A 57,671-nucleotide genomic window follows, 5' to 3' on the forward strand; every position below is an offset into this window, starting at 1 on the left:
TAATTATGATGAGAACGTTTTGAAACGTCCAGAAATCATTGTGCCAACCAAGTTAGATATTCCTGGTTCTGAGGAAAGAATGGCTGAATTTAAAGAAAAATTGCCAGATGATGTCGATATCTTCCCAATTTCAAGTATCCAACATACTGGTGTAAAAGCCTTAATGAACCATACAAGTGAAGTATTATCTAAGGCTGAACCAATTCACTTTGACGTTCAGGTTGACGAAACTAAAGAATACAACTTTGAACCAGAAGCTAAGGCATTTACTATTGAAAAAGATCCAGAGTACGAGCATAGCTTTATTGTTCATGGTGATAAAGTTGAAAGACTACTTCAAAGAACTAATTTGGATCACCAAGATGGAATTATGCGTTTTGCTAGACAACTCAAGTCAATGGGTATTGAAGACGCATTGATTAAAGCTGGTGCTGAATCAGGTGACTCAGTAACCATTCTTGATTTCACTTTTGAATTTATTTAGGGGCAATAAGGATAATGAATAATTCACCGAAAAGAAGGTTTATTACTGGATTTGATGGACTACGTACTTTAGGGGTTATAGGTGTTATTATGTATCACTTAAATCCTAATGTTTTTTCCGGCGGGTATCTGGGGGTTCCAATCTTCTTCCTGATATCGGGTTACTTAATCACAGATCATTTCTTTAATACTGTTGATTATGGTGGTTCATTCTCGTTAAGTAATTTTTATGTAAAAAGAGTTAAGAGGCTATATCCTGGAATGCTATTCGTATTATTAGCATCAGGTGCCTATATTGTTATGTTTTTGAAGGGGTTACTGTATCATCTGGACCAGATTTTTGTAACTAATGTTTTGAATGTTTATAACTGGTGGCAGATTTTTAATGGCCAATCTTATTTTGAAAGATTTGCCAATAATGAATCTCCTTTTACTCACTTATGGACATTATCTATTGAAGGTCAATTTTATATTATTTGGCCGATCCTACTTATTTTATTTACTAAGTATGGAGTTAAAAAGAGCCGCATTTTTGGTTTTTCAATGATTGTTTCGATAGCTTCCGCTATCTGGATGGCAATTTTATTCAAACCGGGTGTCGATCCAAGCAGAATTTATTATGGTACTGATACAAGATTGTTCTCAATTCTTTTAGGATGCGGCTTGGCTTTGATTTGGCCAGCTGAAAAATTAAAGAGTGGTTTGAAGAAAAATGACAAACTAAAGCTAAACCTAGTGGGACTTTTGTCATTTGCTTTGATGATATTGATGATTTTCACGATTAAAGATTCAGATCCATTTTTGTATCGTGGTGGAATGTTTATCTTCTCAATTACAACATGTATTTTTATTGCAGTTGTAGCTCACCCAGATTCTTTCTGGAATGGCGTTCTTTCAAATCGTGTTTTTCACTATGTAGGGACTAGAAGTTATGGACTTTATCTATATCAATTTCCAGTGATGATTTTCTTTGAATCTAAATTTAAAAATGTCGCTGATCATCCAATTCTTTATCCAGTTATTGAAGTTATTTTGATTGTCTTGATCACTGAGTTCTCATTTAGATTTGTTGAACAACCACTGGCACACGCAAAGTGGAGTGATGTAAAGAATTTCTTTAGAGTATCTTCGAGCGTTCAAAGAGTTTTGGCTTTAGTGATTGCATTGATTAGTATTACTGGTTGTTACAGTGTTGTTAAGGCTGTCGGTGCTCCTAAGCCCAATGTCAATCACAGTCAATTAGCTACTAAGATCAATAAAAATGAAAAAGCTAATAAAGCTAAAAAGCAAAAGGCTATTGAGAATCTTAAAAAGTCAAAGGCTAAGCAAAAAGACGCAACTGGTAAGATGTCAGCGGCAGATTATGCTCGTTATAAGAAACTTGCTAAATCACATCCAATTAATACTGATTTTGAAAAATATGGCTTGACACAGATTGACTTACAAAGATTAAAGGATATTCCTTTGACCGCTGTTGGTGATTCAGTTATGGCTGATGGATCTGATAATTTCTTAAAATTGTTTGATGATAAGAAAGTTATCGTTGATGCAGCAGTTAGTCGCCAATTGGATGCCAGTTTAGGTATTTTACAAAACTATAAAGATCAAGGTGTTTTAGCACCTAATGTTATGATTGGTCTAGGAACTAATGGACCATTCAATATGCAACAAGTTAGTCAGATTATGGATTTGGTTGGACCAAAGCGTCATGTTTACTGGATTAACGTTCATGTACCAACCAGACCATGGGAGAAGACCGTTAATGGGGTCTTGTCCGAAGCTACAAAGAAATATAAGAATTTAACCATTATTGATTGGAATGACTATTCACAGGGTCATACTGATTGGTTCTATGATGATAATGTTCATCCAAATCCAGATGGTTCGATGTATTATACTTCCTTTGTTGCAAAAGAAATTTTGAAATCATTAGACAAAAAATAGATAGGATTTTTTTATGGAGTTAGAATTTTTAGGAACTGGTGCCGGAGTTCCATCAAAGGGCCGTAATGTGTCTAGTACAGCATTGAAAATGTTGGATGAAAGAAATGAAGTATGGCTCTTTGACGTTGGCGAGGCTACGCAACATCAAATATTAAAAACAGCAATTAAGCCACGTAAGATCACTAAGATATTTATTACTCATTTGCATGGGGATCACATCTTTGGACTTCCAGGGTTATTGTCTAGTCGTGCCAATCAAGGTGGTAATTCTCCGTTGGAGATTTATGGTCCCGTGGGGATCAAAGAGTATGTTGAAACATCTTTGAAGGTTACTGGCGGTAAATTAGGCTATCAAATTAAATATATTGAATTAAAAAATGGCGGCGAAATATTCAATGACAAAACTTTTACAGTTTATGCTGGTAAATTAAAGCATCGTATTACTTGTTTTGGATATCGAGTAGTCGAAAAACCACGTCCGGGTGAATTGTTGGTCGACAAATTAAGTGAATATCATATTCCAAATGGTCCTATTTTTGGTCAGTTGAAAGCTGGTCAAGTAGTGACATTAGACGATGGAACGATTTTGAATGGTAAAGATTTTATTGGTCCAGACAAACCAAGCAAGGTTGTTACAATTATTTCAGATACTCGTTATACACCTGAAATTGATAAATTGTCACAAGACGCGGACGTGATAGTTCATGAGTCAACTTTCTCAAATGACGAAAAGCAATTAGCTTATAATTATTTCCATTCCACTGCTACTCAAGCTGCAGAAGTGGCAAAGAGAAGTCATGCTAAAGGATTGATTTTGACACATATTTCTGCTCGTTATACGGGTAAAAGTGCCCTGATCCTGCAAAAAGAAGCTCAAAAAATCTTTAAGCATACACGAGTAGCACGTGATTTCGATTTGTATGAGGTACCTTTTAAATAGAGAAGAGGATGAAAATGACTAATTTATTGAATCAGACTGTTATCGTTACAGGTGCATCTTCTGGTATTGGCAAAGATGTTGCTATCAATGCTGCTAAATGTGGGGCTAATTTGATCTTGATTGCTCGCAATGAAGATAAATTGCTTCAGGTTAAGAACGAATGTATCCGTGTGGGGGCTGAAAATGCCCATCATGAATTTTTAAGTGTTGATATGAGTGATCCAGATCAAATTACTGCTGGCGTTGAAAAAGCTTATGACATTAATGATGATATTGATGTCTTGGTTAATGCCGCTGGTTTTGGGGACTTTTCTAATTACTTAGAAACTGATTTTGACAAGATTGAAAAAATGTTTAGAGTCAATGTTTTAGGCTTGATGCTTATGACACGTTTAGTGGCTTCTAAAATGATCGAAAATGGTCGTGGACATATTTTTAATGTTGGTTCAATGGCTGGCAAGATCACTACACCTAAGTCAGCAGCTTATGCTGCTACTAAGGCAGCCGTGATTGCATTCTCAGACGGTCTAAGGCTAGAATTAAAGCCAATGGGTGTTTATGTTACAACCATTAATCCCGGCCCTGTAAAGACCAATTTTTTCAATGTCGCTGATCATAACGGAAACTATCTTGATTCAGTGAAAAATTTTGTTCTTGATCCAAATAAGTTAGCTTGGGAAATCGTTAATACTTTCAACAAGAATAAACGTGAGATCAACCGTCCACGTTATATGGAATTAGCGGCAGTACTTTATAAAATAGCTCCAAGTTTTGGGGATTATTTTGCATCAACACTTGGCAATCGTAAATAGGGGAGGATTCACATGAACGGTAAACAATCTAGATTTGTTATTGGTTTGGTAATTGCTTTGATCGTAGTTATTTTTGCGGTTTTGAATGTCAATCCAGTTACCGTTAGTTTTGGCTTCACCAGAGTCAAATTACCACTGATTATTTTGATTATTGTAACTTTGCTCTTGGGTGCAATTATTACTATGTTGCTAGCAAGCACTGGTAAGAAAAAGAATGATGATTTAAGTCGTCACGCTCAAAAGCAAATTTCAAAAGTTAAAGTTTCAAATGACAAGCAAATTGCCGATGCATTAAAGGAAAATAATGTAAAAAAGCAAACAAAATAGTAAATTTGCTTGCTCAAACGTTTTTATGATAGTATTATATTAAACGTTAGATTTGATTGAGTTAATATAAATAAAGGAGTTTTTAAATATGGCAGTTCCAAAGAGAAAAACATCAAAACAAAGAAAGCGTCAAAGACGCGCACATCTTAAATTAGATACACCAAACATGCAATTTGACGTTGCTACTGGTGAATATCGTTTAAGTCACCATGTATCACCATCAGGTATGTACAAAGGTGAAAAAGTTATCGACGATAGCAAAGAAGCTTAATGAAAAAGTCAAGTTAAACTTGGCTTTTTTTTAATATTGGAAATAGATGGGGTAACAGCTATGAAAAAATTAAGATACGTCTTATTGATGGTTATTCCGCTATTCTTTTTATTATTAACAGGATGTTCCAAGTTGGATCTATCCACTACGGCAAAAGAGTATCGTGCTGACGGATTAGTTGCTACCATCAAGGGAAAAGCTTCTAATTATAAAAAATTGACTTATACAGTCGGTGGTCAAACGAAAAAAGTGGCCGTTGATGGAGGACATTTTGCTATTTCAGTACCAGTTTCAACGAATGATCAAAATGTTCGTATCAAAGCAGTAAATGGCAATAAAACAGAAACAAAGTTGGTTAAGGTGAAAAGAGTTCAGGCATTACAAGACTACTTAACTTTTGCTCAAAGCTATAACTATACTTTATTGTCACTAGGGCAACCCACAGATCAACTACAGTTGATTTCCAAAGATGGAATTTCAACTCATAAGAAGAATGACGGTTCAAAATGGTACTACAATGTTCAAGATAACCAATTGATGGGTATTGCGACGAAACTTTCATACAAGGATCTAAAATCTAAAACTGGTCAAAAGAATTTTGCTACTAACTTAATGATCGTCTCAAAGTTACTTGGTGCGGATGGTAAACAGGTTTTGAAGGATTTTGCTAAGCAAACGAAAAATGCTAGCAAGAATTCTACTAAAACTTCGATGAGCCAAATTACTTCCAAGGGCGTTAATTTCAATATAAATTTGACTACCAAAGAGTTTTATCTCTACATTACTAAATACTAATATTGTAAATAGATAAAAAAATAACATCTGTAAGGGTTTCTGATACGAGGTATCGGTTTCTCTTGCAGATGTTATTTAATTTATATCAGAGTTTGAATTGAAAAAATAAAAAAAGAACACCTATAATTAAGCGTTCTTTTCGTTATTAGCGTCTTTTACAGAGCTATCAAGAATCAATGGAATTACACTGAAAATGATAGCGAAGACTACACTGACAATAGCAGAGTAGCTCATACTAAATGTTTGTTGGTTCAAAGCACCACCGATAAAACCGGCAACTTGTCCCAGCATGACAGACCAGAAAATTACAGCAATATATCTCATTTCTTCCATCTCACTTTCTCAAGTAGTTTAGCACAAAAAGGAACTTTTCCCAATAAACTTCCACTTGTCTTTGATATAATTTTAAACAAAGGGGGCGACAAATTGCAAGCACAACTACAAATAATGAGTAGTTATAGTTTATTGCATAGTCCCACAAAATTGACCGAGTTAGTCGATCAAAGTAAAGCTCGGGGTTATAGTGCAATTGCCTTAACTGATCTCAACAATCTTTATGGCTCAATTGATTTTTATAAATATGCCCAACAAAAGGGTATAAAACCTATTATAGGCTTAATAAGTGAGTTAGCTGGAGTGATTGATACTGAAAATACGTATCCCTTATTATTACTTGCCAAGAACGATTTGGGTTATAAGAACTTAATAAAAATTTCATCACAAAATATGTCAAATGATGTTGTTGATATTAAGGATATAAAGTCTTATTTAAAGGGACTTTTTGTTATTACACCAGCCAGTGACGCTGAAATCCTAAAAACAGATGTTTCGTCTTATATCAAAATTTTAAAACCATTGGTTGAGCAAGATTCGCTTTATTTAGGAGTTAGCTTATATTCTGGACAAATAGATAATGTAAAAAATATTCGTCAAATTGCTACGAATGAGAACTTGCCATTAGTAGCACTTGGGGATGTGAGATACATTAATGAAGACGATCATTTATCATATCAAGTCGTTAATAATCTTCGTACTGGTCAAAGATTTGAAAGCTTAGATCAAGTAGTGGAAAAAGGCGATCATTACTTGCGCAATTATGATGATTTTGCACATGATTTTGCGGAAGTTGATATGGATGAGGCAATATCCAATGCTAATAAAATTGCTGATGCCTGTAATGTAAAGATTGAATTCAAAGAAACTGAGTTGCCTAAGTTTCAAACTCCGAATAATATTTCATCGCAGGAGTTTTTACATGATTTAGCAACCAAAGGTCTTAAAAAACGTTTAACGCCAGAGGTTCCCAAGAGTTATCAAACACGTTTAGATTACGAATTAAGTGTTATTGAAAAAATGGGCTTTTCTGATTACTTCTTAATTGTTTGGGATGTCATTAAGCATGCTCATTCTGTAGGTATCAAAACTGGTCCGGGACGTGGATCGGCCGCGGGGTCCTTAGTTTCTTATTGTTTAGGTATTACACAAGTAGATCCAATCAAATATGATTTGCTCTTTGAACGATTTTTAAATCCACAAAGAGCTAATATGCCAGATATTGACTTGGATCTGCCAGACAATCGACGCGATGAGATGGTCATGTATATGCATGATAAGTATGGTTCTGATCATATGGCACAAATTATTACTTTTGGGACTTTGGCTGCCAAAATGGCTTTGCGAGATATCTCTCGAACATTTAGTCAAACGCAGTTTCAAATATCGCAATGGTCTAATGCAATTCCTCGTAAACTAAATATCTCTTTGCGAGAATCTTTTACTGAATCTAGTACATTAAGAGGATTAGTAGAAAATTCACGTGAGAATCAGTTGATATTTAAAGTTGCACAAAGAATTGAAGGAATTCCACGACATTATTCTACTCATGCGGCCGGGATAGTCTTGAGTAAGAAACCTATGACTGATATTGTCGCAGTACAATTGGAAGATGACGGCATTAATTTAACGCAACAAACTAAATATAATGTTGAAAATGTCGGTTTATTGAAAATTGATTTTTTGGGATTGAAAAATTTAACCATTTTGGATAAAGCTATTCAGGCTATTTCGACACGTTATCAACGAGAATTTATCCCTGAAAAAATACCTTTGAATGATGAAGCAACATTGAAGTTATTTCAAAAAGGGGCGACTGATGGTGTCTTTCAATTTGAATCAGATGGAATCAGAAGTGTATTGAGACGGTTAGTCCCGACTAGTTTTGATGATATTGTGGCGACAAACGCACTGTATCGTCCAGGTCCAATGCAAAATATCGCTACCTTTATTGCCCGTAAGCATGGTCAAGAACAAGTAGACTATCCAGATCGGTCATTGGAGAAGATTCTTCGTCCGACGTATGGAATTTTAGTTTATCAAGAGCAAGTAATGCAGGCATCTTCAGAAATGGCTAATTTCTCACTAGCAGATGCGGATATTTTGCGTCGAGCTATTAGTAAAAAGAATGAACAATTGATTGAAGAGAATCGACAGAAGTTCATTGAGGGTGCAGTTTCTCAAGGACATGATCGTAATTCGGCCGAGAAAGTTTACCAATATATCGAAAAGTTTGGTAATTATGGGTTTAATAAATCTCATGCAGTGGCTTATTCAATGATTGCTTTTTGGTTGGCCTATATCAAAGTTCACTTTCCGGATATATTCTTTGCTTGTCTTTTGAATTCTAATTTAAATAATGAAACCAAAGTAACCACTTATATTCAGGACGCAAAAGACTCAGGTGTAAAAATACAAAACGTTGACATCAATCAAAGTCAATACGAATTTAGTGATTCTGATAAAGCAATCCGCTTTGGGTTATTAAGTATTAAAGGGATGCGCCGCGATTTAGCTGATAATATCATTAAGGAACGACAAAAAAATGGACCATATACAAGTGCTTTAAACTTTTTGCAACGGATCGATACTAGATTTGTTAAAACTGATTATTTGGAGCCGATGATTTTGTCAGGGACTTTTGACTCTTTTAATCGTAATCGAAAAGAGTTATTGTACGACTTTCGAGATTTGATTGAGAGTATTCAGCTGGCTGGAAGTAATTTATCGCTTTTTGATGTACTTGATCCTAAAAAGCATCAAGTTGATGATTTTACTTTAACTGAACGCTTAAATCAGGAAAAAGAATATTTGGGTGTTTATGTATCAGGCCACCCAGTTGAAAAATATCGTAGCAGGATGTTGGATTTGAAAACTGTAAAGATAGCTGATTTAAAGAATTTCCAGAATCAAAATGTGAATGTTTTAGGATTGATAAAGAATTTACGTGTTATTCGAACTAAAAAGGGTCAGAGAATGAGCTTTATGACAATTGAAGATGAATCGGGATCTATTTCGGTAACAGTTTTTCCTAAGTTGTTTCAAAAAATCGAAAACATTGAACTTGATGGAAAAATTTTTCTATTTGTCGGACGTAGTAATGTTGGTCAAAGAGGAGATCTAGAATTAATTGCCGATCGTTTAAATGATCCTAAGCAATATACAGTTCAGTTGCCGCAAGAAAAACTCTATTTGCGAGTTTTAAAAGGGATGGATACGCCTGAAAATTTAGAAGAGCTTTACAGAATTATTGAAAGTTCTCGTGGAAAAACTCCTGTGATTGTTTATCGTGAAAAAAATCGTCAGGCATTATTGTTGAAATCGAACCACTGGATAGACTTTAATAATGAAGTACAAATCAGGTTGGAAAAGTTCTTAGGTAAAAAAAGCGTTTTCGTAAAAAAAGACTAATTAATTTATCTTAAAACGTTTTCAGCTCTACAAAGTAATCAATAAAAATGTTATATTTGATTAGGTTTTGTTTTAGAAACAAATAATTTTGGAGTGTGAACAAATGAAGCGTATTGGTATTTTAACCAGTGGTGGAGACGCCCCTGGTATGAACGCTGCTATCAGAGCAGTCACACGTAGAGCCATTGATAAAGGGCTTGAAGTGTTTGGTATCAATTATGGATACGCTGGTCTTGTTGCGGGTGATATTTTCCCATTGACAAGCGATGACGTATCCGACCGTATTCAACGTGGTGGTACATTCTTGTATTCAGCAAGATACCCAGAATTTGCTAACGTAGAAGGTCAACTCAAGGGTATTGAGCAATTAAAGAAGTTTGGAATCGATGCATTAGTTGTTATCGGTGGCGATGGTTCTTACCATGGTGCATTGCGTTTAACTGAACATGGCTATAACACAATCGGTTTGCCAGGTACAATTGATAATGATATTCCATTCACTGACTTTACAATTGGTTTTGATACAGCCGTATCTACTGCTGTTGATGCAATTGATAAGTTGCATGATACTGCCAGCTCTCATGAAAGAACATTTATCGTTGAAGTAATGGGTAGAGGTGCTGGTGACGTGGCTCTTTGGGCTGGTGTTGCCGGTGGTGCTCAAAAGATCATCGTTCCAGAACGTGATTTCGATATTAAAGAAATCGCTGAAGAAGTTAAGGTTGGACGTCAAAATGGCAACAAGAACATGATTATCGTCTTGGCTGAAGGTGTTATGCACGCCGAAGACTTCAAGAAAGAATTAGATAAGTATGGTGATTTTGATTCACGTGCTACTGTCTTAGGACATGTACAACGTGGTGGTTCACCAACAGTTCAAGATCGTGTCTTAGCAAGTAAGATGGGTGCTTATGCTGTTGATCTATTGCTTGATGGCAAGGGTGGACTTGCCGTTGGTATCGAAAACAACAAGATTACTTCTCATGATATTCTTGACCTATTCGATAGCAAGCACAAACCTGAATTATCATTATATGACTTAAACGAATCTTTAAGCAGATAAGTTAAGCATAGAACGTTTTAATTTGTTACAATAAACGATGTATAAAACAAGAAAAGGGGATTTCTCGATGAAAAGAACTAAAATCGTAAGTACACTTGGACCTGCTAGTAACGATGTTGACACAATCGTTAAGTTGATTGAAGCCGGAGCTAATATTTTCCGTTTCAACTTCTCACATGGTGACCATCCAGAACACAAAGCTCGTATGGAAATGGTTCACGAAGCTGAAAAAATTACTGGTAAGACTGTTGGTATCGTTCTAGATACTAAGGGTGCTGAAATTCGTACTACTGTTCAAGAAGGCAACAAGTTTGAAGCTAAGATTGGTCAAACAATCCGTATCTCAATGGATGATTCATTAACAGGTACTCCTGAAAAGATTGCTTCTACATACCCTGGTCTATACGATGATACACATGTTGGTGGTCACGTATTGATCGATGATGGTCTTGTTGACTTGAAGATCACTGAAAAGGATGACAAGAACCGTGAATTGGTTACTGTTGTTCAAAATGATGGTATGATTGGTTCAAGAAAGAGTATCAATGCTCCTGGTGTTGAAGTTCGTCTACCAGGTATCACTGAAAAAGATTCAGACGATATTCGTTTCGGTCTAGAACAAGGTATCAATTTCATCTCAGCTTCATTCGTTCGTAAGGCTCAAGATGTACTTGACATTCGTGCAATCCTTGAAGAAAAACACTGTGAATACGTACAAATCTTCCCTAAGATTGAATCACAAGAAGGTATCGACAATATCGATTCTATCCTTCAAGTATCAGATGGTTTGATGATTGCTCGTGGTGACATGGGTGTTGAAATTCCATTTGAAAACGTACCATTCGTACAAAAGAGCTTGATCAAGAAGTGTAACGCACTTGGCAAGCCAGTTATCACTGCTACACAAATGCTTGACTCAATGCAAGAAAATCCACGTCCTACACGTGCCGAAGTTACTGATGTTGCTAACTCTGTTCTTGATGGTACAGATGCTACAATGCTTTCAGGTGAAAGTGCTAACGGTGACTACCCTGTAGAAGCTGTTTCAGCTATGGCACACATCAACGAACGTACAGAAAAAGAATTAGACAAGAATAACTCACTTGCAATCCAACGTTTCGAAGATTACAAGGGTTCAAACGTTACAGAATCAATTGGTGAATCAGTTGTTAGAACTGCTGAAGAACTAAACATTCACACAATCGTTACTGCTACTAAATCAGGTTACACAGCTCGTATGATTTCTAAGTATCGTCCAAGTGCTGACATTTTAGCTATCACATTTGATGAAAAGACACAACGTGGTTTGACAGTTAACTGGGGTGTTGATCCTATTATTACTGACAAGCCAGAAAACACTGATGAAATGTTCGATCTAGCTGCTAAGAAGGCTCAAGAACTTGGCTTTGCCAAGGAAGGTGACTTGATTCTTGTTGTTGCTGGTGTTCCAGTTGGTGAAAGTGGTACAACAAACGTTATGAAGGTTCAATTGATCGGTTCAACATTGGTTAAAGGCCAAGGTGTTGGTGAAGAATCAGTTGTTGGTAACGTTGTAGTTGCTCATTCTGCTGAAGAAGCAAACAAGAAGATCAATGAAGGCGACATCCTTGTTACAGAAATGACTGACAAAGATTACCTACCAGCTCTTGAAAAGGCTAGTGCCGTTGTTGTTGAAAACGGTGGTCTAACTTCACATGCTGCTGTTGTTGGTATTGCTATGGGTCTACCTGTAGTTGTTGGTGCTAAGAATGCTACAAGCCTTGTTAAAGACGGTGACACTGTTACTGTTGATTCAAGACGTGGTGTTGTTTACAAAGGTGCTTCACGTTCACTTTAATTTTTAAATAAAATTAAAAATGATTTAAAACATAATAAACTGAAAGAAACTGACGAGTTTCTTTCAGTTTTTTTGTGTTTGCGTTATTATTTTAATAATGAAATTATGAGGTGAAATTTTGTCGAATAAAGATGTACTTGTTTTTGAAATTGAACAGGCTAAAGGTAAGCCTAGAGATGTTGAACATAAAAAAGATTATTGTCCTTTCTGCGATACTAAGAGCTTAACGAATATTATTGACCAAAGTGGAGATATGATTTGGTTAAAGAATAAATTTAAGACATTACGTGATACTGAACAAACGATTATCATTGAATCGCATGATCATTATGGTGATATTTCTAATTATTCAGTTGAAAAGAATCAAGAAGTATTTAATTATATCTATGAATGCTGGAATAAAATGATTCAAAGCAAGAAATATGAAAGTGTCTTGATGTATAAGAATTTTGGACCAATGTCTGGTGGATCTTTACGTCATCCACATTTTCAGATAATTGGTTTGAATAAGGTAGATGGATACAAACATATCGAGCCAGAGAACTTTACAGGTATGGATGTTTTCAATTCAAAGCATATCAATGTGAATGTTTCAGAGAAACCAATTATGGGTTTTGTTGAATTCAATGTTACGATCAATAATCCCAAGTATATAGATGATTTGGCTGAATTTACTAGAGTAACAGTGAAGTATGTTTTAGATGATCTCTATGATGGAAAATTTGATTCATATAATATTTTCTTCTACAAAGTAGGTCGCAAAATAATTTGTAAAGTTGAAGCTCGTTATGTTGTTTCACCATATTTTGTGGGTTATAGATTGTCACAACGTGATGGCGATGATCAAGTTAAAGGCATTGCGGCTGTACTGTTGCAGCGTTTAAAAGAAAATGCGCATTCAAAAGAAATTGAATTAAATTAAAAGATGATCGTAGCAAAATATTTTTATAATTGAAAAGATCGATGTGGAATTTGCAATAATTCTACATCGATCTTTTTTAGTGTAAGAAAGTTGTTTTCTATATATCATATCAACTCCCATATATTAACTTGACATAATTATTGTTATGTAACTCTGTAGCCAAAGAACAAAGATATTATCAAATCCAATTGTTCTTCTTAGCAATATTTAATGCCTCAATTCTTGAATGAGTACCGGTTTTACTCAAAATTGAAGAGATATAATTGCGAACTGTCCCACTAGAAAGAAAGACAGTTTCTGCGATTTCTTGGGTATTTTTACCTAAAGCAAATTCTTGCATGATTTTTAATTCTTGGGCAGTTAGAGGATTTTTTACGGCGGTTAAGATGCTAGAAACTAAGTTGGCATCATAAATGATTTGACCATCGAGAATTTTATGGATTGTATCCACAAGTTTGTCGGTAGGACTATCTTTAAGTAAATAAGCATTAACCTCACTGGCTACAGCCGATTCAAAATATTTTTTTCGAGCAAAAGTAGTAAGAATGATAATTTTAATATTTTGATGATTAAGGCGTAATTCTTGAGCAACTTCTAGTCCAGTTAGATTAGGCATTTCAATATCTAAAATAGCAATATCTGGTTTTAAAGTAGTGATTTCTTGGAATGCCATCTGACCATCAGTAGCATTGCCAATAATTTCAAAATCATCTTCTAAATCTAAAATAGCGGAAAGTGCCGAGTTTAGCATTTCTTGATCTTCGGCAATATAAATTGTAGTCATATTAGTCCTTCTTTGGTATAGAAATTTGAAGACAAACACCGTGGTTTGAAATTATTTTGATTGTACCATTAATACTTTTTAGTCGATTAGTTATACCACTTAGGCCGTATGAAACATGATCAGATACAGTTTTTAATCCAATACCATTGTCACGAATTTCTAGATAATAGTTTGAGGAATCTTCTTCAAAAGTAAATTTCATTAAATTAGCTTGACTGTATCGAATAACATTAGTGGTTGTTTCTTTAATAATAGCAGCTAAAATGTGTTGGATATCTTTAGGCCAATTATCGGAAACACCTTCATTGATGGAAATTTGATGTATTTTGGCCAGCGCTAGGTGCTTTTCCTCTGATACCATGGCGCTGGCAATAGTCTGAGCATTTAAGTCGGATACTATTTGTCGAACCAAATTAAGATTGTCACGAGACGCTTTAGTAATATCAGCTAATTGTTGTTGAGCTTTTTGAGGATTCTTGTCGATCAGTTTGGCGGCTAATTCTGACTTTAAGGTGATTAATGAAAATGACTGTCCAAGATTGTCATGCAGGTCTTGAGCGATACGGTCACGTTCATTTTGCTTGATAATAGTTTCTAAACGTCGATTGGTCTGTTTAGTTTGATAAGAGCGACGGTAACTGTTGGCTAAGGAACGGGCAGCAATTGGTGATCCAATGATAAAAGTAAGTGCAATGATGATTCCAAAGGGACCATAGTTATTTATTACAGGAGTGAGTAAAATAAAAGTGAAAACACAGCCTAGCGATACAATTAAATACAAGATGAAATAATGCAGGAAATCTTTTAATTTAAATGGTAATGAACCAATCTCCCAGGCTGTATAGATAAGGAAGGTTCCACCGCTATTGGGAAATTTTGATATAAAGTAGGCGGCGATAATTAATTGTATGCCAATATCTAACCAAAGCCAGCGATTTAGAAAGTAACCGTCGCGGTAAAACTTTAAAAAAGCTAGTACCAGCAATAAATAAAACCAATTAAAAGGATGCTGAGTAATTAAAATTTGACCTGCTATTAGAAATAATGAAAAAAACCAAAAGTAGGGCATAAAGCCGAGTCTTTTGGGAAAAAGAATATGTTTATATAAGAATTTATTCATTCAAAAATACTTCCTTTTCGTTTTTGAATTCTAGATAATACTAAGAATAACAAAGCAATTATAACTAACCAAGCGGAAATATTAATAATTGCATGCCAGTTGATTGAACCCGTGTGTAAAAAAGTTTGTTCAAGATTTGATAGCTGATAAGTGGGCATAATTTTACCGATTCTTTGTAACCAATCAGGCATGATGCGAATTGGCCACCAGAGGCCGCTGATTATTGCTAGCGGAAAAACAACTAGATTGTTAAGTAAATTAACAGTATTGGAACCCTTAGCTAAAGAAATCAAAGCACCTATCAGAATTAAGGGTATTGTTCCTAGTAGGTTGATACAAATGAGGATTATTAATAAGTGTAATGAAAGATCAATGTGATTAATAAAAATACCGACTGAACAAATTAAGATTGAAGAAATTAAATTTAAAAAGATGAATACTAAAGCCATTGATGAATAATATTGAAATTTTGAAATAGGTTTAAGACTAATGAATAGTTTAAAATGACTAGTTTGGTCGTCCAAAAGCGTATTGGAAGTTGTTATAATGCCACCTAACATACAACTGTAAATCATCATACTAACAAGATAATCTTCATTCCAAACAGCCATGGCATTTGCAGGAATTCCAGTAGTTAATATCTTGGTGTATAGCAGGTAAAAAGTAATTGGCAAAAGCATGTCAAAGAGGAAAAAGGCTTTGTTTCTTAAAACGATTCTCTCAAAATTTATTTTAGTCTGAAATAGATAATTAGTCATGATTATGCTCCTCTCGATAATTCAATAGCATAGTATCTAAATTAGTTTGTTTGATTTGAAGATTAGTAATTGCTGTTAAGTATGGTGTAATTGCGATAATCAAATCGTTAGGGTCATTAGTGACAATTTGAAAGTGTTGTCCTAGTTGTTCGATCGAGATAATATTTTGAATGCTTGTGAAAGTTTTGATATTTAATTCACTATCGAACTCGACTAGACTATTGCCTTGAATATTTCGTAGTGATTGAATCGAACCGTCAAAAGCAATTGAACCATTTTGTAAAATAAGGAATCGATCAGCAATATTTTCCAATTCTTCCAAATAATGACTAGTAACAAAAATAGTTTTGCCGTTTTGCCGTAATTTAGAAATTTCTTGCCAGAAGTCATGGCGAGCATTGCTGTCCATACCGACAGTTGGTTCATCTAGAAAAAGAATCTCTGGATTTCCTGATAATGACAGTGCAAAGGATAGGCGTCTTTTTTGTCCTCCAGAAAGTTGGTTCATATAATTGTTTTCTAAATCATTCAATCCAGATAAACTTAATAGTTTTTGATAGGATAAGGGATGTTTAAAATAACTACGTGAAAGATTGATGATTTCTTTAACTTTGATTCGATTGAGGGCAAGATTATCTTGCATCATGACGCCAGTAATCTGTTTCCAATGTTGTGTGTTCAGAAAAGTGATCTTTCCTGAATCACTAGTGATCAATCCTAAAATGATATTGATTAGAGTGGTTTTGCCAGCGCCATTAGCGCCAACCAAGGCAATTATTGAATGAGAATAAATTTGTAAGTTAATGTTTTTTAAAACAGTTTTACCGGAAAATTTTTTGTTAATGTTTTGAATTGATAAAATATTACTCATTTTTTCGATCCTCGTTTCCTAATTAATGACTTAATTTTAGGTAATTTTAATATACCGTGGTAGTAAGCAATGTCATTAAAAAAGATGACAAATGTCATGTCTTTTAGTTAAGTTAAATGTTTTACGAAAACATTTAACTTAAAAATAACAATAAAAATACATCATACTCGAAAAGTCATACAATAAAGTCAATGAATGAAATGTTAATGAGGTGAAAAGATGAGTTATAAATTAATAGCAATTGATTTAGATGGCACCTTACTAAATAACAAAGGTAAAATATCACAACCTAATAGGGCAGCAATCAAACAAGCCATAGATCAAGGGATACAAATTGTTTTTTGTACTGGAAGACCGTACAAAGAGGCAACTGCCTTTGCCGAAGAATTAAATCTAAACGCTTCTAATCAATATATTATTGATTATGGTGGCAGCATGATTCATGACCTTACAGGCAAAGTATTGTATCAACAAACTTTAAAGAACCAGACTTGTACAGACATTGCACAAAATCTTTATGCCCATAAAATCAGTTTTAAACTAATTGATACTCAAGGGAACCTTTATAATAGTGATCAAGAGTGGACAGAAAAAAGAATGTTGCAATCTGATTTAGCGGTTCTAAAATTCTTAATGAAGACACATAAGGTTAAATTAGAACGTTGGGCACAATGGTTACATGAACAATATGACCAAGATTATTTCGTAGTTCAAACTAGTTCTAAAGAAGTAGAAATTTGCCCACGAAACGTAAATAAGGGTACAGCATTGGAACGTTTGATTAAATTATTAAAGATAAGTCCTCAAGAAGTAATTGCTATTGGGGATATGGACAATGATTTGCCAATGCTAAAGATTGCAGGCTTAAGTATAGCAATGGGAAATGCTAATGATAATGTCAAACAAGTTTGTGATGTTGAAACTCTCGATAATAATCACGAAGGTGTTGGAATGGCAATTCAAAAATACCTTTTGCAGAAATAAAACCAATTATTAATATTTTGAGTTTGGTTAGAATTTTTTTTCAAGTTAAAGATTCGAATATATTAAAAAGGAATCCTAAAGACTTTTAGTAGTCGTTGGGATTCCTTTTTTAATAGGTTTAAATTTCACCTAGACTTCAGGCTTATAGTCTTTATCAATAATCAAGACAGGTTTAATAGTTTCACCGCTTACTGAGTCGGCGTCAGCTTCGTTAATTTGGTCGAAGTCATAAAACTTTTCAGTTAAATCGAATGGGAAGACACCCATCTTATAGAATTCAATTAGACGTGGAATATCAACTTGAGGAATTGAATCACCCATATTAACACCGACAATCTTCTTATCATCAACACAGAGATCATTCCAAGTACTGATTTCAATATTATGTGGTGTTACAGCGATTGTAGCAGTAGTACCACCTTGAGTTAGAGCAGCAATTGAATCGGTCATAACTTTAGTTACACCTGTTGTATCGACAGCCCAATCAACACCAAGTCCACCAGTGATCTTCTTAATAGCTTCAACGGCATTTTCTTTCTTACTATTAACAACATCGGTTGCACCCATTTTTTTGGCTAATTCCAAACGTGAGTCAACGATATCAACGGCAATTACTTTGACACAGCCAGAAATCTTTCCGGCCATCATAGCGGCAAGTCCAACGGCACCTGTACCAAAGACAGCAATTGTATCCCCTGGTTTTGGTTGAAGTGTATTGAAGACTGTTCCACTTCCGGTAACGTATCCGCAACCAAGGGGTCCTAATTTTCTCAAATCAAGATCTTTAGGAACTTTTACAGCATTTCTTTTATCAATTACGGTATGAGTTGTAAATGATGATTGATTGAACATATCGCTGACATGGTGACCATCTTCGGTAAAGTGATCTGAACCGTCGGGACGTGTTCCTGATAAATTTGAAGCAGCATATTTACGACATTGAGTAGGTTTACCTTTTAGACAATTGTCACATTCACCACATGAATAAAATGACATTATGATATGATCGCCAGATTTAAAGTTTGTGACATTTTTACCAACTTTTTCAACGATACCAGATCCTTCATGACCAAGGACAACTGGAAAACTAAAAGCAGCATCACCCTTACGTAGTGCCTCATCTGAGTGGCAAATACCAGATGCAACGACTTTGACTTGAAGACCATCGTCAGTCATATCAGCTAATTCAACGTCATCTTTAATAACAAATGGATCGTTTACCTTATCAACTACAGCAGCTTTAATTTTCATAACAAAATCCTTCTCTCAATAATATATTTGGAAACGCTTACTACATTGAAAATTATTTCACTATTAATTAATAAATACAATCTTGATTTTTAAAAAGAAAATGTTACTAGTTGAAAAAATAATGTAATTTTTCAAAATTAATACTAAAAATGATTTTATGTAACGTTGAAATACGTTAAAATAGTAAAGCTTAGATAATTATGACTAAATAAACATAAAAGAGTATGGTGAAAAATGGAAATAACAGAAATGTACGGTCATGTACTTACAGGTACAGTGACAGATCTTAATAAAGAAGAAGCGTTTGTTCAAATTGAGGGTTATACGTTTGCCTTAGATTTAAGTGAATTAACAGAAGTCCCTGAGTTAGGGGATGAAGTCGCTGGTTTTGTTTATGAAAATCAAGAACATAAGAACAAAATGACGACAGTTCTACCATTTGTAACAGAAGGTGTTTGGGATTTTGCTGAAGTTACTGAAGTTAGAACCGATTTAGGTGTCTTCATTAACGTTGGGTTGGAAGACAAGGATATCGTTGTTTCTTTGGATGATTTACCTTTGGAACATAATGAATGGCCTAAGAAGGGCGATAACGTGATGGTCAAGTTGGAAATTGATCATAAAGGTCGTCTTTGGGGCAAATTAGCTGATATTGAACTTTACACGCAAATTGCACGTAGTCCTGAATCCAATCTGAAAGAATTGATGAATAATGACGAAGAAGGAACTGTGATTGCTATTAGAGAATCTGGTGCTTTTGTAATGACTGATAGTTATTATATGGGCTTTATTCATGTCAATGAACAAGGACAACCTTTACACATTGGACAGCACATTAAAGCTCGAGTAATTGGATCAAGTCACCGTCGTTTAAATCTATCAATGAAGCCACGTGCTTACGAAGAAATCACTCCTGATGCTCAGATGATTGTAGCAGTATTGGAACATTCTCGTGATAAAAAAATGCCTTACACGGATAAAAGTGATCCAGATGATATCAAAGAGTACTTTGGTATCAGTAAGGGTAGTTTCAAACGTGCATTAGGTAATTTGATGAAGCAACGTAAAATTGAACAAAAAGATGGCTACACTTATCTCAAATAGAGGTGACGATTTATGAGTGATAAATTATCGATTAAGAATCAGAAGATGATCGATACGGTTGCTGATTATGCCCGTTACTTGAGATTAGATAGAGGTTTGTCCAAAAATACGATAGTTTCATATCAACAGGATCTATTAGAATTCAGCAGTTTTTTAGAACAAAAGAAGTTGGATTTTTACCCAGAAGATCATTTTGTTGTAACACAGTTTTTTGCTAGTCAAGATAAGCAAAAAAAGTCTAAGACATCACAAATGAGAATGTTCTCATCGTTACGTAAGTTTTATCAATGGCTGGAATTGGTGGATAAGATTCAATCTAATCCCATGAATGAATTGGATGCACCTAAAAAAGGAACTCATTTACCAGTAGTATTATCAATGGAAGAAGTAAATTCATTAATTGAGTCACCTGATGTTTCAACTCCATTAGGGGTACGTGACAGAACTATTTTTGAAGTGATGTATGCAACTGGATTACGAGTCAGTGAATTGGTAAATTTGAATATGGACGATTTACACTTGGACCTAGGATTGATTAAGACCTTGGGAAAAGGTGATAAAGAGCGATTATTGCCAATCGGTGATACGGCTATTACTTGGCTAAAGAAATATTTTCTTGAAACTAGAAAACAATTAGTTGAAAAATACGGCTCTCAAAAAGAAGTCTTTTTGAACTTTCGTGGCAAAAAGCTTACTCGTCAGTCCATATGGCGCATGATCAAAAAATATATTGCACAAGTTGGTATAGAAAAGGATGTAACACCACATACTTTGCGTCATTCTTTTGCTACTAATTTATTAGAAAATGGTGCTGATTTAAGAGTTGTTCAGGAGTTGTTGGGTCATTCTGATATTTCAACTACACAAATATATACGCATGTTAATAAAACGCATATGAAACAAGTTTATAATGAATCATTTCCAAGAGCTTAGGAGGAATTAGATGCTCAATAAATATAGCGATGAGAATAAGAAGATTGCAATGGGATTTTTGTCTTACATCAGTGACCTAAAGGATCTTGATAATTTAGAACAAGAGTTGAATCTTTATTCTGAGGACGAAAATAGGCAACTTTATCTTTGGAAGAGTAACTTGGAAGATTATTCTGGCATTGTAGCGTTGTCCTTTTCTAAGAAAACTGTTTTTGTTGAGTATATTTCACTAAATCCTTCTTATCGTTCACAGAGTAATATTTTTAAAATTTTTGATGATATTCAACAAAAATTTCCTGATCAAGTTATGTTGGGCAATTTTAATTTGGGTGACCAAATCAAACAATGGCGTCACAACAAAGAGAAACTTCAAAAAGATATGAAAGAAACGAACTAATGGAAAAATTAAATTTAGTTTTAACCGACTTTGAGGGACCAATCGATTTGCTACTGCATTTGATCAAGGAATCAAAGGTAGATATTTATGATATTCCCATTGCTCAAATTACACAGCAATATTTGGACTATTTGAATAGTATGAAAGTTTTGCAGTTAGATATTGCTGGTGATTATTTAGTTATGGCTTCAACTTTGATGTCGATTAAGAGTAAAATGCTTTTACCACAAGCACCTGATGAGATAGCTGATGAATTAGATGTTGATGATCCTCGTGATCAATTGGTTTCACAATTGTTGACATACCAAACTTATAAACGTGTTGCAGCTTATTTTGAAGAAAAAGAACAAGTTCGTAAGCAACAGTTTGATAAAGAAGTTAGCATTCCTAATCAGCAGCTAGATCAATTTTTGGAACCGGGTTCGGTGGTCTTGGATGATTTGGCAGCAACCTATGCAGAGTTGTTGCGTGAAAAAAAGAATCATCAACCTGAGACCGAAACAATTGAGAATGAAAAATTGTCGATTGAGGATGCAACTGATAATATTTTGACGGAACTACATACAATTAAAAGGACAACTTTTAAGGCGTTACTTAGACTGAATAATAATATCGAAGAAATCGTGACTGATTTTATGGCTATTTTGGAATTAGCTCGTAAACAAATCGTTTCGGTTCAACAAAGTGATTTTCAAAGTGAATTATTTATCGAATTGAGGAATTAAATGTGTATCAAGCAAAAATAATGGCCTTGTTATTTGTGGCCGGCGATCAAGGAATCAAAGAAAAAGATTTAGCAGAACTATTAGGTATTGATACGGCAGCTTTAAGACAGAACATTGAAGAATTAAAAGTAAGTTTAATGACAGATGGTAATTCTGGTATTGAATTAGTTGAATATAATTCTTTGTACAAGCTAGTTACAAAAAATGAGTTTAATGAACTTTTGACAAAATATTTTAAATCCGGTCTAGGCACTAAGTTAAGTCAAGCTGCTTTGGAAGTGTTGTCGATCATTGCCTACCAACAACCAATTACACGAATTGAAATTGATGAAATTCGTGGTGTTCAAAGTTCAGGTAGTTTGAATACTTTATTGATGCGAAAGTTAATTAAAGAAAATGGTAAGAAGAACGTTCCTGGTCATCCTCATCTATATGTAGTTACTGATGAGTTCTTTGATTACTTCGGAATTAAAAGTTTAGAAGATTTACCCAAAATAGAAAATTTTGAAGATAATTCAAACATAGGAGATATAAATGGAGAAAGTTAGATTACAAAAGTATATGGCTGAGGCTGGTGTAGCTTCACGTCGTAAGTCAGAAGAACTGATTGCTAAAGGGCATGTTCGAGTTAATGGCAAAATCGTAACTGAAATGGGAATCAAAGTTGATAATCGCGATAAAATCGAAGTTGATGGAATGCCACTAGAAGAGGAAAAGAAACGTTATATTTTGATGTATAAACCTCGTGGGGTTATCTCTGCTGTAAAAGACGATAAGGATCGTAAGGTTGTTACCGACTTGCTGGAAGAAGATGTTCAAGAGCGTGTTTATCCCGTCGGACGTCTTGATTACGATACTTCAGGTCTATTACTATTAACGAATGATGGTGAATTTGCCAATCATTTGATGCACCCAAGATATCACGTTGAGAAGACTTATGTAGCTAAAATTGAAGGTATTTTAGCCACTGAAGAGATTAAAAAACTTGAAGGTGGTATCAAGTTGAAGGGCTTCACCACAGCCAGAGCCAAAGTTAAAGTTATGTCAAAAGATAAGAAAAAGAATTCATCTATTGTTAGAATTACAATTCATGAAGGACATAATCATCAAGTTAAGAATATGTTTGATGCGGTCGGTCATAAAGTTGAAAAACTATCTCGTGAAAGTTATGGTTTCTTGACTCTTGAAGGATTAGTTTCTGGTAAATACCGTGATTTGACACGTCAAGAAGTTGCTGAATTGAAGAAAGAAAATATCGTCAATAACTAAATGGTATTGTTCCCATAACAACTCTTCAGTTGCCATATATCAAGGTGTCTGTTATATTAAAATCATAAAATTAAATAATTGGTTTTCAGGGCAGGGTGAGATTCCCGACCGGCGGTAAAGTCCGCGACCCAACTTAGTTGGTCGAATTGGTGCGATTCCAATACCGAGATTCTTGACCTAAAATATGCTTTATAGCTAAATATAAATCAAAGAGACCAAACACTGTTAAATCGGTGTTTGGTCTCTTTTTTTTGCTTGTCATGGGTTTGTATATAGATGCGTTAAATTGGCACATTTTTCAGCACATTATTGGGTTGGCACATTTTTGGCACATCGAAACGTAGCACAGTTATCTAAGGAACTATATAATAAACGTATTAAGAATAACCAAGGGAGGAACAAATTTGGTAAAAAGATTATCACCGAGAGAATCTCTTAAATCGATTGATGCGGTAAAACAATTAATAGCTTCAATTGGCTCAAAGGGAAAACAAAGTATTACAGTGTATAAGAATGGTGCCAGTATATTTTCTGGAATATACGATGTAGCAGTGGATAAATATTTTACTTCTGACTGTTCGGTTTATATTATGTGGGAAGATGGTCCATATAAAAGACCGGATTATAAAAATTTGGACAAGTTACATGGTATCTATAGTACTGGATATCAAAAAATGTCTTTTGATGATGAAAACCATATTTTTGAAATAATTGATTCATCCGGAGGCACAATAAATATTCAAATCTAATACTTAAGAACACCATTTAAAATGGTGTTCTTTTATTTTATGAATTTTTTAATTGAAGATTGAAACAGCTTCTTTGGCATCTTGTTCTTTTCTATCCTTGAGAAGATGAACATATATTTGAGAAGTGATCAATGTACTAGAATGTCCAAGGCGAGCAGAAACATATTCAAGGCTGATGTCTCTTGAAATCAATATAGAGGCATGTGTGTGACGTAATGCATGGAAGGTAAGATGATTGCCGTTTTTTATGTTTAACTTCGTCTGAACGTTTCCTAGAGCCTTATTAGCTGCCGCATCACCTGGTATTTGATGGCGTCCATTCATAAAAACATAATTTATATCATTTGAATATTTTTGTTTCAAAAAAACTTTTGCCTGTTCAATTTTTAAATGTTTCAACATTTTCATGGTAATTTGATCTACGTCGAGTATTCTGACAGACGAAGCTGTCTTGGTTGGTTTGAAACCAGTCCTTTTTTTATAATCGTAGGTTTTATTAACGTCGATTGTATTCTTATCAAAATCAATATCGTTCCATGTGAGTCCAGCAATCTCTGCATATCTTAATCCTGTTGCTAGAGCTAAAGCAATTTCATAACGTGTTATAGAATAAACGGACGCCTTGGATAGACAGTAACTGCGAATTTTATTTGCTTCATCCAACTCGAAAAATTTTATTTCCTTAGACTTTTTCTCACCGGATATAATCGCATCACGAGTAAAGTCAATAGAGATGATTTGTTCTTCAAGAGCATCTTTGAGGGAAGAACGGATTGCTCCATTCAGAGCTGAAACAGTAGTTTTAACATGATTTTGTGCATATTCATCTAGCATCTTTTGGTAGTCAATCTTAGTGATCTTTTTAAGCTTGGTATTTCCAAAGTGTTTGAGAATGAATTTTTCCATGGCAGAGTATTTATTTTTTGTAACGTTAGTAAATCTGCCAGCTTTATATACAGTTACCCATTTTTTGAAGTAATTATAAAAGGTGATTAGTTCACCTTCTTTGGAAATGCCTATTTTGGATCGTTTAATTTCAACGGCTCTTGCTGCATTCTGAGCATCACTTTTCTTTTTGAAGGGACTATCATTTATAGAATGCTTTTTTCCGAATGAATCTCGATAAAAGACACGATAGGCCCATTCACCGTTTTTTCTTCTTATAAATTTGTGCCATGTTTACATTTTCCTTTCTTTGGTTAAATTAGATTTACAGTTTTAGATTGATTTGTTAACTTGTGGGGGCACATATGTTCTTTTGCGCTTAAAAATAAAAAGCCAATTAAGGCTTGAAATACTTTAATGAGATTATTATCTTTAAGTATGAGGTGAAAATTGTGAAAAAAGTTGAATTATCGTCACCAGAAATCGACTTACTTAGTTCAATTCTTGATGAATATATTTATGAACATGATTTATTTGATTTATCAGTATCTGAAAATGGTAGTTACATATCGGATGAATATCCAATTGATGCGGAACGCGCCAATCTAATTAGTAATATTTATGATAAACTATAAACTTTGCAGGTATATCCCATTATATGTGTCGACAACTCCTTGAAGTAAAATATCACAAATTCCCTTGTTAGAATAGCCGCTGTTAAAATGATCAACCGAGTTTCTTAACAGAAACATTGCCTCTAGTTGACGTTTTTGACGGTCATCAAATCTGGGCAAGCATTTTTTTAGTCCATTGAAATAATCTACTCTTGTAGGATCTTTTCCTAAATAGCTGATTGGAGGTCTACCGTCATTTTTTTGAGAATCAAACTTTTTATCAAAATTATTGATGGTTAGGTATAAGAGATGCTCTATTATACTGCCAATACCGGTTGAACAAACAAACCATAAACCCAATTCATATGCTTTGATGCAATCTTCTAATTCAGAAGTGAATTGTTCATCATCAATAGTATTAGTGATGTTTTCAAAATGGTATTTGTCTGTAAAATATTTTGATTTGAAAATCTTTAATGGAGTTTGGGAAAATAAATTTTTATTTAATTTATCCGTAGATAATTTGTATTCGGTGTCTGCAAAGTGTTTTGCAAGTCTAGAAATGTCTTTATTTTCGATCTCAAAATTGGCAATTGTAGTCATCATCAACGATCCTTGTATAAAAGTTGGATTCTTTATTAAATGATTTTGAATCAGATATTTTAATTTATTCTCAGCAGAAAATGTATTATCATACTCAAAAACGCTAGTTTGATTAAATAAATCTATGTATGTCAATTCATCGTTGTTGGTTTTACTTAGTTCGGCAAAGAAAACAATTGTCTGTAGACTAAAAGTATAGCTGTCTGAGGAAGTGTGAGTTAGAATAACATTGAAATTCAATTTTTTACTTTTCCATGAAAAAATATTTTGCTCTTCCGAAGGATCAATATATTTAACTCTGTTTTCATACTGTTCTTTGAGTGTCCTTAAGAATGTTTCCTTTTCATCCTCAATGGATAAATTCATTGTATTTCTCCTTTTAGTCATGCCACGGCATGGCTTTTTATATATCTAAAATTATTGTCCAGAATAATCAGGACCAATGTAGTTACCATTTTCGTCAGAGTAACCTTTTTCGATACCTGTCTGTAACTGTTGTTCACCAAATGTTTTCATATTATCCGGGGTACTTTCCAATGCTTGAATGGTAGACATTCCATGCTGTGTCTTATATAGGACAGGTGAGACACCGTACTTATTAAGAAATCCAGTCAAAGTATTCTCATCATAAGAAATGCCACTTGCTTGTTGTTGTGTATTTTGACCATTTTGAGCCTGTTGTTGCTGATTCTGCTGAGTATTAGTATTTGCACCTGAAGCTTGTTGAGATTGATTAGAGGTCTGGTTTTGGGCTTGTTGGTCGGTATTATTTTGTTGAGTGTTATTCTGATCATTTTCTTGCTGATTAGTTTCATCAGTGCTTTTTTGATCAGATTTCTTAGAAGATTTCTTCTTAGTAGAAGGAGTCTTCTTTTTTGATACTTTCTTTTTAGCAACTGCAGTTGTCTTATCTTTCTTGTCAGTAGATGAACTAGCTGACTTGTTGGTCGAACACGCCGTCAACGAAAGGGTAGTAGCAATTAATAATGCAGATGTAATAATACGTTTCATTTTGATATCCCCCATATCATAATTAGTATTAAAGTTTTAAAAATAAAAAAACACCGACAATCTAATAAAAGACTGACGGTGTTTTGGGACATATGTCCGCGTAAATAATAATAAATGGAGCCGAGCTCCCAGTACCTTTATTATACATTACCATTTAATCTCGTCAATGCTTTTAATAGAATCATCTACCTGGAGATGAATAGTGTCATCAATTCATTACTAATATCTTTCATTTGCTGACTATTTAGTCGTATTTTTCCTGAAGGATCAAATCGATTTATTCGTTTTATTCTAAACTTGCTTATTGTGGTTATGTCCGTCAATCTTGCATAAGAATCTTTATTATATTCTGAATAGATATCTATGATTTTCTTCATATCATTTAGATCTTGATGTGCTTGCTTAGTCCTTTTTTGAACAATATCAAAATTCGAATTAATTAATGAAATTTTTTCAAGAATGAGATTATCCGTAATTTTAAAGTCCTCTTTGTCAGACATGAATTGGTTTATTTTCAAAGATAAATCCGAAAATTCTTCAAGTGTTATAGTGTCATCCTTAATTTTCAGTATATTTATTTCACTTTCGTACTGTGGACAAGATTGTGAGAAAACATCCAGAAGTTCATTTAATAATGAAACTCTTAAAGGAACACTTTTATTCAGTTCTGATATGTTCCTATCTATATCTTTTTTATTTTCTATAATTCTGTTGCGCATAATTGTTAGCGTTTGATTGAATATTTCCTTACCAAGTGGAAAACGTCCCGATTTTTGTTTTGAAGTTAGGGGAATAACTGTCAAGGTTCGACTATTTGAATTGTCGTGTTTGTCAAGAACTATTGCAAAATGTGGGAATGAAAATTCACTTCCCATATTTACACCAAAATCCACTCTTATGATTGTTCCTCTTTTATAATGATAATATTTATTCGGAAAATGTTTTTTTGTTTCTTCTTCATATCTATATGAAACATTATTTAACCAGTTTGGTAACATTTCAAATTTTTTATAATCAGAGTTTGAAACCTCTTTAAATCTTTTATTAGATAAGTCCAGCTTATGATTATTGCTTTTTGTTATTTCATCGCCTGATAATTCGACCATTTTATTCCTCCTTTATGCTATGGATTTTTATATACCCAAAATTTGTTTCTTCTTGGAATCAAATATGATTATTCCCAATTCATAAGAATTTGCGTATTGTTATTTTCACCATTATCGTTATTAGGACCATCTTTTTTAACTTGATCTAAATTGAACCCTCTTGAACGTTGTTGAAATAATGGGTCAACATAATAGCTTGTTGCTGATTTAAGCAGAGTATTGGGATACTTCTTTAATTTTTTATTACTGATTTTTAAAGAATTTATCTTATCCATTTTATATGTTGCCATGAACTGGTGATCTTCAGTCATTTGAGCAAATCCAATACCTGGAACGGAATAATTTTTAGTTGCTTTTATGATTTTGTATTCATTCTTCATAAAAGTTAAATACTGTTTTTCATTATTGAATTTGTAACCCTTAATACCAATGATCTTGTAGCCATTAGGCATTGTCTCCAGCTTTGTAACATGCTTTGAACCAAGGATCTTTTTATTCATGGCTAAATATGTATCGTCATTGCCATTAGATTTAAAATTAGAAACAGCATTTGCCGAAACTATAGTTGTTCCAGAACTAATCAACGTTATCCCTAAAACTATAGATAAAAGAACCTGTTTAATCTTCATAATAAATCTCCCATAATTTATTTATTTATATTATCAATTTTTGATTCTAGTTTTTTGATATCCTCATGCAGTTCCTTGTTTTCTCTAGTGAGATCAGCCAGTTTCGATAATATTTCATCGCTATTATCGTTATCAGCAGTGTGATTTTGAATAAAGTAGGAACTGATAGAACTTGTTAACGTCCCTATAAAACCAACACCTACAAACATTAGAATAACGGATGCAATTCTACCAATTAAAGTATGAGGGGATATATCACCATATCCAACGGTAGTTGCTGTTACTATTGCCCACCAAAGTGCGTTGCTCAATGAGATACCTTCAGACAGTGAGTAGAGAATTGCCGAAATTAATAGTGCTAAAATGCTGATCACTATTAGATAAATCAATCCATTTATTTTTAAAAATCTCAGTATGTTTTTTCTGAATTTTCCAGACACTCCAATAAATCTAATAAACATGAATATCCTAGATAACTTCAAAACTCTAAAGATTCTAAACATTCTAAAAACACGAAATGTAGAGAATATTGAATTAAATGGAATTATAGCTAGTAAATCAACGATATTGTGTGTGAAAAATTGCCATTTATTTTTTGAATAAAAAAATCTACCAAAGTAATCAACAGTAAAGATTAGCAGGGTAGCATCATCAATATAAACGAATGGCGGTTTATCTATATTGATTCCATGCACAAAGCCTAAAAATAGGGTGACTAGCGATAAAGTACCTGCAAGAATAATTATGAAATAATATCCTGATTTAACCTTTTGATTAGACAATAATTTTTCCATGCTAATCTCCTATATTAGGAAGTCCATAGTTCCATCTTAGATCAGAGTAAGTATCAGGTAAGTGATCATGTTCTTCAACGTAAAGTTTGGTAACCACCGCCATTGCAAACTCATCAGCGCTATTTTCAGACCTATCCTTAAATCTCATGTTGGAAGAGTAGTAGGCTGTTAACCCCTCTATTACGTGGCATAATTCATGGGCTAATACGAAATAATTTTGGTTGTTGTATCTGATTATGTTAGACATCATGATTATAGGCTTATCGTTGTAATATAGTGTTTCAGCAAGTGGCTTATCAGCTACTTCTTTCCAATATATCTGAATATTTAATTTATCAGCCCAAGTAAATGGAGCAAATGTGCTATATCTTTTACCAATGGCAAAAACTAACTTATTTAGTTCTCTTGTTACTGTCATCGGTATCGCTTCTTTCTTTCTTGCGTTGGTCCCAAAAGATTTGAGTTAAAGCAATTTCTAATTTAGCTTTTTGTTCTTCAGTTAATTCATCACCGTCGTAGAAGGCACCCACTAGATTTCTGTCCAAGAAGAATTTCAGATCTACGGTGTCTTTTTGTTTTGCCCATTGTGGTGTCTCGTTTCTTCCATATAAGTAATCAAGTGTGACATCAAATATATCTGCCAATTTTACGGTGGTTGCCATAGGTGGCTCTCTAGTTCCACGTTCCCAAGTACCAATGGTCTTTTCAGAAACCCCAATCTTGTCAGAAAGGCTTGCCTGCGTATAACTATTAGAAATTCTTAGTGCTCTTAATCGTTGACCGAACATATTGTCACCTCCTAAAAATATGATACTACGTATTGTAGCATTGAAATAACCCACAAAAAGTAGCTATTTATATTAGTACACTACATAACGTAGTCTGATATAATAACTGTAATAAGGAAAGAGGAGGTAAAAGAAATTGAGCAAAATAAAAAAGCCAAAAAAGATTAGCTTAACCTTCGAAATCAATCTAATCATTTTGACTTTAGAAATTACCATAGAATGGTAATACCAGACCAAGGAGAGAAACCTCCCTCTTTGGTGCACCTAAAATATACTATATTTGCTCAATTAAATCCAATATGACAAAAACATTATTAAAAACAAAACATGTAAATATAAAGGCAACAAAAACGAAGCCTACTTTAAAAGTTGCTATAATTTGGTTAATAATTATATCTTTTATCGTGTGGTTAATAATTAAATAAGGAGAAAAGAAATGGTAGAAAAATTAACAGAGGCTCGTATTAAGGCAAATAAAAAATGGGATGAAAAAAACAAGGAACGTACTAGTTATTTAAGATCTCGTTCCAGTGCCAAAAGTTTTATTAAAAATAAAGCAACTAAAGAAGATATTGATATGCTCAAAGATGTCATGAAGGACCGATTAAATGACTTAAAGGGTGTTTAGCATATATAATTAAGTAGAAACAGAGACGCTGAAATGAAGTAGTTGTAATTAATTGATATTAAAATTGGCACATTTTTGGCACATTTTCAGATGAAAATATTAGTTTTGAGTATGATGTTGTCGGTTACTATTAGGTATATTTTGCTGTAAAAACAAGGTATATTTATCATCAATAACTAAATGGTATTGTTCCCATAACAACTCTTCAGTTGCCATATATCAAGGTGTCTGTTATATTAAAATCATAAAATTAAATAATTGGTTTTCAGGGCAGGGTGAGATTCCCGACCGGCGGTAAAGTCCGCGACCCAACTTAGTTGGTCGAATTGGTGCGATTCCAATACCGATAGTTAAAGTCTAGATGGAAGAAAACAGAGTAAGGTCTGTTTTGGTGTGCCCAAAATAGGCCTTTTTTCTTTGGAAATCAATTGAGAGAGGTTGATTCTAATGGGGAAAAGTACGTATAAGGTTCAAGAAGTAGTAGGTGTTTCAATTTTTGCGGCGTTAGGAGCCATTCTAATGTTCTTTGAATTTCCAGTTTTAATATGGTTACCTTTCTTAAAGGTAGACTTGAGTGATGTAGTTACATTAATTGGAACTTTTGCTTTTGGTCCAGTAGGTGGAATCATGATTGCTTTAATTAAATCAATGGTTCATTTGTTAGTTACTGGTACCGGTCTGGCAGGTTTAATTGGTGATGGGGCAGCTTTTGTCGGATCAGTGGCCTTGTTGATACCATTCAATCATTTCTGGAAGAAAGATAAAAAAATTACTGCTGTAATAATGGGAACTATTTCTTTGACTGTTATTATGTCGATTTTAAATTATTTAGTTGTAATGCCACTGTACATGAACGTAATTGGCATGCAACTAAATATGAGTTTAGCTAAATATGTGGCAACAGGGGTAATTCCTTTTAATATCGTCAAGGCGCTGATCATTTCAGCAGCATTTATTATCATTTATCCTCGAATTAAGAGCCGTTTTGCGATTAAATAGGCCTTCTAATGAAATTTTATAAATCTTTAAAGAAAAATTTTAAACTTTTATGATATGCTTTAAGAGATAGAAATTAGGAGGTTGGTTTTTAATGGCCGATAATGATAAAAACAATATGTCTGGCGATTCACGTGTTCCTAAATCCACTCAAGGACTAGAGGGATCTGTCAGTCTTGAGGATTTGAAGAAATATCATCTAATTGATGCGGGTGATGTCAACACACCAACAAATGATGAAACTCTTGATACTCAAACTTCTAATAATGATGAATCTCAAACTGAAACGAGTGTTGATTCTAATGAAAATGTTGATCAACCTGTTCCAGATGAGCCTCAACCTGAGGAAAATGACGATCATTTAAGCGAAGCAAAACAAGACGACGAGTCTGATAATATTAAAGACACTAATTTTGTGCCAGTTCCACCGGTAGATTCAAAGCCACAGGCACAGCCTGAGTCAATGGATTCAACAAGTGATGATTCTACTAATGAAGAGAAGTCAGAACCTCAATCTGAGGATGATGTTAAACCATGGGAAAAGAGCTTTGATTCAGATACTGACGATGATGGTCATGTTTCTCGGACAGTTACTAAAGAAAAGCAACGTGGAAATCATACTTTAGTTGTTACCTTAGTTATTGCCTTGATTGTTATTATGTTTACACCAGTTGTAATCAATGCTGTTAAAGGTAGTGGTAGTTCTGATTTAGATAGTGAACAAACTCAAAAGTCTGTCGAAAATAAAGATAAGACTGCCCGTAAAAAGGCTGCCAAGAAAGCTGCCGCTAAAAAGGCCGCTGCAGAGAAAAAAGAAGCTGCTGCTAAGGCAAAAGCTAAAGCAAAAAAAGAGGCTGCAAGCAAGAAGAGTTCCAGTTCAACTACTAAGTCAAACAGTAACAGTGATAACGATACTGTTAATAATGATAATAGTAGTAATACAACTAATGACAATACTGCTTCTAACAATACTCAAAATAATCAGGCAACAACTGATAATACACAACAAACAAATCAACAAGCTTCATCTGATACAACTAATAACAACTCAACAACTGCTTCAACTGATAGTAATAGTGGTTCATACTATACGGTTAAAGCCGGTGATAACTGGTTTAGAATTGCTTACAATAACAATCTAACGACTGCTCAATTAAAGAGTTTGAACGGTAACGTTGGAACATTAACACCAGGTACATCTTTAAGAGTTAAATAATTTTTGATTGTAGGGTCTCTGACAATTTTGTCTGGGCCCTTTTATTAAGGAGAGAAATAATTAATGCAAATTGCTATAGATGGCCCAGCATCAGCTGGTAAAAGTACCATTGCTAAATTGATTGCTAAGAATTTAAATTTTGTTTATTGTGATACTGGTGCAATGTATCGAACAGTAACATTGCTTGCAAAAAAGAATAATGTAGGTTATGGTGATACTCTCAATATTTTGAAATTAATGTCAGAACATAAGATTCATTTTCTCAATCAAGCAGATGGTCAGCATGTACTGTTAGATGATGAAGATGTTTCTGACGCAATCAGAACAGAAGAGATCACAAATAATGTCTCACAAGTTTCTGCAATCAAAGAAGTAAGAACTGAATTGGTTAAAATACAACGTGAGATGGCTAATGATATTAATATTGTAATGGATGGTCGTGACATTGGGACAACTGTTTTGCCTAATGCTGAAGTGAAGATCTTTTTAATTGCTAGTGTTGAAGTACGTGCTCAAAGACGCTACAAGGAAAATATCGAGCGTGGGATCAATACTCCTTTGAAAGAATTGCAAGATGAAATTGCCGCTAGAGATTATAAAGATTCTCATCGTAAGATTTCACCATTACGAAAAGCCGACGATGCAATTGAGGTTGATACCTCGAATATGACCATTGAAGAAGTAGTTAAAAAAGTAACTGAAATAGTTAACGAACATAAGTAGGGAGGCAAAATATGTCTGTTCCAGTAGTTGCGTTAGTAGGACGCCCCAATGTTGGGAAATCTACAATATTTAATCGAATTATTAATGAAAGACTTTCGATTGTTGAAGATACACCAGGTGTTACTAGAGATCGTATTTATTCACGTGCCAGTTGGTTAGGTCGCGAGTTCCGCTTGATCGATACTGGTGGTATTGAGATGAGCGGTGAAAAGATGTCCGTTCAAATTAAGAATCAAGCTGAAATTGCGATTGATGAGGCCGATGTAATCGTCTTTATCGTTAATGGTCAAAATAGTGTTACTAAAGAAGATGAAGATGTTGCAAAGATTCTTTATCGAACTAAGAAACCAGTTATTTTAGCAGTAAATAAAGCTGATAACCCAGAACAACGTGAAAATATCTATGATTTCTATTCTCTAGGTTTCGGTGATCCTAATCCTATCTCTGGTGCCCAAGGTACTGGTTTGGGTGATCTTTTGGATGAAGTTGTCAAGGCTTTCCCAACTGATGAAAAAGATGAAGACGATGATACTATTAAGTTTAGTTTTATCGGTCGTCCCAATGTTGGTAAATCATCGTTGGTTAATGCTATTTTAGGTGATAATCGAGTTATTGTATCAGATATGCAGGGAACAACTCGGGATGCTATTGATACTAAGTATCATGATCAAAAGCTTGATAAAGACTTTACAATGATTGATACAGCTGGTATTAGAAAACGTGGTAAAGTTTACGAAAATACTGAAAAATATTCAGTTTTGCGTGCTTTGAGCGCGATTGATAAATCAGATGTTGTCTGCGTAGTCTTGAATGCCGAAGAAGGTATCCGTGAACAAGATAAACGTGTTGCTGGCTATGCTCATAATGCTGGTAAGGGTGTTATCATCGTTGTTAATAAATGGGATACTTTGAAAAAAGATACTAATACCATGAAGGACTTTGAAAACCAAATAAGGGATGAATTCCAATATTTGTCATATGCGCCAATTCTCTTTACTTCCGCTATTAAGGGTCAACGTTTAGATCAGATTCCCGAATTAGTTGAAAGAGTTTACGCAAACCGCGATCGTAGAATTCAATCTTCTGTTCTTAATGATTTGTTGTTGCGTGCCACTTCAATTGCACCAACGCCATTGGTTAATGGTAAACGTCTAAGAATCTATTACATGACTCAAGTTGCTATTCAACCACCAACATTTGTTGTTTTTGTAAATGAAACTGAGTTACTTCATTTCTCATATGAACGTTTCTTGAAGAATCAATTACGAGAAACTTTTGATTTTGAAGGAACTCCAATTAAGATTTTACCAAGGAAGCGAAAGTAAGCTAATAGGTCGGTATTTGACCCGTTTTTATAAAAATAATTATATTTAGTAAGAATTATGTTAAAAAATGGCCTAAATGCTTGCCACATCGGCATTGCTATGGTAATTTTGTACATAGAATAATGAACGCATTAATAAAAGTTCATGTGTTCTAAATTTTTTACAATTATCCGGAGGTATTCACATATGGCAAATAAAGCTGAACTTATTGATAGTGTAGCAAGTAAGACAGGTTTGACAAAGAAGGATGCAACTTCTGCTGTTGATGCTGTTTTCGAAACAATCCAAGAAAACTTATCAGAAGGCAACAAAGTTCAATTGATTGGCTTTGGTAACTTCGAAGTTCGTCAACGTGCTGCTCGTAAGGGTCGTAACCCACAAACTGGCGAAGAAATTAAGATTCCTGCAAGCAAGGTTCCTGCATTTAAACCAGGTAAGGCTTTGAAGGATTCAGTTAAATAGTTAGAAATACAACGGGCGGTCGGATGACCGTCTTTTTTTACGCAAAAATATGGAGGTATTAAATTTGAGTAAAGCAGATGAAGTTATAGATACAATTGATGATGGTGATTTTTCAAAAGTCGATCGTTTGATTCAGGCTTCAATATCGGAAGATGACGATCAAACTCAATTTTCATTGGCAGAAACATTACTTAGTCGTGGTCTCTCAGTTCAAGCTAAGACGGTTTATGACCATCTCTTGACCATTTACCCTACTGAGGGTCAAATCCTTTCGAGACTGGCTGAAATTGCTGTTTCTGATGGTAATAGTGATCAGGCATTAGATTATATCTCTCAAATCACTCCGGATTCGCCAGCCTATGCTGAGAACCTTTTGGTTTCAGCTGATATTTATCAGTCTCAGGGACTTTATGAAGTTAGTGAACAAAAACTTTTGACGGGAATTCGTGAATTTCCTGATGAGGAAGTTTTTAAGTTTGCCTTGGCAGAAGTTTATTTCGATGAAAATAAGTTCAGTAAGGCTTTAACTTACTACGACATGCTTTTGGATATGGATATTAAAAATTATTCTGGAATTTCAATTGTGTTGAGAAAAGCAAGTTCCTTAGCTGGTGATGGTCAGTATGAAGATGCCATTAGTGAATATGAAAAGTTGAATGCATTGGAATTGAATGAAGATGCACAGTTCCAATTGGGATTCCTATATAATCAGGTAAAAAATTATAATAAATCAATTACTATTTTAGAAAACTTATTGGACAGTAATCGTGATTATCCCACGGCTTATCCAATTCTTGCCGAAGATTATTTGAATATTAAAAAGAACTCGGATGCATTTAAGTATGCTCAATTAGGTTTGAATTTAAATGAATTAGATGATCGTTTATATCAAATCGCTTTTGATGCGGGAACGGCCGAAGATCCAGATGCAGCTGTTAAGATTTTGGAAAAAGGAATCAAGAAAGTAGAGAATCCATTACCATTAATTATTAAATTAAGTGACTATTATATTACTAAGGGTCAATTTAAGGCTAATATGGACTTGCTAAAAGATCGTGATGTCAGCAATAATCCAAAGCTTACTTGGAATTTGGCTAAGTCTGAATTTGAAAATGATGATGTTCAATCAGCTCAAGAAAATATCTTATTAGTATTAGATGATTTTAAAGACAATTTGGACTATCTTTCAGATTTAATCGAAATTTTGCGTAGTACAGGTAATAATGAAGTGTTAAAACCCGCACTACGATTATATTTGAAGCAAGATCCAGACAATGAATCTATGCAAAACTTATTAGATCAAATCTAATAAAATAATTAGAAATATTAAAATTTATTGGATTATTTTTAATTTAACTCTTGCAAAATGAAAAATTACTGCTAGTATTACATACATAAATTGATTTTGGTTTTAAGACAAGTAGGAAAATATCTGGGTGTTCAGAGAATTGGCGGTTGGTGTGAGCCATGCAGGATATTTTTACAAAATACAAAACTAAGATCTCGTGTCCCACGTTTCGGGAATAAAGAGCAAGTGGACTAGTCTATCCATTTGAATTTTGGGTGGTACCGCGCAAATAGCGTCCCTGCATATTAAATTGCAGGGGCGCTTTTTTTATCTCGAAAATTGGAATACAAAGGAGGAAGCAGCAATGAAATTTTTGGAAAAACTTAGAATGCAAGCAACTTTCAGTCAAATATTAGATGAAAAAGAAGTTAGAGAAGTAAAAAGAAACTATCTTTATAGACCCTATTGGCTCCAACAAACAATCTGAAAAACAAAAAAGAAATAATTAGGGTGAGAGATATGAAAAAAACAAGTAAATTAACGTTTTTAGAGAGTTTAATTATTATGTTAGTAATGTTCGGACTATTGGGTACAATGATGATAGCTTTGAAAATGACTCCACAAATACCAATTTTGTTGGCCTTTACTTTACTGATGTTTTATGGAAGATTCAGAGGTTTCACGTGGAATGAATTACAAGATGGGATTTCTGAAGGAATTAAGCCAGGTATTATTCCTATGATCATTTTTATTATGATTGGGGTATTGGTATCAGCCTGGTCAATGTCAGGTGTTATTCCAACTATCATGGTTTATGGATTAGAATTATTAAACGTTCGTTTTTTCCTCTTTACCGTTTTTGTTAGTTGCTGTTTAGTTGGTATTATTGTGGGTAGTTCTTTTACTACAATCAGTACTTTAGGAATTGTTTTCATGGGTATCGGCCAAGTTATGGGTATCAATGTTGCGTTAACGGCGGGTTCAATTGTTTCTGGAGCTTTGTTCGGTAATAATATGTCACCATTATCAGGAACAACTAATCTCTCAACTGGTATTGCTGGTGTTAATAATGTTTTTGATCATATCAAGACAATTTCTCATACGGCATTGCCATCAGCCATTATTACTGCCATTATTTTTCTGATTGCAGGTCATACAAGTGCCAATCCAGATATGAGTTCCGTACATCATATTATCAATGCTTTGAATAGCAATTTCTTTATTTCACCTTGGATGTTGATTCCCATTGCTGTTTTGATCTTTTGCGCAATTATTCAAATTCCAGCTATTCCAACTTTGTTATCGGGTTCAATTACTGCCATTATTATGCATATTTTTATTGATCATCCCAGTATCAAAACTATCAGTGATCAAATCATGAATGGCTTCCAATTGAATTCTCCAGATAAAAAAATCAATGCCATTGTCAGTGGCGGTGGTATTACAAGTATGTTAAGCAGTATTTCTTTAATCTTAGTGGCGTTGACCTTGGGTGGGGTTTTGTTAAAAATGGGTGTCGTTGATAACCTAATTGGAAAGTTAGCCAGTCAAGTTAATACACCAGGAAAATTGATCTTAACTTCAATGATCAGTGCAATTGGCGTTAACTTCTTAGTTGGTGAACAATATATTTCTATTATTTTACCAGGTACTACTTTTAGAGATAATTTCAAGGAACAAGGCATTCAACCAGAATACCTATCAAGAGTTTTAGCTAGTGGTGGTGCTGATATTAATGCTTTAGTACCTTGGGGTGTTACCGGAATTTTCATTTCTGGTGTTCTAGGCGTTAGCCCAGTAGTATTCATCTCTTGTGCCTTCTACGTTTGGATGAACCCATTATTGACTGTGATTTTTGCTTTTGTTTTTGGTAAAAACTACAATCCTAAAAAGGTTTCCGCACCAAAGGTATCGCAAAAGATAGCTCAGGAATTAAATTAAAAAAGATTCAATTGACTAGATATCGCTAGTTAATTGAATCTTTTTGCTTTTGTAAAGAAAATTTACAGAATATTTTCAATTTCTAAACATTAAATATACTTTTTATACACAGCCGACGAATATGATTAATTTATTGAAAAAGGGAGGGAAAGTTTTGAAAAATAATATTTTGAAAAAGCTTCTATTGGTTATGGGGGTAATGGCTCTAGCCGTTGTATTCACAGGTTGTGGTAAAAAAACGTCTGCTTCATCGGTGAAACATATCACTTACTGGCATGTAAACGCTCAAACTCAAGGTGGAGCGACAGTGGACGATCTTGTAAAGAAATTTAATGCAACTCACAAGAACATTAAAGTAACTGCAAAATACAATCCTGATATGTATAAAGGATTGATGCAAAATCTTCAATCAGCTCAGGCCTCGGGGAAAGTTCCTGATGTTACACAAGTTGGATGGGCATATGATAATTACTTTGCCAACAACTTTAAATATATGACACCAACAGATGCTGCTAAAAAGTTTGATAACAATACTAAGTTTATTGATAGTAACTTTACAAAGAGAACTTTATCATTTGCTAAAGATAGCAAAGGTCATTTAGTTGGGTTGCCATATTCATTGAGTACTCCAGTACTATTTGTCAATAAAGATATTTTAAGCAAATATAATATTAATGAAAATTCCCTAGCTACATGGGAAGGCATCAAAACAGCTTCTAAAACAATCCATGATCAATCTGGAAAATATGGTTTATATATTCAAGAACCTGGTGATACTTGGGCTCAACAAGCCGTTATGCTAAGTAATGGTGCTAATATTCAAAAAAACGGTAAAGCAGCCTTTGCAAGTTCTAATGGTGTGGCAGCTTATAAGTATTATCAAGAAATGGTAACTAGTAAATTAGCTTTACATACTCCTTGGGCTCAGGGAATGGATTCATTCATTAAAGGTGACGTTGCAATGGCGTTTACAACAATTGCCCAAGCTTCACATATTAAAAAGAGTGCTAGTTTTAATGCTTCAGCAATCGTAGCACCTCATTTTGAAAATCATAAGACAGTTGTACCTGTTGGTGGATCAATGTTAGCCATTACAGCTCGAGATCCTGATCAACAAAAAGCTGCCTGGGAATTTGAAAAGTGGATGTATAAAGCTGATTCAGCTGTAACTTGGAGTAAAGGAACAGGTTACTTACCTCCTACAAAGATTGCTTTGGAATCTGACAGTTTTAAAGCATATGTTAAAGAAAATCCAATGTTGGATCCAGCCGTTAAGACATTAGATAATGCTATTCCATGGACATCATTCCCTAAGAAGGGGCTTGAAGCTGAACAATCAATGATTGATGCTCGAGACAAAATCTTATCCGGAAGTGACGTTCAATCTACTTTGAAAGCAGCACAGGATAATATTAATGCACAACAAAAATAAAAAGATTTTACCATTCTTGTATTTGTTACCAACAGCAATATTATTAATAGTCTTTATGATCATACCAATTATTTACACATTTTATTTAAGTTTCTTTGATTGGAACTTAATAGCACCAACTAAGGAATTTGTGGGTTTGAGAAATTATATTGAAGTGTTTACTAATCCGGTCAATCAAAAAGTGATCTTAAATACTTTGATTTACATTTTTTTCTTGATAGTTTTAAATTTTTTGGTTCCGTATTTCATTTCATTGATTGTTAAGTTTTTTATCAAAAAAATGCAAGGAGCTTATAAAGTTTTATTCTTTATCCCAAGTTTATTTTCACTAGTTGTAGGGGCCATGTTATTTACTTGGATCTTAAATCCAGTTTCAGGACCTATTGCCTATGTAATGAAGAATTTAGGGATGACAATGCCTAATTGGTCCAATTCAGGTATCTTAGCCATTACCGTGATTTGTTTTATAACTAATTGGAAAGTCTTTGGCTATAACTTTATCTTACTATTAACAGGCTTAGGTTCTATTCCAACTAATATCATTGATGCTGCTAAGATTGATGGGATTCCTAAGTGGAGATTGATCTGGAATGTAATTTTGCCAATGAATCGTGGAATTGGAATTTATGTATTAATTTTGACAATTGTTCAAGGTTTGCAGTATGTCTTTACACCAATTAACGTTATTACCACTGGTGGTCCTTATTATGGTTCATCCAATATGATCTATCAGACATACTTGAATGCTTTTGTTCTTTATAAGACGGGGACATCGTCAGCTCTAGCAATTGTTACTTTTGTAGTATTTTTAGTTCTTCTATTTATTGAAATACGTTTTGTGGAAGGGAAGGCTAAAAAGTATGTTTAAAAAAATCAATTTATGGCACATATTATTAATATTGATTGTTCTGAGTGCGATTGTGCCAATTTTGTTCATGGTTTCTAATTCTTTCAAAACTTTACGTGATTCATATGGAACTATGTTAAATCTAATTCCAACTCATCCCACCATTAAGAATTACTTGTTGTTAAATAAACAGGTTAACCTTTTAGGATTAACTTGGAATACTTTCTTAATGGCAACAATTGTGACAATTGGTAAGTTATTGACCGGGTTACTAACGGCATATGCTTTTAGAACATACCAATTTAAAGGGAAGATGTTTATTTATCTACTCTTTGTTGCAACCATTTTTGTACCTTTTACGATTGTGATGATTCCTAATTATTTAGTTATTTCCAAATTGAATCTTTTGAATAATATTTGGGGAGTAGCTTTGCCGCAATTGTGTGATGCAACCGGGATTATGATTTTTCTTAAAACAATGGAAAAAATCCCTAATACATTAATTGATGCAGCTAAAATTGACGATATTCCTAAGCGAAAGATATTTTTCAATATCGTTATCCCAATTCTTAAACCAAGTATTGTCAGTGTAGGGGCAATTTTCTTTATTAATTCTTGGAATGAATACGTTTGGCCAACTTTGATTTTGAAGGATAAGGCTAGTTTTACTTTGCCATTAGCACTTCAAAATTATATTTCAAGTGAAGGTGGAACCAATTTTCCTTTAGCAATGGCTCTTTCTACGATCATGGTTATATTGCCTTTGATCATTTATCTAATTTTCCAAAAATATATTCTTAACAGCATTAGTAACAGTGGCTTGAAATAGGGAGAACGTATGAATAAAAGTAATGCAACTATTGAATTAAAAAATATTTCAAAACAATTTAAAAAAAATACCATTATTGATGGTATGGATTTATCAGTCAAGGCAGGTGAATTCTTAGTTCTTTTGGGTCCTTCAGGATGTGGGAAGTCTACAACATTACGAATGATTGCTGGATTAGAAGAACCTACTTCTGGACAAGTTATGATTGATAATCGTGATTTAAGAGAATTAAAAAATGACGGTCATACTATTGCAATGGTATTTCAGGATTATGCACTTTATCCAAATATGACAGTCTATCAGAATCTTGAGTATGCTCTAAAAATTCATAAGGTTGCTAAAGATGAACGTCAGAAAAGAATTGAGAATGTTTTAGAAACATTGAATTTAACTAAATATAGAGATCGTTTACCTTCACAATTATCTGGTGGTCAAAAGCAACGTGTAGCAGTAGGACGTGGAATGGTCAAAAAGAGCGAAATCTTCCTTTTAGATGAGCCACTGTCCAATATTGATGTTCAGTTACGAGAAAAGGCTCGTGATGAGATTCAAAATCTGCATGCAACTAATCAACAAACAATCGTTTATGTAACACATGATCAATTAGAGGCAATGGCATTAGGTGACAGGATTGCCGTAATGGACCAAGGAATCATTCAGATGATTGATGTACCGGAGAATATTTATAATAATCCCGCTAATTTATTCGTGGCGGAATTTATTGGAACACCACAAATTAATGTTATTGAGGTTGAGTATAAAGATAGTAATGTTCTTTTTAATAACAAGAGTATTCTTGCTGATCAAAATCTAAATTTAAAAGAACAAAAATATCGTTTAGGTATTAGACCGGAAAACCTTTTCTGTTCAAAAGAACGTCAAAATAGTCAAGATTTAGAATTGACGGTTGAAAATATTATTGATTATGGTCGCTTTGTACAATTGTCATTGGTTAATGATGAAGGCTTGACATTAAAATCAATCGTAAATACTTTTGAATTCAACGTTAATGAGAAGGTCTTTGTACATCTAAAGAAGGCAACCAGTTTATTATTTGATTACGAAATTGGCAAAAATTTGAATTGGGGTAACTATGAATAAATATAAAATTATTCAAATCACTGATACACATTTAACGCCTAAGAATGCACTAGCAGCCAATAATCAAAAAATTGATCCGTTTTTGAAATTAGCGAGTATTTTTAAAGATATCTCTGAGATGATCATTAAACCCAACTTAATCGTTATTACAGGTGATTTAATTCATGAAGGTGTCCGAGAAGATTACAAACATTTGGCTAAGCTAATTACTAATCAAAAGGAAAAACTACACATACCGATTGAAGTAGTCTTAGGTAACCATGATCGTACTAAAGCTTTTTTTGAAGGGTATCTTCAAAAACCGGAGCAAAAGAAATATTATTATTTAAAATCAACTGATGAATTTGATTTTTACTTTTTAGATAGTAAGTTTTACAACTATGAACAAGGTTATCTGGGACAAGAGCAGCTTGATTGGCTTAAAAATAATTTAAATGCACGTCAAGATAAACCGGCACTATTGTTCCTTCATCATCCAGTTGATGGGCCGGCTATTCATCATATGCGTTATAGCATTTTGCAGGAAAGTAAGGAATTGATGTCAGTTATTACTGGAACTTCAGTTCAGGCTGTATTTTCAGGACATATTCATTTTGAAACATCATTTGTTAAAAATTGCATTTTGATGCATTCAACTGATTCCAGTGCTTATCATATTAATTGTGATAATGCTCATAAACATTTAATTTATGATGCGACGTATTATGATGTTATTACAATTGAAGATGGTGAAGAAGTTATCAATTACGTTGATGTTAAAGATACAGGTTTTGTAGATAAAAGTATTTTTGAAGAATGTAAATAAAAAGTATAAAAACCAAACTAAAGTTTTGTTTTCTAATTAATTGAATTTATAAAATAAAATGGCATCTATAAGAGCAAAGATACATACTCGTATCTTTATATCTTATAGATGCTATTTAAATATCTAAGAAATCAGAATTATGTCTTACTTTATGATTGAAACAAACAATGTCCTGTACTATGACATGTAGAACCATTTATCTTTTATCTTTTCCGGCAACCATACTGATGAGAAAAACAACTGAATTGAGAAGGAGCGCAGAGAAGGTTAGCCAATCAAGACCACAGATAGCTCCGATCCAAATACCGATTAGTGAAATCAAAAGAATTATATCTACCATACCTTACGAATACCGAAGTGTTGAATTTGTTTTAAAAACTTTATATATTCAGTATTCTTTCACATCCTTATTAACTCTATTATATATTTTTTTCATATATCTTGTAGTGATAGACAGAAATTTATTGCTTTTTTTGACAAGCTGTTATTGCCGTAATGTCAATTAAGTAAGCGCTGTACAAAAATGGTAAAATCGTGACAATATCGTAAAATAAGGTCTGTATTTAGTAACTTAGATTATTGGTATATAATAAATAGAGAATTTTATTATTAAGTGAGAGGTAAACATATGCAAATCAAACAACTTCCTGCCGATTTTAAAGCAGCATTACCAGTTTTAGAAAAAATTGAACAAGCCGGATTTGAAGCTTATTTTGTAGGAGGAAGTGTACGTGACCATATATTAGGCTTGCCAATACATGACGTTGATATTGCAACTAGTGCTTATCCAGAAGAAATCAAAGAAATATTCAAACGAACGGTGGATACTGGGATTCAACATGGAACGGTGACTGTTTTAATGGGGGATGACTCTTATGAAATCACAACTTTTAGAACCGAGTCAGGTTATCAGGATTATCGTCGCCCCGACAAGGTTACTTTTGTTAGATCCTTAGGGGATGACCTGAAGAGACGCGATTTTACCATTAACGCCTTAGCTGTGGATCTTAATGGAAATGTAATTGATAAGTTCGATGGTTTAAAAGATCTTGATAAAAAAATTATCCGGGCCGTTGGCAAAGCTGAGGAAAGATTTCATGAAGATGCTTTAAGAATGATGCGTGCGGTGAGATTTCAGGCACAATTAAATTTTAAAGTTGAAGATAAAACAGCTCAAGCTATTGCAGACAATGCACCTTTGTTAGAAAAAATAGCTGTGGAGAGAATTCGTGAAGAGTTTGTCAAATTGCTTCTAAGCCAGTCATGGCAAACAGGCTTTGCAGATTTTCTCAAATTAGGCTTGAGTGAGTATTGCCCCGGATTTAATGAACAAAAGTTGAAATTAGAGGAATTATTGGTACCTCAAAAACAAATTTTTATGGATGAGGATGAAGCTTGGGTAGCAATTGGCTACGTTTTGAGTTTGAATCATGGGGAATTTAGTCATTTATTAAGGGATTGGAAAGTTTCAAATAAAACTAGGGAAACTAGTTTGAATACTCTAAATTTATTACATCTTTTTGATAGTCGTGATTTTGATCTATGGAATATTTATAAATTAGGTGTCGGTAATTTAGAAAGAACAATTGAACTTTGTAAAATGTTTGACATTGAATTTGACTATTCAAAATTACAAGAAAAAGTAGCTAAAATTTCTATCAAAAGTAGTCGAGAGTTAGCGCTTTCAGGAAAAGATGTTTGTGAAATACTAGGTGTCAAACCAGGTCCAATTATTGGAAAGTCAATGTCCCAAATAGAGCGAGCTATCGTGGAAGGAAACGTTTCCAATAATTTTGATGATTTAAGACATTATTTGTTAAGTAATCAATAATGCTGTGGTATTATGAAAACAGTAAGTATTTTAGGATTCGAAAGGGTGATAGTATGACTAAACATGTTTTTAAAGAACTTAAATTCTACTTTAGAAATGAAGATACTTGGACAGTTAGCCACAGTGAGATGAGAGATATTTGGATCGCACGTGTAACAACTAGTTACGGACGTATTAAGGGTGGACGTATGCAAGAGATTCATCCATGTAAGAGATTCAGAATTGAAATTTTACCAGAGGCTGACTATATTAAAGATACTGACGTTTCTACAGATGCTATGGCTGACGGAATGTTCAATCGTATCATTAAATATCAAGATATCGAAAAATGTGATATTGTCTTTGAAGACGATCAAGACAAAGACCCAATGCAAATTTACTTCCCATTCAAACAAAAGGATGTCGAAGGTTTGGACAACGCTTATCAATCTTCAGCAATTTCAAGTAAGACTGGTAATCTCTATATCTCAATTGATCCAGAAAATACTGTTTACGATATTTATAAGAGTGATCTTTAATTAAAAAACGGGACATTAGTTGAATTATTAACTAAGTCCCGTTTTTTGTGGGAGGAAAATTAAAATGGGGAATTTAAAAATTGGTTCAATAGTGTCAGTAATAGACCAAAAGGATGCAATGCATCAACAAATCGGAGCGGTTGTCTATTATGACAAAAAACGTGAAAAAATCTTAGTTAGATTTGGTGGTGTGCAACAATTATATTATGATTTGAATCAGCTCCAAGAATATTAATAGCTTATTACATGTGATAAAATAAAAGATGAAGAGCAACAATATACCTCTATCTACTTGGGTAGAGGAATTTTTTATTTATAGTGGTGAAATAATTGAAAACCTTAAATATTTCTAATGCATCTAAATCATTCGGTGAAAGAACACTCTTTACCGATGTAACTTTTACAATTAATGAAGGTGACCGTATCGGTCTTTTAGGACTTAACGGAACCGGAAAAACTACCTTATTGGATGGTATTGTCAACAACAGCGATTTGAATACGATTGATGTTGAAAAGCCTAAAGATTATAAGATTTCATATTTGAAACAGCAGCCAGATTTGGACGAAGATTCGTCAGTTATTGATGCTGTTTTTAATGGTAGTGGCGAAAAGTTCCAATTGATTCGTCAATATGAAAATTCTTTGACTGAATTCAATGCCAATTCAACTGATCAGAAGATTCAAAATGAGTTTTTCAAGCTTCAAGAAAAGATGAATGCTGCTGAAGCTTGGCAAATGGAGTCTGATGTTAAATCGATTTTAAATAAATTGGGCATTACTGAGTTAGATAAAAAGATCAGTGAGTTATCTGGTGGCCAACAAAGACGTGTTGCTTTGGCTCAAACTTTAATTTCTGAAGCGGACCTATTGATCCTAGATGAACCAACTAACCACCTGGATTACGAAGCAATCGATTGGTTACAGACTTATTTAAGTAAATATAAAGGTTCAGTTCTTTTTGTTACCCATGATCGTTATTTCTTAAATGAAGTTGCAACAAGAATTTTTGAAATTGAAAATCGAAATGTAACTGAATATGACGGTAATTATGAGAAGTATTTGCAACAAAAAGCTACTAATGAAGAAGTTTATGCTTCAGAACAACATCATAAAACTCAACTTTATAAGCAAGAATTAAATTGGATGCGTGCAGGTGTAAAGGCCCGTGGAACCAAACAACAGGCTAGAAAAGATCGATTCAATGATTTAAAAGATGATTTACAAAATAAGCCTGATGTTCAAAAGGAAATGTCAATTGATATTGCCCAACAACGATTGGGAAATGATGTTTTTGATATTAAAGATGCTAATTTGAAATTTGATAAACATGTTATTTTGAATAATTTTAGTTACTTAGTTTCTCGTGGGGATCGAATTGGTATTACTGGGTCCAATGGTTCAGGTAAAACAACCTTTTTAAATACTATTGCTCAACAAATTCCTTTAGATTCAGGGGAAATTAAAACCGGTCAAACTGTCCGATTAGGCTACTATACTCAACATACTCGTGATATGGATCCAGATAAACGTGTTATTAGATATCTAGAATCTATTGGACAAGGTGTTAAGAACAACGATGGTTCTCATATGTCAGCTTCACAGATGCTTGATACCTTTAAATTTGATCATCAAATGCAAGGTGCATTTATCAGAGAACTTTCTGGTGGTGAAAAGCGTCGTCTATATTTATTGGCAATTCTTATGAATCAACCTAATGTTTTGTTATTGGATGAACCAACTAACAATTTAGATATTGAAACTTTGACAATTCTCGAAAATTATTTGGAAAGTTTTAAGGGTACAGTTTTGGCCGTATCCCATGATCGCTATTTCTTAGATAAAGTAGCTGCCAAATTATTGATTTTCGAAGGACAAGGTCAGATTGAAGAAAGCTATGATTCTTATTCAGCCTATTTACAAAAAGCTACAGAATTAAAGCAAGCCAAACATCATGAAGTAAAAGCTCAAAAGCATGAGGAAGTTAAAGAAAAGGCTGAGCAAAAGACTGAACCTAAGAAAAAATTAACTTATGCTGAGCAAATGGAATTTGACAAACTTGAGCCTAAGATCGAAAAGCTAGATGACGAAATGGCACAATTGAAACAAGAATTAAATGATTCGTCGAATGATTATGAAAAACTGATGGATTTCCAAAGAGAACTTGATGAAAAGACTGCAGAATCAGATAAGTTAATGGATCGTTGGGAATACTTAGGTCAATTTATTTAGGAGAGCAATCATGCATAACGAACAACGATATTTAGATCTTTTAAAATATGTATTAGAACATGGTCATAAGAAAAGTGACCGTACAGGAACCGGTACAATCAGTACTTTTGGTTATCAAATGCGTTTTGACTTACAAGAGTCATTCCCACTTCTAACTACTAAGAAGATTCCTTTTGGACTAATTAAAAGTGAATTATTGTGGTTTTTGCATGGAGATACTAATATTAAATACTTATTAGAACATAACAATCATATTTGGGATGAATGGGCTTTTAAGAATTATATTGAGAGTTCAGATTATACCGGTCCAGATATGACTGACTTTGGTCGTCGTCGTTTGATCGATGATGAATTTGCTCAAGCTTATAAGTATGAAAAAAGTAAGTTTGATAAAGAAATTTTGGAAAATAATAAGTTTGCAGCTAAATTTGGTAACCTCGGAGATGTCTACGGAGCACAATGGCGTCATTGGCAAAAAAGAGATGGAGGATTTATTGATCAGATTATTAATGTGATTGATCAGATCAAAAAAACTCCTAATTCCCGTCGTTTAATCGTGAGTGCTTGGAATCCTGAGGATGTACCAACAATGGCTTTACCACCATGTCATACGCTTTTTCAGTTTTATGTAAATGATGGCAAACTTTCTTGTCAATTGTATCAACGTAGTGGAGATCTTTTCTTAGGAGTGCCTTTTAATATTGCTAGTTATGCTTTACTGACACATTTAATTGCTCGAGAAACTGGTTTGCAAGTAGGAGAATTTATTCATACTTTGGGTGATGCTCATATTTATTCAAATCACCTTGAACAAGTTAAAGAACAATTAAATCGTAAACCAGTTAATGGTCCTCAACTAGAGATTACCAGTGACAAGAGTATTTTTGAAATTGATACAGAAGATATTAAAGTTACCGACTATAATCCACAACCAGCTATCAAAGCTCCGGTTGCTGTTTAGGAGAATAAAATGATAAGTTTTGTATGGGCAGAAGATAAAAATCATATAATTGGCGTTGATGGTCATTTACCTTGGAAATTACCCAATGATATGAAACGCTTTAAAGATGTTACAACTGGGCATCCTATCGTCATGGGGAGAAAGACTTTTGAAAGTTTTCCTAATGGTCCGTTGCCTAATCGCTTGAATATTGTTATTTCTCGGAATTCTAATTATCAAGTTCCTAAATCAGTGGTTTTGATTACTGATAAGGCGGAATTAACTGAACATGTGTCGGCTGATGAAGAGATAATGGTTATTGGTGGAGAAGGTATTTTTAGACTTTTTCAAAATGACGTTGATCGATTGTATTTGACAAAAATCGATCATGAATTTGTTGGTGATACCAAAATGGTTGAAATTGATTATAGTAAGTTCGATTTGGTCGAAAAAAAAGAAGGTATTGTGGATGATAAAAATATCTATCCATATACCTTCGAAACTTATCAAAAGATTTAATTAACCAACGTAAAAGTAAACTGAAAAATACATTAAAGCCGTACCGATCATGACAAAAATATGCCAGATAACATGTATATATCTAAGATTTTTCATTAAGTAGAGACAGGCTCCTAATGTAAAGGCAATTCCTCCAGCTACCAGCAAAGCAATTCCAGTTGCTCCAATAGCGTGATAGAGAGGGTTCATTGCAATAATGATGGCCCAGCCCATCAAAACATAGAGCAAGGTTTCAAAGTACTTGAAACGACCTACATTGAAGATCTTGTAAAGAATTCCGCCAATAGCTAAAACCCAGATAAAGGCTAGAATGCTGTAGCCAAAGGCTGAATGCAAAGCAATCAAGCAATAAGGGGTGTATGTTCCAGCAATCATTAAAAAGATGGAACTATGATCAAATATTTGAAAAACACCCTTAGCTCTGGTGAAATAAAGACTATGAAAGAGCGTTGAACTTAGATATAAGAAGAACAAGGTAAAAGCGTAAATAAAGTAGGCTGTAATATTTAAAGGATTGCCTTGATGGAACCCTTTAATTAAAAGAAAAATCGATCCGATTATCGCTAAAATGATCCCGATACCGTGCGTTACAGCACTGAATACTTGATCAGTAATCAAATATGCTCGAGTAAAACTATGTTTTTTTGACATTTTTAAAGCTCCAATTGTTTTTGACTAGTTACTTTAATTATTATAAACGTTTTAGGACTTTTCAGACAGTGGCAACATTTGTATAATTAATACCGAATATTATTAGGTATAGATTTATTTTTGCAAATTGCACTGTGAAAGCAATTTTAAAAATATTTTTTGTTATAATTGAATTAATTAAGAATTAAAACCCTATGAAAGAGGGATAAAATGAGTAAAGTAAAAATCCTTGCCGATTCATCGGTACAATTAACTCCAGAAGAGATCGAAAAATATAATATTAGTATTGTTCCATTAACAATCAGTATTGATGATAAGACTTATACTGACGGTGTGGATATCACAAGAGAAGAGTTTGTTCGTGAAATGGACGCTTCTAAAGATTTGCCAAAAACATCGCAACCTTCAATCGGTACTTTTATGAATGTGATTGATGAAGTACCCGCTGATTATACTGATATCTTGGCTTTGATGATGACGCCATCTATTAGTGGAACTATCAATGCCGCTAGACAAGTGGCTGATATGACTGATCGTCATGTGGAAGTTATTGATACTGAATTTACTGATCGTGCTCAAGGTTTTCAAGTTTTAAGAGCTGCACAAATGGCTCAAGAGGGTAAGTCGGTAGAAGAAATTAAGCAAGCATTGTCAGTTATACGTGATCATACTTATTTGTATATGGGTGTGACAAGTATTGAAAATATTCTTCGTGGTGGACGTTTGAGCCGTTTTGCCGGCACACTTTCAACACTTTTAAATATTAATCTTGTTTTAACAGTTAAGAATAATAGTTTGAATATTGAAAAACGTGGTCGTGGACGTAAAACGATTGAAAAATACATGGATAACGTTATGGAAGAAATCAAGAGTTTGAAGAATATCAAATCAATTGGAATTTCATACGTTGATAATATGGATTATGTCAATGAGTTAAAAGAAAAATTGGCAGAGATCGTTCCTAATGTACCGCTTTTAATTAGAGTAACTAGTCCGGTTATTGCTACTCATGCTGGATCAGGAGCTTTCGCAATTGAATTTTATACAGAGTAAAAGCTGATGATGGCATCAGCTTTTTTTTGAAAGATGGATTAATAAATGAAGAAGAAAAGTATTTGGATCATAGGATTAATTATTTTATTAGTGGCTATTAGTGGTGGAGCTTATTATTTTGTTCATAACAATCAGTCACAAGTTACAGAAACTAAAACTGTTAAAAAAACAAAACCCAAGAAAAAAGTGATTCCTAAGAAAAAGAATATCAGTATTGTTGCCATTGGAGATTCTTTAACACAAGGGGTCGGTGATTCTAAATCTGTTGGCGGTGGCTATGTCACACGCTTAACGCAAAAAGTTCAATCAAAATACAAAGTAAAAGCTGAGTCACATAATTATGGAGTGTCTGGTGATACTAGCCAACAAATTATGGCTCGAATCAAGTCTGATCAAAAAATGCATCAAGATTTGTCTAAAGCTGATATTATTACAGTAACCGTTGGTGGTAATGACTTTATGCATTTATTGCAACGTAAGGGATTGGATCTCACAGCTGGTGAAATTGCTGACGAACAGGTTCAATTTGATAAACGTTTGAGTCAACTTTTAACTGATATTAGAAATTACAATAGCAAGGCACCAATTTATTTGATTGGAATCTATAATCCATTTAGCATTTATTTGTCTAATGTTAAGAATGCTAAGGTAGCCTTCATTAATTGGAATAAAGGTTCAGCAAAAGTTGCAAATAAATTCAACGATACCCACTTTATTGATATTAATAATTTATATCAACCTAAGGGTATTACTAAGAAAATTCAAAAAACAGGATCTAATCCATATCTCTATAAGAAAGACCACTTCCATCCCAATGGGACCGGTTATGATATGATGACAGACAAAGTATTTGAAGAAGTTAATGGGACAACAAAGGAGTGGCTTTACAAGTAATTATGAAAAAAAATTATTGGAAATATGCATTTATTGCTTTGGCAGCAATTATTATTATTGGTTTAGGTTTTATTGGAACTAAGGTTTTGAGTTCACCAACTGAAAATTATCAAGTGTCATCGTCAATTGTCGATAAGAACAGTCAAGTTTTCACAGTGAATATGAATAAACAAGAAGCTAATAAAATGGCTCAGTATTATTTGAAGAATACGCTAAACGATGGTAAGACTGATTATCAATTGATCTTGAAAAAAGATGCAGAATTGACAGGTTCAATAAAATTCTTAGGTGCCAAGATTCACTTTACGATTTTGATGCAACCTTACGCAAAAACTAATGGGGATGTCTTATTAAAAGCAAAACAAATGAAAATCGGTGATTTATCGTTGCCAATTTCCTTTGTGATGAATTATATTAAGAATAGCTTTAAGACCCCAGAATGGGTCAGCATCAATGGTAAAGATAAGACAATTTTATTGAAGTTTACTAAGTTTACGACTAAAGAAGGCTATGGTATTCGTGCTAAGAATATCGATTTAGCAAATAACAAATTGTCCTTTGAAGTAATGAATAGTAAAATTACGAATAATCAATAGGAAGGAGTAGATATGAGACGCAGTTTTTATGAGTATTTAATGACTTTACGCAATGTTGAAAGTGTAGAACCGGACGCTGAATTTGCTAATAATGCATTTCACGATTCATCTTTCCCAAAGCAAGAAGAGGACTATCAAAAGTTATCGGAATATTTAGAATTGAATGCCGGATATCTGCCCAGCATGACGATTTTCGATGAAGTTTATCAAAAGTATCAAGAAGTAGATAAAAAATAAATTAACAGAAATAGGTGATGGTAATGGCACTACAATGGTATCCAGGACATATGAACAAGGCAAAAAATCAGGTGCAAGATCGACTTAAATTAGTTGATATTGTACTTGAGATTGTTGACGCACGTTTACCTTTTTCATCAAGAAATCCTGTTTTGGAACAAATAATTGATCAAAAGAAACATATCATCATTTTGAATAAGGCTGATTTGGCTGATCCTAAAGTTACTGCTGATTGGAAACTTAATTTTCAGCAAGAAGGTACTAATTCAATTGAACTGGATGCTAAACACAATAAAGGTTTAGGCAAAATTAAGAGCATGATTCGTTCAGAACTTTCTGAAAAGATTGCTCGTTATGAAAATAATGGTGTACAAAACTATCGTATCAAGGCTATGTGTATTGGAATTCCTAATGTTGGTAAATCAACTATTTTGAATCGTATGGTAGGTAAAAATGTTGCTATTACTGGTAACAAACCGGGTGTTACCAAGAATCAAAATTGGTTGAAAACTAGTATCGGTATCGACTTACTAGATACACCTGGTATTTTATGGCCTAAAATCGATGATCCCAAAGTAGGTATGAAATTAGCTCTCTCAGGTGCCATTAAGGATAAAATCTATGCTCCTGATGATGTAGCCATCTATGCTTTAAACTTTCTTGAAACTCATTATATGGAGCAATTACAGGAAAGTTATGGTTTAACTAATGCTGATATTTTCAATCATACAACACCAGAACTTTTAATGAATTTGACGAAAAAATTTGGGTATAAAGAAGACTATGATCGAGCATCACGTAGAATTATTGATGATGTTCGTAAGTTGAAACTGGGACGATTGACGTTTGATGTTCCCGGGGAGTTCTATGAAGAATAAATATACGATTAAAGATGTTAAAGAAATATTAATCGAGAATAATATTGATGCCGATTTATTAGCTGAATTGTCAGAAGATTCGCGGACTGGTATTAAAAAATTATTAGAGCAATATTATAAAAGACAAACCAAACAACAAGAACTAATTGATCGTTTTCACCATAAAGAATTCTTGGAAAAGCCTTATTGGGATCGCCAACAAATTGTAGCGGGCGTTGATGAGGTAGGTAGAGGACCGTTAGCTGGGCCAGTTGTGACAGCTGCGGTTATTTTGCCTGCCAACAACACACTTTACGAAGTTGATGATTCTAAAAAGTTATCGGCAAGTAAGCGAGCAGAATTGTACAAACAGATCTGTGCTCAAGCCATTGATATTAGTGTGGCCGTTGGTAGTCCTCAATTGATTGACACAGAAAATATTTATCATGCCACAGAATTGACAATGCGTGATTCTATTAATCGCTTGTATCTTAAACCAGATCATATTCTAGTTGATGCAATGACTATCCCAGTAGATATTGCTCAAACCAAATTGATCAAGGGTGACTCTAAATCTTTAAGTATTGGTGCTGCTAGTATTGTCGCTAAGGTGGCAAGAGATCGTTTAATGACGATGTATAGTCACAAATATCCTGAATTTGGTTTTGAACAAAATGATGGTTATGGAACAAAGCAACATTTAGAGGCTTTGTCACAAGTAGGCCGTACAAAAATTCATCGTTTGAGTTTTTCACCAGTCAAAAAAATTAATAAATTGTATTAAAAATAAACATCACTTCCGTAGTTTTTGAATAAAGGAGTGATGTTTTTCTTATGACAAAATTGACTGAGTTTTTAGTTAGATGCCGAATGACGGGGATGGTATCTAATCAAATAATGCTAAAAATTATAAAAATATCGTTAAAGAGTGATAATCTAAAAGGTGAAACTTTTAATTTGTTGAAAAATGAATGGGGTTTAGAAAAGTTTAATCAGTTTCTACTATTATTAGACAATCATACACCATTGAAAATAATGGCAATAAATTATTTGGATGACGAATACCCACAATTATTAAGAACAATTTATAATCCCCCAGCGCTATTGTTTTTTGAGGGAAATATTGCTTTACTTAAAACTGATTGCATAGCAATTGTAGGTAGTCGCCAAGCGACAAATTATAGTTTTCGTTGCATTAGTTCTCTTGTTCCAAGTTTAGTAAATCGTTATACTATTGTGAGCGGTTTAGCTAATGGTGCAGATTCAATGGCAAATGAGGAAGCACTGATGTATGGTAAGACTATTGCTGTACTTGGTAGTGGGTTAGACGTAGCTTATCCAGCTAAGAATTATCATTTGCAGAGAATGATTGCCCAAAAGGGCTTATTGATTACTGAATATCCAATCGGTAATTCGATTGAGCCTTGGCACTTTCCGCAACGAAATCGAATTATTGCAGGGCTAAGTCAGAAATTGATTGTGACTGAAGCAAAGGAACGTAGTGGTTCATTAATTACAGCCGATCTGGCTTTGGAAAACAACCGTGAGGTTCTAGCACTTCCAGGACGTTTGGGAGATGAACTTTCAGTTGGCTGCAATATGTTGATTGAGCAAGGTGCCACACCGTTACTTAATCTTAAAAAAATATAATTAAACAAGATTAATTTAAAATGTTTGGTAATGTTTTAAATTGACAAAATGAAAAATCTGTGATTAATATATTGACAGTTTGAATTGATCCATTGGAAAGGAGCACTTTACGTGCCATCAACAAAGCAAAAGAATTTGGTGATCGTTGAATCACCTTCAAAAGCAAAAACAATTGAAAAATATTTGGGACGTAATTATCACGTAGTAGCAAGTCTTGGTCATGTTCGTGATTTGCCTAAGAGTCAAATGGGCGTTGATATTGATCATAACTACGAACCAAAATACATTTCTATTCGTGGTAAAGGTCCAGTTATTAAAGATTTAAAGAAAGAAGCTAAAAAAGCTAAAAGAGTTTATCTGGCAGCCGATCCGGATCGTGAAGGGGAAGCCATTGCATGGCATGTCTCACATTTGTTAGGTCTAGATGATGACGGGAAAAACCGTGTTGTTTTTAACGAAATTACTAAGGATACCGTTAAACAAGCATTTAAGTCACCTCGTTCAATTGATATGAACTTGGTTGACGCTCAACAAGCTAGACGTGTCTTAGATCGTTTGGTTGGTTATTCAATTTCTCCAATCCTTTGGGCAAAGGTTAAAAAGGGTCTTAGTGCCGGACGTGTTCAATCAATTGCCTTGAAATTAGTGATTGATCGTGAAAACGACATTAAGAAGTTTATTCCTGAAGAGTACTGGACGATTGAATCGACCTTCAAACATGGCAAGGATAAGTTTTCAGCTAACTTCTATGGTTTAAATGGTAAAAAAGCTGAATTGAAAGACAATGACCAAGTCCAAGAAGTTTTGGGTAAAGTTGATAAGAAAAAAGATTTTAGTATCGACAAGGTTACTAAAAAAGAACGTAAACGTATGCCAGCCGCCCCATTTACAACTAGTTCATTGCAACAGGAAGCTAACAAACGTTTGAATTTCAAAACTAGAAAAACAATGATGATTGCTCAACAATTGTATGAAGGAATCAATTTAGGACGTAAAGAAGGTACAGTCGGTTTAATTACTTATATGCGTACCGATTCTAAGCGTATTTCTAAAGTTGCTGAAGCTGAGGCATCCAAGTTCATTCATGAAGAATATGGTGAACCATTTGCTATTGTTAAAGAACGTAAGGACAAAAATCAAGAAGGGGCTCAAGATGCCCATGAAGCTATTCGTCCTTCTTCAGTTTTCAGAACTCCAGCATCATTGAAAGATATTCTTAGTCGTGATCAATTCCGCTTGTACAGTTTAATTTGGTCAAGATTCGTTGCTAGTCAAATGACACCAGCTGTTTTTGATACTATGACAGTTGATTTATCTCAAAATGGTGTCATGTTTAGAGCTAACGGTTCTAAGATCAAATTCGAAGGTTACCGCAAGGTTTACCAAAGTGCCAGTGACAAGTCGAAGAAAGATAATATTTTACCTGACTTGGTTGAAGGTGACACGGCTAAGCTAGAAAAGAATGATCCGGCACAACATTTTACTCAACCACCCGCAAGATTTACTGAAGCTTCTTTAGTTAAAACTCTAGAAGAAAATGGTGTTGGTCGTCCCTCAACGTATGCTCCAACTATTGATACAATCCAACGT

63 protein-coding genes and 2 riboswitches (2 of these 65 running past the window's edge) are annotated in these 57,671 nt (G+C 33.9%); of the genes, 48 read left to right on the forward strand and 15 right to left on the reverse strand.

Going from position 1 to position 57,671, the window contains the following annotated elements:
• From obgE to LAB100_RS00885, 7 genes are all read left to right on the forward strand, one after another.
• Positions 1 to 484 carry the 3' portion of a GTPase ObgE gene (obgE, locus tag LAB100_RS00855; protein WP_119326825.1) on the forward strand. The gene continues 797 nt to the left of window position 1, outside the view, so only the last 484 of its 1,281 coding nucleotides appear in the window; its start codon lies off the left edge, out of view; it ends in the stop codon at positions 482 to 484.
• A 14-nt stretch (positions 485 to 498) separates the two neighbouring features.
• Complete coding sequence (locus LAB100_RS00860; RefSeq protein ID WP_119326824.1) at positions 499 to 2,427, forward strand: acyltransferase family protein; 1,929 nt, start codon at positions 499 to 501, stop codon at positions 2,425 to 2,427.
• Between the two features lie 13 nt (positions 2,428 to 2,440).
• Complete coding sequence (gene rnz / locus LAB100_RS00865; RefSeq protein ID WP_119326823.1) at positions 2,441 to 3,367, forward strand: ribonuclease Z; 927 nt, start codon at positions 2,441 to 2,443, stop codon at positions 3,365 to 3,367.
• Between the two features lie 14 nt (positions 3,368 to 3,381).
• On the forward strand, positions 3,382 to 4,179 hold the full coding sequence (locus LAB100_RS00870) for an SDR family NAD(P)-dependent oxidoreductase (protein ID WP_119326822.1): 798 nt from the start codon (positions 3,382 to 3,384) through the stop codon (positions 4,177 to 4,179).
• Positions 4,180 to 4,191: 12 nt separating this feature from the next.
• Positions 4,192 to 4,506, forward strand: coding sequence for a lipopolysaccharide assembly protein LapA domain-containing protein (locus LAB100_RS00875; RefSeq protein ID WP_119326821.1), 315 nt, complete (start codon positions 4,192 to 4,194; stop codon positions 4,504 to 4,506).
• 88 nt (positions 4,507 to 4,594) lie between these two features.
• A complete protein-coding gene (gene rpmF / locus LAB100_RS00880) occupies positions 4,595 to 4,777 on the forward strand; it encodes a 50S ribosomal protein L32 (protein ID WP_057868175.1) in 183 nt (60 codons plus the stop codon).
• A 60-nt stretch (positions 4,778 to 4,837) separates the two neighbouring features.
• Complete coding sequence (locus LAB100_RS00885; RefSeq protein ID WP_119326820.1) at positions 4,838 to 5,572, forward strand: hypothetical protein; 735 nt, start codon at positions 4,838 to 4,840, stop codon at positions 5,570 to 5,572.
• Positions 5,573 to 5,698: 126 nt separating this feature from the next.
• On the opposite strand, the gene LAB100_RS00890 is transcribed toward LAB100_RS00885, so the two are convergent.
• Positions 5,699 to 5,905 carry a YjzD family protein gene (locus tag LAB100_RS00890; RefSeq protein WP_119326819.1) on the reverse strand — a complete coding sequence of 69 codons (207 nt, stop codon included), beginning with the start codon at positions 5,903 to 5,905 and terminating at the stop codon, positions 5,699 to 5,701.
• Between the two features lie 93 nt (positions 5,906 to 5,998).
• On the opposite strand from LAB100_RS00890, the gene dnaE reads away from it, so the two are divergent.
• The 4 genes from dnaE (at position 5,999) to LAB100_RS00910 (ending at position 13,138) form a co-directional block, all read left to right on the forward strand.
• The gene (gene dnaE / locus LAB100_RS00895) at positions 5,999 to 9,316 is read left to right on the forward strand and encodes a DNA polymerase III subunit alpha (RefSeq protein WP_119326818.1); all 3,318 of its coding nucleotides are present in this window, start codon (positions 5,999 to 6,001) and stop codon (positions 9,314 to 9,316) included.
• A gap of 103 nt (positions 9,317 to 9,419) precedes the next feature.
• The gene (pfkA, locus tag LAB100_RS00900; protein WP_119326817.1) at positions 9,420 to 10,379 is read left to right on the forward strand and encodes a 6-phosphofructokinase; all 960 of its coding nucleotides are present in this window, start codon (positions 9,420 to 9,422) and stop codon (positions 10,377 to 10,379) included.
• 67 nt (positions 10,380 to 10,446) lie between these two features.
• The gene (pyk, locus tag LAB100_RS00905; protein ID WP_119326816.1) at positions 10,447 to 12,216 is read left to right on the forward strand and encodes a pyruvate kinase; all 1,770 of its coding nucleotides are present in this window, start codon (positions 10,447 to 10,449) and stop codon (positions 12,214 to 12,216) included.
• Between the two features lie 118 nt (positions 12,217 to 12,334).
• Positions 12,335 to 13,138 (forward strand): DUF4931 domain-containing protein, encoded by an 804-nt coding sequence (locus LAB100_RS00910; RefSeq protein WP_119326815.1) that lies wholly within the window; start codon positions 12,335 to 12,337, stop codon positions 13,136 to 13,138.
• Between the two features lie 178 nt (positions 13,139 to 13,316).
• Here LAB100_RS00910 and LAB100_RS00915 read toward each other — a convergent pair whose 3' ends face one another.
• From LAB100_RS00915 to LAB100_RS00930, 4 genes are read right to left on the reverse strand one after another with little or no spacing between them, the layout of a single operon-like run.
• Entirely contained in the window at positions 13,317 to 13,922 is a 606-nt protein-coding gene (locus tag LAB100_RS00915) for a response regulator transcription factor (protein WP_119326814.1), read from the reverse strand.
• Between the two features lies 1 nt (position 13,923).
• Positions 13,924 to 15,042: a sensor histidine kinase gene (locus LAB100_RS00920; RefSeq protein ID WP_119326813.1), complete on the reverse strand. Its 1,119-nt coding sequence runs from the start codon at positions 15,040 to 15,042 to the stop codon at positions 13,924 to 13,926.
• Positions 15,039 to 15,800, reverse strand: a complete 762-nt coding sequence (locus LAB100_RS00925) for an ABC transporter permease (RefSeq protein WP_119326812.1) — start codon at positions 15,798 to 15,800, stop codon at positions 15,039 to 15,041. The genes LAB100_RS00920 and LAB100_RS00925 overlap by 4 nt, the downstream gene beginning before the upstream one ends.
• A complete protein-coding gene (locus tag LAB100_RS00930) occupies positions 15,793 to 16,671 on the reverse strand; it encodes an ABC transporter ATP-binding protein (RefSeq protein ID WP_119326811.1) in 879 nt (292 codons plus the stop codon). The genes LAB100_RS00925 and LAB100_RS00930 overlap by 8 nt, the downstream gene beginning before the upstream one ends.
• Positions 16,672 to 16,890: 219 nt before the next feature.
• Here LAB100_RS00930 and LAB100_RS00935 point away from each other — a divergent pair, with 219 nt between their 5' ends.
• Positions 16,891 to 17,655: a Cof-type HAD-IIB family hydrolase gene (locus tag LAB100_RS00935; protein ID WP_119326810.1), complete on the forward strand. Its 765-nt coding sequence runs from the start codon at positions 16,891 to 16,893 to the stop codon at positions 17,653 to 17,655.
• Between the two features lie 129 nt (positions 17,656 to 17,784).
• On the opposite strand, the gene LAB100_RS00940 is transcribed toward LAB100_RS00935, so the two are convergent.
• On the reverse strand, positions 17,785 to 18,906 hold the full coding sequence (locus LAB100_RS00940) for an NAD(P)-dependent alcohol dehydrogenase (protein ID WP_119326809.1): 1,122 nt from the start codon (positions 18,904 to 18,906) through the stop codon (positions 17,785 to 17,787).
• A gap of 234 nt (positions 18,907 to 19,140) precedes the next feature.
• Between LAB100_RS00940 and LAB100_RS00945 the strand changes: the two genes are divergently transcribed.
• From LAB100_RS00945 to LAB100_RS00975, 7 genes are all read left to right on the forward strand, one after another.
• A complete protein-coding gene (locus LAB100_RS00945; RefSeq protein WP_119326808.1) occupies positions 19,141 to 20,010 on the forward strand; it encodes a CvfB family protein in 870 nt (289 codons plus the stop codon).
• 12 nt (positions 20,011 to 20,022) lie between these two features.
• Complete coding sequence (gene xerD / locus LAB100_RS00950) at positions 20,023 to 20,943, forward strand: site-specific tyrosine recombinase XerD (protein ID WP_174233484.1); 921 nt, start codon at positions 20,023 to 20,025, stop codon at positions 20,941 to 20,943.
• A 10-nt stretch (positions 20,944 to 20,953) separates the two neighbouring features.
• Positions 20,954 to 21,340: a RibT protein gene (locus LAB100_RS00955; RefSeq protein ID WP_119326807.1), complete on the forward strand. Its 387-nt coding sequence runs from the start codon at positions 20,954 to 20,956 to the stop codon at positions 21,338 to 21,340.
• Positions 21,340 to 22,065, forward strand: coding sequence for a segregation and condensation protein A (locus tag LAB100_RS00960; protein WP_119326806.1), 726 nt, complete (start codon positions 21,340 to 21,342; stop codon positions 22,063 to 22,065). Before LAB100_RS00955 ends, LAB100_RS00960 begins: the two co-directional genes overlap by 1 nt.
• A 2-nt stretch (positions 22,066 to 22,067) precedes the next feature.
• Positions 22,068 to 22,613, forward strand: coding sequence for an SMC-Scp complex subunit ScpB (scpB, locus tag LAB100_RS00965; protein WP_246001194.1), 546 nt, complete (start codon positions 22,068 to 22,070; stop codon positions 22,611 to 22,613).
• On the forward strand, positions 22,600 to 23,334 hold the full coding sequence (locus LAB100_RS00970; protein ID WP_119326805.1) for a pseudouridine synthase: 735 nt from the start codon (positions 22,600 to 22,602) through the stop codon (positions 23,332 to 23,334). The genes scpB and LAB100_RS00970 overlap by 14 nt, the downstream gene beginning before the upstream one ends.
• Before the next feature lie 77 nt (positions 23,335 to 23,411).
• Positions 23,412 to 23,522, forward strand: a riboswitch (FMN riboswitch).
• 216 nt (positions 23,523 to 23,738) lie between these two features.
• Complete coding sequence (locus LAB100_RS00975; protein WP_119327536.1) at positions 23,739 to 24,083, forward strand: hypothetical protein; 345 nt, start codon at positions 23,739 to 23,741, stop codon at positions 24,081 to 24,083.
• A 48-nt stretch (positions 24,084 to 24,131) separates the two neighbouring features.
• Here the strand turns inward: LAB100_RS00975 and LAB100_RS00980 are convergent, their stop codons facing one another.
• Positions 24,132 to 25,247, reverse strand: coding sequence for a tyrosine-type recombinase/integrase (locus LAB100_RS00980; RefSeq protein ID WP_307719003.1), 1,116 nt, complete (start codon positions 25,245 to 25,247; stop codon positions 24,132 to 24,134).
• A 173-nt stretch (positions 25,248 to 25,420) separates the two neighbouring features.
• Here LAB100_RS00980 and LAB100_RS00990 point away from each other — a divergent pair, with 173 nt between their 5' ends.
• Positions 25,421 to 25,603, forward strand: a complete 183-nt coding sequence (locus LAB100_RS00990) for a hypothetical protein (RefSeq protein ID WP_119327534.1) — start codon at positions 25,421 to 25,423, stop codon at positions 25,601 to 25,603.
• Here LAB100_RS00990 and LAB100_RS00995 read toward each other — a convergent pair.
• From LAB100_RS00995 to LAB100_RS01025, 7 genes are all read right to left on the reverse strand, one after another.
• Positions 25,598 to 26,551, reverse strand: a complete 954-nt coding sequence (locus LAB100_RS00995) for a hypothetical protein (RefSeq protein ID WP_119327533.1) — start codon at positions 26,549 to 26,551, stop codon at positions 25,598 to 25,600. The two genes, LAB100_RS00990 and LAB100_RS00995, sit on opposite strands and share 6 nt — an antisense overlap.
• 51 nt (positions 26,552 to 26,602) lie before the next feature.
• A complete protein-coding gene (locus tag LAB100_RS01000; RefSeq protein WP_119327532.1) occupies positions 26,603 to 27,196 on the reverse strand; it encodes a hypothetical protein in 594 nt (197 codons plus the stop codon).
• Positions 27,197 to 27,381: 185 nt separating this feature from the next.
• Complete coding sequence (locus LAB100_RS01005; RefSeq protein ID WP_119327531.1) at positions 27,382 to 28,302, reverse strand: type II toxin-antitoxin system PemK/MazF family toxin; 921 nt, start codon at positions 28,300 to 28,302, stop codon at positions 27,382 to 27,384.
• A 68-nt stretch (positions 28,303 to 28,370) separates the two neighbouring features.
• Entirely contained in the window at positions 28,371 to 28,931 is a 561-nt protein-coding gene (locus LAB100_RS01010) for a hypothetical protein (RefSeq protein ID WP_119327530.1), read from the reverse strand.
• Between the two features lie 17 nt (positions 28,932 to 28,948).
• Positions 28,949 to 29,725 carry a potassium channel family protein gene (locus tag LAB100_RS01015; protein WP_119327529.1) on the reverse strand — a complete coding sequence of 259 codons (777 nt, stop codon included), beginning with the start codon at positions 29,723 to 29,725 and terminating at the stop codon, positions 28,949 to 28,951.
• A gap of 1 nt (position 29,726) precedes the next feature.
• A complete protein-coding gene (locus LAB100_RS01020; protein WP_119327528.1) occupies positions 29,727 to 30,143 on the reverse strand; it encodes a M78 family metallopeptidase domain-containing protein in 417 nt (138 codons plus the stop codon).
• On the reverse strand, positions 30,118 to 30,513 hold the full coding sequence (locus LAB100_RS01025; protein ID WP_119327527.1) for a helix-turn-helix domain-containing protein: 396 nt from the start codon (positions 30,511 to 30,513) through the stop codon (positions 30,118 to 30,120). The genes LAB100_RS01020 and LAB100_RS01025 overlap by 26 nt, the downstream gene beginning before the upstream one ends.
• Before the next feature lie 436 nt (positions 30,514 to 30,949).
• On the opposite strand from LAB100_RS01025, the gene LAB100_RS01030 reads away from it, so the two are divergent.
• From LAB100_RS01030 to LAB100_RS01115, 20 genes are all read left to right on the forward strand, one after another.
• On the forward strand, positions 30,950 to 31,141 hold the full coding sequence (locus LAB100_RS01030) for a hypothetical protein (RefSeq protein WP_119327526.1): 192 nt from the start codon (positions 30,950 to 30,952) through the stop codon (positions 31,139 to 31,141).
• A gap of 257 nt (positions 31,142 to 31,398) precedes the next feature.
• Positions 31,399 to 31,518, forward strand: a riboswitch (FMN riboswitch).
• A gap of 70 nt (positions 31,519 to 31,588) precedes the next feature.
• Entirely contained in the window at positions 31,589 to 32,140 is a 552-nt protein-coding gene (locus tag LAB100_RS01035; protein ID WP_119326371.1) for an ECF transporter S component, read from the forward strand.
• A 91-nt stretch (positions 32,141 to 32,231) separates the two neighbouring features.
• Positions 32,232 to 33,353, forward strand: coding sequence for a LysM peptidoglycan-binding domain-containing protein (locus LAB100_RS01040; protein WP_119326370.1), 1,122 nt, complete (start codon positions 32,232 to 32,234; stop codon positions 33,351 to 33,353).
• A gap of 63 nt (positions 33,354 to 33,416) precedes the next feature.
• Complete coding sequence (gene cmk / locus LAB100_RS01045; RefSeq protein ID WP_119326369.1) at positions 33,417 to 34,076, forward strand: (d)CMP kinase; 660 nt, start codon at positions 33,417 to 33,419, stop codon at positions 34,074 to 34,076.
• 11 nt (positions 34,077 to 34,087) lie between these two features.
• Positions 34,088 to 35,401, forward strand: coding sequence for a ribosome biogenesis GTPase Der (gene der, locus LAB100_RS01050; RefSeq protein ID WP_119326368.1), 1,314 nt, complete (start codon positions 34,088 to 34,090; stop codon positions 35,399 to 35,401).
• A gap of 186 nt (positions 35,402 to 35,587) precedes the next feature.
• Positions 35,588 to 35,863, forward strand: coding sequence for a non-specific DNA-binding protein Hbs (hbs, locus tag LAB100_RS01055; protein WP_010019909.1), 276 nt, complete (start codon positions 35,588 to 35,590; stop codon positions 35,861 to 35,863).
• 64 nt (positions 35,864 to 35,927) lie between these two features.
• Positions 35,928 to 37,172, forward strand: a complete 1,245-nt coding sequence (locus tag LAB100_RS01060) for a tetratricopeptide repeat protein (RefSeq protein ID WP_119326367.1) — start codon at positions 35,928 to 35,930, stop codon at positions 37,170 to 37,172.
• A gap of 343 nt (positions 37,173 to 37,515) precedes the next feature.
• Positions 37,516 to 37,638 carry a hypothetical protein gene (locus LAB100_RS11735; RefSeq protein ID WP_281273963.1) on the forward strand — a complete coding sequence of 41 codons (123 nt, stop codon included), beginning with the start codon at positions 37,516 to 37,518 and terminating at the stop codon, positions 37,636 to 37,638.
• 32 nt (positions 37,639 to 37,670) lie between these two features.
• Positions 37,671 to 39,092 (forward strand): Na+/H+ antiporter NhaC, encoded by a 1,422-nt coding sequence (nhaC, locus tag LAB100_RS01065; protein ID WP_119326366.1) that lies wholly within the window; start codon positions 37,671 to 37,673, stop codon positions 39,090 to 39,092.
• A gap of 154 nt (positions 39,093 to 39,246) precedes the next feature.
• Positions 39,247 to 40,524, forward strand: a complete 1,278-nt coding sequence (locus LAB100_RS01070) for an ABC transporter substrate-binding protein (protein WP_246001196.1) — start codon at positions 39,247 to 39,249, stop codon at positions 40,522 to 40,524.
• Positions 40,508 to 41,392 carry a carbohydrate ABC transporter permease gene (locus LAB100_RS01075; protein ID WP_119326364.1) on the forward strand — a complete coding sequence of 295 codons (885 nt, stop codon included), beginning with the start codon at positions 40,508 to 40,510 and terminating at the stop codon, positions 41,390 to 41,392. The genes LAB100_RS01070 and LAB100_RS01075 overlap by 17 nt, the downstream gene beginning before the upstream one ends.
• Positions 41,385 to 42,200, forward strand: coding sequence for a carbohydrate ABC transporter permease (locus tag LAB100_RS01080; protein WP_119326363.1), 816 nt, complete (start codon positions 41,385 to 41,387; stop codon positions 42,198 to 42,200). The genes LAB100_RS01075 and LAB100_RS01080 overlap by 8 nt, the downstream gene beginning before the upstream one ends.
• Positions 42,201 to 42,209: 9 nt before the next feature.
• Complete coding sequence (locus LAB100_RS01085) at positions 42,210 to 43,301, forward strand: ABC transporter ATP-binding protein (RefSeq protein WP_119326362.1); 1,092 nt, start codon at positions 42,210 to 42,212, stop codon at positions 43,299 to 43,301.
• The gene (locus LAB100_RS01090) at positions 43,294 to 44,106 is read left to right on the forward strand and encodes a metallophosphoesterase family protein (protein WP_119326361.1); all 813 of its coding nucleotides are present in this window, start codon (positions 43,294 to 43,296) and stop codon (positions 44,104 to 44,106) included. Before LAB100_RS01085 ends, LAB100_RS01090 begins: the two co-directional genes overlap by 8 nt.
• Positions 44,107 to 44,734: 628 nt before the next feature.
• Entirely contained in the window at positions 44,735 to 45,937 is a 1,203-nt protein-coding gene (locus LAB100_RS01095; protein ID WP_119326360.1) for a CCA tRNA nucleotidyltransferase, read from the forward strand.
• Between the two features lie 53 nt (positions 45,938 to 45,990).
• Positions 45,991 to 46,455, forward strand: coding sequence for a hypothetical protein (locus LAB100_RS01100; RefSeq protein WP_119326359.1), 465 nt, complete (start codon positions 45,991 to 45,993; stop codon positions 46,453 to 46,455).
• A gap of 64 nt (positions 46,456 to 46,519) precedes the next feature.
• Positions 46,520 to 46,690, forward strand: coding sequence for a hypothetical protein (locus tag LAB100_RS11495; RefSeq protein ID WP_162894194.1), 171 nt, complete (start codon positions 46,520 to 46,522; stop codon positions 46,688 to 46,690).
• Positions 46,691 to 46,785: 95 nt separating this feature from the next.
• Positions 46,786 to 48,684, forward strand: a complete 1,899-nt coding sequence (locus LAB100_RS01105; RefSeq protein ID WP_119326358.1) for an ABC-F family ATP-binding cassette domain-containing protein — start codon at positions 46,786 to 46,788, stop codon at positions 48,682 to 48,684.
• Positions 48,685 to 48,694: 10 nt separating this feature from the next.
• Positions 48,695 to 49,645, forward strand: a complete 951-nt coding sequence (locus tag LAB100_RS01110) for a thymidylate synthase (RefSeq protein WP_119326357.1) — start codon at positions 48,695 to 48,697, stop codon at positions 49,643 to 49,645.
• 9 nt (positions 49,646 to 49,654) lie between these two features.
• A complete protein-coding gene (locus LAB100_RS01115; protein WP_119326356.1) occupies positions 49,655 to 50,143 on the forward strand; it encodes a dihydrofolate reductase in 489 nt (162 codons plus the stop codon).
• Here the strand turns inward: LAB100_RS01115 and trhA are convergent, their stop codons facing one another.
• Positions 50,144 to 50,794 carry a PAQR family membrane homeostasis protein TrhA gene (gene trhA / locus LAB100_RS01120; RefSeq protein ID WP_119326355.1) on the reverse strand — a complete coding sequence of 217 codons (651 nt, stop codon included), beginning with the start codon at positions 50,792 to 50,794 and terminating at the stop codon, positions 50,144 to 50,146.
• 210 nt (positions 50,795 to 51,004) lie between these two features.
• On the opposite strand from trhA, the gene LAB100_RS01125 reads away from it, so the two are divergent.
• The 8 genes from LAB100_RS01125 to topA all read left to right on the forward strand — a co-directional run.
• The gene (locus LAB100_RS01125) at positions 51,005 to 51,847 is read left to right on the forward strand and encodes a DegV family protein (RefSeq protein ID WP_119326354.1); all 843 of its coding nucleotides are present in this window, start codon (positions 51,005 to 51,007) and stop codon (positions 51,845 to 51,847) included.
• A gap of 45 nt (positions 51,848 to 51,892) precedes the next feature.
• Positions 51,893 to 52,741 (forward strand): DUF459 domain-containing protein, encoded by an 849-nt coding sequence (locus LAB100_RS01130; RefSeq protein WP_119326353.1) that lies wholly within the window; start codon positions 51,893 to 51,895, stop codon positions 52,739 to 52,741.
• A gap of 2 nt (positions 52,742 to 52,743) precedes the next feature.
• Entirely contained in the window at positions 52,744 to 53,337 is a 594-nt protein-coding gene (locus LAB100_RS01135) for a YpmS family protein (protein WP_246001198.1), read from the forward strand.
• A 12-nt stretch (positions 53,338 to 53,349) separates the two neighbouring features.
• The gene (locus LAB100_RS01140; RefSeq protein ID WP_119326351.1) at positions 53,350 to 53,574 is read left to right on the forward strand and encodes a YozE family protein; all 225 of its coding nucleotides are present in this window, start codon (positions 53,350 to 53,352) and stop codon (positions 53,572 to 53,574) included.
• Between the two features lie 23 nt (positions 53,575 to 53,597).
• Positions 53,598 to 54,452 carry a ribosome biogenesis GTPase YlqF gene (gene ylqF / locus LAB100_RS01145; RefSeq protein ID WP_119326350.1) on the forward strand — a complete coding sequence of 285 codons (855 nt, stop codon included), beginning with the start codon at positions 53,598 to 53,600 and terminating at the stop codon, positions 54,450 to 54,452.
• A complete protein-coding gene (gene rnhB / locus LAB100_RS01150; protein ID WP_119326349.1) occupies positions 54,442 to 55,215 on the forward strand; it encodes a ribonuclease HII in 774 nt (257 codons plus the stop codon). The genes ylqF and rnhB overlap by 11 nt, the downstream gene beginning before the upstream one ends.
• Positions 55,216 to 55,265: 50 nt before the next feature.
• On the forward strand, positions 55,266 to 56,081 hold the full coding sequence (gene dprA, locus LAB100_RS01155) for a DNA-processing protein DprA (protein WP_119326348.1): 816 nt from the start codon (positions 55,266 to 55,268) through the stop codon (positions 56,079 to 56,081).
• A gap of 111 nt (positions 56,082 to 56,192) precedes the next feature.
• Positions 56,193 to 57,671, forward strand: partial view of a type I DNA topoisomerase gene (topA, locus tag LAB100_RS01160; protein ID WP_119326347.1) — the 5' portion only. The gene runs 609 nt beyond the window's last position; the window shows 1,479 of its 2,088 coding nt (coding positions 1-1,479); its start codon is at positions 56,193 to 56,195; its stop codon lies beyond the right edge, outside the window.

It is taken from the genome of Companilactobacillus musae (assembly GCF_003967595.1).
In the GTDB taxonomy this organism is placed as follows: Bacteria; Bacillota; Bacilli; order Lactobacillales; family Lactobacillaceae; genus Companilactobacillus; species Companilactobacillus musae.

Bases quoted from the DNA above. Each gene is read 5' to 3' on its own strand.
- LAB100_RS00860 (WP_119326824.1), top strand. From the start codon at position 499: ATGAATAATTCACCGAAAAGAAGGTTTATTACTGGATTTGATGGACTA.
- rnz (WP_119326823.1), top strand. From the start codon at position 2,441: ATGGAGTTAGAATTTTTAGGAACTGGTGCCGGAGTTCCATCAAAGGGC.
- LAB100_RS00870 (WP_119326822.1), top strand. From the start codon at position 3,382: ATGACTAATTTATTGAATCAGACTGTTATCGTTACAGGTGCATCTTCT.
- LAB100_RS00875 (WP_119326821.1), top strand. From the start codon at position 4,192: ATGAACGGTAAACAATCTAGATTTGTTATTGGTTTGGTAATTGCTTTG.
- rpmF (WP_057868175.1), top strand. From the start codon at position 4,595: ATGGCAGTTCCAAAGAGAAAAACATCAAAACAAAGAAAGCGTCAAAGA.
- LAB100_RS00885 (WP_119326820.1), top strand. From the start codon at position 4,838: ATGAAAAAATTAAGATACGTCTTATTGATGGTTATTCCGCTATTCTTT.
- LAB100_RS00890 (WP_119326819.1), bottom strand. From the start codon at position 5,905: ATGGAAGAAATGAGATATATTGCTGTAATTTTCTGGTCTGTCATGCTG.
- pfkA (WP_119326817.1), top strand. From the start codon at position 9,420: ATGAAGCGTATTGGTATTTTAACCAGTGGTGGAGACGCCCCTGGTATG.
- pyk (WP_119326816.1), top strand. From the start codon at position 10,447: ATGAAAAGAACTAAAATCGTAAGTACACTTGGACCTGCTAGTAACGAT.
- LAB100_RS00915 (WP_119326814.1), bottom strand. From the start codon at position 13,922: ATGACTACAATTTATATTGCCGAAGATCAAGAAATGCTAAACTCGGCA.
- LAB100_RS00920 (WP_119326813.1), bottom strand. From the start codon at position 15,042: ATGAATAAATTCTTATATAAACATATTCTTTTTCCCAAAAGACTCGGC.
- LAB100_RS00925 (WP_119326812.1), bottom strand. From the start codon at position 15,800: ATGACTAATTATCTATTTCAGACTAAAATAAATTTTGAGAGAATCGTT.
- LAB100_RS00930 (WP_119326811.1), bottom strand. From the start codon at position 16,671: ATGAGTAATATTTTATCAATTCAAAACATTAACAAAAAATTTTCCGGT.
- LAB100_RS00935 (WP_119326810.1), top strand. From the start codon at position 16,891: ATGAGTTATAAATTAATAGCAATTGATTTAGATGGCACCTTACTAAAT.
- LAB100_RS00940 (WP_119326809.1), bottom strand. From the start codon at position 18,906: ATGAAAATTAAAGCTGCTGTAGTTGATAAGGTAAACGATCCATTTGTT.
- LAB100_RS00945 (WP_119326808.1), top strand. From the start codon at position 19,141: ATGGAAATAACAGAAATGTACGGTCATGTACTTACAGGTACAGTGACA.
- xerD (WP_174233484.1), top strand. From the start codon at position 20,023: ATGAGTGATAAATTATCGATTAAGAATCAGAAGATGATCGATACGGTT.
- LAB100_RS00955 (WP_119326807.1), top strand. From the start codon at position 20,954: ATGCTCAATAAATATAGCGATGAGAATAAGAAGATTGCAATGGGATTT.
- LAB100_RS00960 (WP_119326806.1), top strand. From the start codon at position 21,340: ATGGAAAAATTAAATTTAGTTTTAACCGACTTTGAGGGACCAATCGAT.
- LAB100_RS00970 (WP_119326805.1), top strand. From the start codon at position 22,600: ATGGAGAAAGTTAGATTACAAAAGTATATGGCTGAGGCTGGTGTAGCT.
- LAB100_RS00995 (WP_119327533.1), bottom strand. From the start codon at position 26,551: ATGAATTTATCCATTGAGGATGAAAAGGAAACATTCTTAAGGACACTC.
- LAB100_RS01000 (WP_119327532.1), bottom strand. From the start codon at position 27,196: ATGAAACGTATTATTACATCTGCATTATTAATTGCTACTACCCTTTCG.
- LAB100_RS01005 (WP_119327531.1), bottom strand. From the start codon at position 28,302: ATGGTCGAATTATCAGGCGATGAAATAACAAAAAGCAATAATCATAAG.
- LAB100_RS01010 (WP_119327530.1), bottom strand. From the start codon at position 28,931: ATGAAGATTAAACAGGTTCTTTTATCTATAGTTTTAGGGATAACGTTG.
- LAB100_RS01015 (WP_119327529.1), bottom strand. From the start codon at position 29,725: ATGGAAAAATTATTGTCTAATCAAAAGGTTAAATCAGGATATTATTTC.
- LAB100_RS01020 (WP_119327528.1), bottom strand. From the start codon at position 30,143: ATGACAGTAACAAGAGAACTAAATAAGTTAGTTTTTGCCATTGGTAAA.
- LAB100_RS01025 (WP_119327527.1), bottom strand. From the start codon at position 30,513: ATGTTCGGTCAACGATTAAGAGCACTAAGAATTTCTAATAGTTATACG.
- LAB100_RS01030 (WP_119327526.1), top strand. From the start codon at position 30,950: ATGGTAGAAAAATTAACAGAGGCTCGTATTAAGGCAAATAAAAAATGG.
- LAB100_RS01035 (WP_119326371.1), top strand. From the start codon at position 31,589: ATGGGGAAAAGTACGTATAAGGTTCAAGAAGTAGTAGGTGTTTCAATT.
- LAB100_RS01040 (WP_119326370.1), top strand. From the start codon at position 32,232: ATGGCCGATAATGATAAAAACAATATGTCTGGCGATTCACGTGTTCCT.
- cmk (WP_119326369.1), top strand. From the start codon at position 33,417: ATGCAAATTGCTATAGATGGCCCAGCATCAGCTGGTAAAAGTACCATT.
- der (WP_119326368.1), top strand. From the start codon at position 34,088: ATGTCTGTTCCAGTAGTTGCGTTAGTAGGACGCCCCAATGTTGGGAAA.
- hbs (WP_010019909.1), top strand. From the start codon at position 35,588: ATGGCAAATAAAGCTGAACTTATTGATAGTGTAGCAAGTAAGACAGGT.
- LAB100_RS11735 (WP_281273963.1), top strand. From the start codon at position 37,516: ATGAAATTTTTGGAAAAACTTAGAATGCAAGCAACTTTCAGTCAAATA.
- nhaC (WP_119326366.1), top strand. From the start codon at position 37,671: ATGAAAAAAACAAGTAAATTAACGTTTTTAGAGAGTTTAATTATTATG.
- LAB100_RS01075 (WP_119326364.1), top strand. From the start codon at position 40,508: ATGCACAACAAAAATAAAAAGATTTTACCATTCTTGTATTTGTTACCA.
- LAB100_RS01080 (WP_119326363.1), top strand. From the start codon at position 41,385: ATGTTTAAAAAAATCAATTTATGGCACATATTATTAATATTGATTGTT.
- LAB100_RS01085 (WP_119326362.1), top strand. From the start codon at position 42,210: ATGAATAAAAGTAATGCAACTATTGAATTAAAAAATATTTCAAAACAA.
- LAB100_RS01090 (WP_119326361.1), top strand. From the start codon at position 43,294: ATGAATAAATATAAAATTATTCAAATCACTGATACACATTTAACGCCT.
- LAB100_RS01095 (WP_119326360.1), top strand. From the start codon at position 44,735: ATGCAAATCAAACAACTTCCTGCCGATTTTAAAGCAGCATTACCAGTT.
- LAB100_RS01100 (WP_119326359.1), top strand. From the start codon at position 45,991: ATGACTAAACATGTTTTTAAAGAACTTAAATTCTACTTTAGAAATGAA.
- LAB100_RS11495 (WP_162894194.1), top strand. From the start codon at position 46,520: ATGGGGAATTTAAAAATTGGTTCAATAGTGTCAGTAATAGACCAAAAG.
- LAB100_RS01110 (WP_119326357.1), top strand. From the start codon at position 48,695: ATGCATAACGAACAACGATATTTAGATCTTTTAAAATATGTATTAGAA.
- LAB100_RS01115 (WP_119326356.1), top strand. From the start codon at position 49,655: ATGATAAGTTTTGTATGGGCAGAAGATAAAAATCATATAATTGGCGTT.
- trhA (WP_119326355.1), bottom strand. From the start codon at position 50,794: ATGTCAAAAAAACATAGTTTTACTCGAGCATATTTGATTACTGATCAA.
- LAB100_RS01125 (WP_119326354.1), top strand. From the start codon at position 51,005: ATGAGTAAAGTAAAAATCCTTGCCGATTCATCGGTACAATTAACTCCA.
- LAB100_RS01130 (WP_119326353.1), top strand. From the start codon at position 51,893: ATGAAGAAGAAAAGTATTTGGATCATAGGATTAATTATTTTATTAGTG.
- LAB100_RS01135 (WP_246001198.1), top strand. From the start codon at position 52,744: ATGAAAAAAAATTATTGGAAATATGCATTTATTGCTTTGGCAGCAATT.
- LAB100_RS01140 (WP_119326351.1), top strand. From the start codon at position 53,350: ATGAGACGCAGTTTTTATGAGTATTTAATGACTTTACGCAATGTTGAA.
- ylqF (WP_119326350.1), top strand. From the start codon at position 53,598: ATGGCACTACAATGGTATCCAGGACATATGAACAAGGCAAAAAATCAG.
- rnhB (WP_119326349.1), top strand. From the start codon at position 54,442: ATGAAGAATAAATATACGATTAAAGATGTTAAAGAAATATTAATCGAG.
- dprA (WP_119326348.1), top strand. From the start codon at position 55,266: ATGACAAAATTGACTGAGTTTTTAGTTAGATGCCGAATGACGGGGATG.